The organism is Kitasatospora sp. NPDC086801 (genome assembly GCF_044745805.1).
Lineage (GTDB): Bacteria > Actinomycetota > Actinomycetes > Streptomycetales > Streptomycetaceae > Kitasatospora.
The window spans coordinates 1-56,457 of sequence record NZ_JBIVAX010000022.1 but is presented as its reverse complement, the minus strand read 5'-3'; the positions used below and the strand labels follow the sequence as shown (position 1 = coordinate 56,457).

The 56,457-nt window shown below is 73.6% G+C and carries 49 protein-coding genes and 3 pseudogenes; 29 read left to right on the top strand and 23 right to left on the bottom strand.

Annotation, left to right across the window (positions count from 1 at the left end; genetic code table 11):
• Positions 1 to 32 precede the first annotated feature (32 nt).
• Positions 33 to 1,118 (top strand): peptidoglycan-binding protein, encoded by a 1,086-nt coding sequence (locus tag ACIPLC_RS22755; protein WP_400474821.1) that lies wholly within the window; start codon positions 33 to 35, stop codon positions 1,116 to 1,118.
• A gap of 183 nt (positions 1,119 to 1,301) precedes the next feature.
• On the opposite strand, the gene ACIPLC_RS22750 is transcribed toward ACIPLC_RS22755, so the two are convergent.
• Positions 1,302 to 1,646 (bottom strand): hypothetical protein, encoded by a 345-nt coding sequence (locus ACIPLC_RS22750; protein ID WP_400474820.1) that lies wholly within the window; start codon positions 1,644 to 1,646, stop codon positions 1,302 to 1,304.
• A gap of 386 nt (positions 1,647 to 2,032) precedes the next feature.
• Between ACIPLC_RS22750 and ACIPLC_RS22745 the strand changes: the two genes are divergently transcribed.
• The 5 genes and pseudogenes from ACIPLC_RS22745 to ACIPLC_RS22725 all read left to right on the top strand — a co-directional run bounded on the left by ACIPLC_RS22745 (position 2,033) and on the right by ACIPLC_RS22725 (position 7,660).
• The gene (locus tag ACIPLC_RS22745) at positions 2,033 to 3,955 is read left to right on the top strand and encodes a PhoX family protein (RefSeq protein WP_400474819.1); all 1,923 of its coding nucleotides are present in this window, start codon (positions 2,033 to 2,035) and stop codon (positions 3,953 to 3,955) included.
• A gap of 128 nt (positions 3,956 to 4,083) precedes the next feature.
• Positions 4,084 to 5,928, top strand: a complete 1,845-nt coding sequence (locus tag ACIPLC_RS22740) for a peptidoglycan-binding protein (protein WP_400474818.1) — start codon at positions 4,084 to 4,086, stop codon at positions 5,926 to 5,928.
• 162 nt (positions 5,929 to 6,090) lie between these two features.
• Positions 6,091 to 6,543 carry a hypothetical protein gene (locus ACIPLC_RS22735; RefSeq protein ID WP_400474817.1) on the top strand — a complete coding sequence of 151 codons (453 nt, stop codon included), beginning with the start codon at positions 6,091 to 6,093 and terminating at the stop codon, positions 6,541 to 6,543.
• Between the two features lie 127 nt (positions 6,544 to 6,670).
• Positions 6,671 to 6,925: pseudogene (locus tag ACIPLC_RS22730) on the top strand (hypothetical protein); the annotation flags it as partial.
• Between the two features lie 354 nt (positions 6,926 to 7,279).
• Positions 7,280 to 7,660 (top strand): VOC family protein, encoded by a 381-nt coding sequence (locus tag ACIPLC_RS22725; protein WP_400474816.1) that lies wholly within the window; start codon positions 7,280 to 7,282, stop codon positions 7,658 to 7,660.
• Positions 7,661 to 7,856: 196 nt separating this feature from the next.
• Here ACIPLC_RS22725 and ACIPLC_RS22720 read toward each other — a convergent pair whose 3' ends face one another.
• Positions 7,857 to 9,452, bottom strand: a complete 1,596-nt coding sequence (locus ACIPLC_RS22720) for a YDG/SRA domain-containing protein (protein WP_400474815.1) — start codon at positions 9,450 to 9,452, stop codon at positions 7,857 to 7,859.
• Positions 9,453 to 9,713: 261 nt separating this feature from the next.
• Here ACIPLC_RS22720 and ACIPLC_RS22715 point away from each other — a divergent pair, with 261 nt between their 5' ends.
• Both ACIPLC_RS22715 and ACIPLC_RS22710 read left to right on the top strand, forming a co-directional pair.
• A complete protein-coding gene (locus tag ACIPLC_RS22715) occupies positions 9,714 to 10,043 on the top strand; it encodes a hypothetical protein (protein ID WP_400474814.1) in 330 nt (109 codons plus the stop codon).
• A gap of 218 nt (positions 10,044 to 10,261) precedes the next feature.
• A complete protein-coding gene (locus ACIPLC_RS22710) occupies positions 10,262 to 11,152 on the top strand; it encodes a YhjD/YihY/BrkB family envelope integrity protein (RefSeq protein WP_400474813.1) in 891 nt (296 codons plus the stop codon).
• Between the two features lie 22 nt (positions 11,153 to 11,174).
• Here the strand turns inward: ACIPLC_RS22710 and ACIPLC_RS22705 are convergent, their stop codons facing one another.
• Positions 11,175 to 11,885 (bottom strand): rhomboid-like protein, encoded by a 711-nt coding sequence (locus ACIPLC_RS22705; protein WP_400474812.1) that lies wholly within the window; start codon positions 11,883 to 11,885, stop codon positions 11,175 to 11,177.
• A 209-nt stretch (positions 11,886 to 12,094) separates the two neighbouring features.
• Between ACIPLC_RS22705 and ACIPLC_RS22700 the strand changes: the two genes are divergently transcribed.
• The 5 genes from ACIPLC_RS22700 to ACIPLC_RS22680 all read left to right on the top strand — a co-directional run bounded on the left by ACIPLC_RS22700 (position 12,095) and on the right by ACIPLC_RS22680 (position 17,834).
• Positions 12,095 to 13,756: a serine/threonine-protein kinase gene (locus ACIPLC_RS22700; protein WP_400474811.1), complete on the top strand. Its 1,662-nt coding sequence runs from the start codon at positions 12,095 to 12,097 to the stop codon at positions 13,754 to 13,756.
• A 73-nt stretch (positions 13,757 to 13,829) separates the two neighbouring features.
• Complete coding sequence (locus tag ACIPLC_RS22695; RefSeq protein ID WP_400474810.1) at positions 13,830 to 14,519, top strand: rhomboid-like protein; 690 nt, start codon at positions 13,830 to 13,832, stop codon at positions 14,517 to 14,519.
• A 126-nt stretch (positions 14,520 to 14,645) separates the two neighbouring features.
• Positions 14,646 to 15,176, top strand: a complete 531-nt coding sequence (locus tag ACIPLC_RS22690; protein WP_400474809.1) for a hypothetical protein — start codon at positions 14,646 to 14,648, stop codon at positions 15,174 to 15,176.
• 245 nt (positions 15,177 to 15,421) lie between these two features.
• Positions 15,422 to 16,846 carry an argininosuccinate synthase gene (gene argG, locus ACIPLC_RS22685; protein ID WP_400474808.1) on the top strand — a complete coding sequence of 475 codons (1,425 nt, stop codon included), beginning with the start codon at positions 15,422 to 15,424 and terminating at the stop codon, positions 16,844 to 16,846.
• 310 nt (positions 16,847 to 17,156) lie between these two features.
• Positions 17,157 to 17,834, top strand: a complete 678-nt coding sequence (locus tag ACIPLC_RS22680) for a GAP family protein (RefSeq protein WP_400474807.1) — start codon at positions 17,157 to 17,159, stop codon at positions 17,832 to 17,834.
• A gap of 71 nt (positions 17,835 to 17,905) precedes the next feature.
• Here ACIPLC_RS22680 and ACIPLC_RS22675 read toward each other — a convergent pair whose 3' ends face one another.
• The 3 genes from ACIPLC_RS22675 to ACIPLC_RS22665 all read right to left on the bottom strand — a co-directional run bounded on the left by ACIPLC_RS22675 (position 17,906) and on the right by ACIPLC_RS22665 (position 19,893).
• Positions 17,906 to 18,595: a hypothetical protein gene (locus tag ACIPLC_RS22675; RefSeq protein WP_400474806.1), complete on the bottom strand. Its 690-nt coding sequence runs from the start codon at positions 18,593 to 18,595 to the stop codon at positions 17,906 to 17,908.
• Entirely contained in the window at positions 18,592 to 19,164 is a 573-nt protein-coding gene (locus ACIPLC_RS22670) for an RNA polymerase sigma factor (protein WP_400474805.1), read from the bottom strand. The genes ACIPLC_RS22675 and ACIPLC_RS22670 overlap by 4 nt, the downstream gene beginning before the upstream one ends.
• A gap of 255 nt (positions 19,165 to 19,419) precedes the next feature.
• Entirely contained in the window at positions 19,420 to 19,893 is a 474-nt protein-coding gene (locus ACIPLC_RS22665; protein ID WP_400474804.1) for a MarR family winged helix-turn-helix transcriptional regulator, read from the bottom strand.
• A gap of 117 nt (positions 19,894 to 20,010) precedes the next feature.
• On the opposite strand from ACIPLC_RS22665, the gene ACIPLC_RS22660 reads away from it, so the two are divergent.
• Positions 20,011 to 20,421: an organic hydroperoxide resistance protein gene (locus tag ACIPLC_RS22660; protein ID WP_400474803.1), complete on the top strand. Its 411-nt coding sequence runs from the start codon at positions 20,011 to 20,013 to the stop codon at positions 20,419 to 20,421.
• Between the two features lie 117 nt (positions 20,422 to 20,538).
• On the opposite strand, the gene ACIPLC_RS22655 is transcribed toward ACIPLC_RS22660, so the two are convergent.
• Positions 20,539 to 20,883, bottom strand: a complete 345-nt coding sequence (locus ACIPLC_RS22655) for an SHOCT domain-containing protein (protein ID WP_400474802.1) — start codon at positions 20,881 to 20,883, stop codon at positions 20,539 to 20,541.
• 156 nt (positions 20,884 to 21,039) lie between these two features.
• Between ACIPLC_RS22655 and ACIPLC_RS22650 the strand changes: the two genes are divergently transcribed.
• Entirely contained in the window at positions 21,040 to 21,411 is a 372-nt protein-coding gene (locus tag ACIPLC_RS22650) for a hypothetical protein (protein ID WP_400474801.1), read from the top strand.
• Between the two features lie 10 nt (positions 21,412 to 21,421).
• Here the strand turns inward: ACIPLC_RS22650 and ACIPLC_RS22645 are convergent, their stop codons facing one another.
• Positions 21,422 to 22,072 carry a beta-glucanase gene (locus ACIPLC_RS22645; protein WP_400474800.1) on the bottom strand — a complete coding sequence of 217 codons (651 nt, stop codon included), beginning with the start codon at positions 22,070 to 22,072 and terminating at the stop codon, positions 21,422 to 21,424.
• 149 nt (positions 22,073 to 22,221) lie between these two features.
• The gene (locus ACIPLC_RS22640) at positions 22,222 to 22,851 is read right to left on the bottom strand and encodes a CBS domain-containing protein (protein WP_400474799.1); all 630 of its coding nucleotides are present in this window, start codon (positions 22,849 to 22,851) and stop codon (positions 22,222 to 22,224) included.
• A gap of 322 nt (positions 22,852 to 23,173) precedes the next feature.
• Here ACIPLC_RS22640 and ACIPLC_RS22635 point away from each other — a divergent pair, with 322 nt between their 5' ends.
• Positions 23,174 to 25,060 (top strand): hypothetical protein, encoded by a 1,887-nt coding sequence (locus ACIPLC_RS22635; protein WP_400474798.1) that lies wholly within the window; start codon positions 23,174 to 23,176, stop codon positions 25,058 to 25,060.
• Here ACIPLC_RS22635 and ACIPLC_RS22630 read toward each other — a convergent pair.
• A complete protein-coding gene (locus tag ACIPLC_RS22630) occupies positions 25,044 to 26,243 on the bottom strand; it encodes an FAD-dependent monooxygenase (protein WP_400474828.1) in 1,200 nt (399 codons plus the stop codon). The two genes, ACIPLC_RS22635 and ACIPLC_RS22630, sit on opposite strands and share 17 nt — an antisense overlap.
• Before the next feature lie 114 nt (positions 26,244 to 26,357).
• On the opposite strand from ACIPLC_RS22630, the gene ACIPLC_RS22625 reads away from it, so the two are divergent.
• Both ACIPLC_RS22625 and ACIPLC_RS22620 read left to right on the top strand, forming a co-directional pair.
• Complete coding sequence (locus ACIPLC_RS22625; protein WP_400474797.1) at positions 26,358 to 27,068, top strand: TetR/AcrR family transcriptional regulator; 711 nt, start codon at positions 26,358 to 26,360, stop codon at positions 27,066 to 27,068.
• Between the two features lie 152 nt (positions 27,069 to 27,220).
• The gene (locus ACIPLC_RS22620) at positions 27,221 to 27,490 is read left to right on the top strand and encodes a GlsB/YeaQ/YmgE family stress response membrane protein (RefSeq protein WP_400474796.1); all 270 of its coding nucleotides are present in this window, start codon (positions 27,221 to 27,223) and stop codon (positions 27,488 to 27,490) included.
• Positions 27,491 to 27,590: 100 nt separating this feature from the next.
• On the opposite strand, the gene ACIPLC_RS22615 is transcribed toward ACIPLC_RS22620, so the two are convergent.
• Positions 27,591 to 29,492, bottom strand: coding sequence for an amino acid transporter (locus tag ACIPLC_RS22615; protein WP_400474795.1), 1,902 nt, complete (start codon positions 29,490 to 29,492; stop codon positions 27,591 to 27,593).
• 388 nt (positions 29,493 to 29,880) lie between these two features.
• Here ACIPLC_RS22615 and ACIPLC_RS22610 point away from each other — a divergent pair, with 388 nt between their 5' ends.
• Positions 29,881 to 31,473, top strand: a complete 1,593-nt coding sequence (locus ACIPLC_RS22610; RefSeq protein ID WP_400474794.1) for a N,N-dimethylformamidase beta subunit family domain-containing protein — start codon at positions 29,881 to 29,883, stop codon at positions 31,471 to 31,473.
• Positions 31,474 to 31,483: 10 nt separating this feature from the next.
• Here the strand turns inward: ACIPLC_RS22610 and ACIPLC_RS22605 are convergent, their stop codons facing one another.
• On the bottom strand, positions 31,484 to 32,257 hold the full coding sequence (locus ACIPLC_RS22605; protein WP_400474793.1) for a hypothetical protein: 774 nt from the start codon (positions 32,255 to 32,257) through the stop codon (positions 31,484 to 31,486).
• Between the two features lie 228 nt (positions 32,258 to 32,485).
• On the opposite strand from ACIPLC_RS22605, the gene ACIPLC_RS22600 reads away from it, so the two are divergent.
• Together ACIPLC_RS22600 and ACIPLC_RS22595 are read left to right on the top strand one after the other, a co-directional pair.
• On the top strand, positions 32,486 to 33,226 hold the full coding sequence (locus ACIPLC_RS22600) for a polyprenol monophosphomannose synthase (protein WP_400474792.1): 741 nt from the start codon (positions 32,486 to 32,488) through the stop codon (positions 33,224 to 33,226).
• A 113-nt stretch (positions 33,227 to 33,339) separates the two neighbouring features.
• Positions 33,340 to 34,575: an aromatic acid exporter family protein gene (locus tag ACIPLC_RS22595; protein WP_400474791.1), complete on the top strand. Its 1,236-nt coding sequence runs from the start codon at positions 33,340 to 33,342 to the stop codon at positions 34,573 to 34,575.
• Between the two features lie 101 nt (positions 34,576 to 34,676).
• On the opposite strand, the gene ACIPLC_RS22590 is transcribed toward ACIPLC_RS22595, so the two are convergent.
• The 6 genes from ACIPLC_RS22590 to ACIPLC_RS22565 all read right to left on the bottom strand — a co-directional run bounded on the left by ACIPLC_RS22590 (position 34,677) and on the right by ACIPLC_RS22565 (position 40,266).
• Positions 34,677 to 35,126 (bottom strand): SRPBCC family protein, encoded by a 450-nt coding sequence (locus ACIPLC_RS22590; protein WP_400474790.1) that lies wholly within the window; start codon positions 35,124 to 35,126, stop codon positions 34,677 to 34,679.
• A 4-nt stretch (positions 35,127 to 35,130) separates the two neighbouring features.
• Positions 35,131 to 35,604 carry a VOC family protein gene (locus tag ACIPLC_RS22585; protein ID WP_400474789.1) on the bottom strand — a complete coding sequence of 158 codons (474 nt, stop codon included), beginning with the start codon at positions 35,602 to 35,604 and terminating at the stop codon, positions 35,131 to 35,133.
• A gap of 97 nt (positions 35,605 to 35,701) precedes the next feature.
• Positions 35,702 to 37,687: a phosphocholine-specific phospholipase C gene (locus ACIPLC_RS22580; RefSeq protein WP_400474788.1), complete on the bottom strand. Its 1,986-nt coding sequence runs from the start codon at positions 37,685 to 37,687 to the stop codon at positions 35,702 to 35,704.
• A 14-nt stretch (positions 37,688 to 37,701) separates the two neighbouring features.
• Entirely contained in the window at positions 37,702 to 39,135 is a 1,434-nt protein-coding gene (locus ACIPLC_RS22575) for an endonuclease/exonuclease/phosphatase family protein (protein WP_400474787.1), read from the bottom strand.
• 339 nt (positions 39,136 to 39,474) lie between these two features.
• Positions 39,475 to 39,741 carry a metal-sensitive transcriptional regulator gene (locus ACIPLC_RS22570; protein WP_400474827.1) on the bottom strand — a complete coding sequence of 89 codons (267 nt, stop codon included), beginning with the start codon at positions 39,739 to 39,741 and terminating at the stop codon, positions 39,475 to 39,477.
• Between the two features lie 177 nt (positions 39,742 to 39,918).
• On the bottom strand, positions 39,919 to 40,266 hold the full coding sequence (locus ACIPLC_RS22565; RefSeq protein WP_400474786.1) for a PRC-barrel domain-containing protein: 348 nt from the start codon (positions 40,264 to 40,266) through the stop codon (positions 39,919 to 39,921).
• 244 nt (positions 40,267 to 40,510) lie between these two features.
• On the opposite strand from ACIPLC_RS22565, the gene ACIPLC_RS22560 reads away from it, so the two are divergent.
• On the top strand, positions 40,511 to 41,341 hold the full coding sequence (locus ACIPLC_RS22560; RefSeq protein ID WP_400474785.1) for an SAM-dependent methyltransferase: 831 nt from the start codon (positions 40,511 to 40,513) through the stop codon (positions 41,339 to 41,341).
• Between the two features lie 475 nt (positions 41,342 to 41,816).
• Here ACIPLC_RS22560 and ACIPLC_RS22555 read toward each other — a convergent pair.
• Positions 41,817 to 42,668: pseudogene (locus tag ACIPLC_RS22555) on the bottom strand (LysR family transcriptional regulator); the annotation flags it as partial.
• Positions 42,669 to 42,793: 125 nt separating this feature from the next.
• Here ACIPLC_RS22555 and ACIPLC_RS22550 point away from each other — a divergent pair.
• The gene (locus tag ACIPLC_RS22550) at positions 42,794 to 44,047 is read left to right on the top strand and encodes an MFS transporter (RefSeq protein ID WP_400474784.1); all 1,254 of its coding nucleotides are present in this window, start codon (positions 42,794 to 42,796) and stop codon (positions 44,045 to 44,047) included.
• 129 nt (positions 44,048 to 44,176) lie between these two features.
• Positions 44,177 to 44,908 (top strand): DUF4097 family beta strand repeat-containing protein, encoded by a 732-nt coding sequence (locus ACIPLC_RS22545; RefSeq protein ID WP_400474783.1) that lies wholly within the window; start codon positions 44,177 to 44,179, stop codon positions 44,906 to 44,908.
• A gap of 104 nt (positions 44,909 to 45,012) precedes the next feature.
• On the opposite strand, the gene ACIPLC_RS22540 is transcribed toward ACIPLC_RS22545, so the two are convergent.
• The 4 genes from ACIPLC_RS22540 to ACIPLC_RS22525 form a co-directional block, all read right to left on the bottom strand.
• The gene (locus ACIPLC_RS22540) at positions 45,013 to 45,663 is read right to left on the bottom strand and encodes a hypothetical protein (RefSeq protein ID WP_400474782.1); all 651 of its coding nucleotides are present in this window, start codon (positions 45,661 to 45,663) and stop codon (positions 45,013 to 45,015) included.
• 231 nt (positions 45,664 to 45,894) lie between these two features.
• A complete protein-coding gene (locus ACIPLC_RS22535; protein ID WP_400474781.1) occupies positions 45,895 to 46,569 on the bottom strand; it encodes a response regulator in 675 nt (224 codons plus the stop codon).
• A complete protein-coding gene (locus tag ACIPLC_RS22530) occupies positions 46,566 to 47,927 on the bottom strand; it encodes a sensor histidine kinase (protein WP_400474780.1) in 1,362 nt (453 codons plus the stop codon). Before ACIPLC_RS22530 ends, ACIPLC_RS22535 begins: the two co-directional genes overlap by 4 nt.
• Before the next feature lie 220 nt (positions 47,928 to 48,147).
• Positions 48,148 to 50,337: an MMPL family transporter gene (locus ACIPLC_RS22525; RefSeq protein WP_400474779.1), complete on the bottom strand. Its 2,190-nt coding sequence runs from the start codon at positions 50,335 to 50,337 to the stop codon at positions 48,148 to 48,150.
• A gap of 487 nt (positions 50,338 to 50,824) precedes the next feature.
• Between ACIPLC_RS22525 and ACIPLC_RS22520 the strand changes: the two genes are divergently transcribed.
• The 5 genes and pseudogenes from ACIPLC_RS22520 to ACIPLC_RS22500 all read left to right on the top strand — a co-directional run.
• Complete coding sequence (locus tag ACIPLC_RS22520) at positions 50,825 to 51,949, top strand: DegT/DnrJ/EryC1/StrS family aminotransferase (protein WP_400474778.1); 1,125 nt, start codon at positions 50,825 to 50,827, stop codon at positions 51,947 to 51,949.
• 177 nt (positions 51,950 to 52,126) lie between these two features.
• The gene (locus ACIPLC_RS22515; RefSeq protein WP_400474777.1) at positions 52,127 to 53,071 is read left to right on the top strand and encodes an NAD-dependent epimerase/dehydratase family protein; all 945 of its coding nucleotides are present in this window, start codon (positions 52,127 to 52,129) and stop codon (positions 53,069 to 53,071) included.
• 12 nt (positions 53,072 to 53,083) lie between these two features.
• Positions 53,084 to 54,163, top strand: coding sequence for a hypothetical protein (locus ACIPLC_RS22510; protein WP_400474776.1), 1,080 nt, complete (start codon positions 53,084 to 53,086; stop codon positions 54,161 to 54,163).
• A 252-nt stretch (positions 54,164 to 54,415) separates the two neighbouring features.
• On the top strand, positions 54,416 to 55,297 hold the full coding sequence (locus ACIPLC_RS22505; protein WP_400474775.1) for an excalibur calcium-binding domain-containing protein: 882 nt from the start codon (positions 54,416 to 54,418) through the stop codon (positions 55,295 to 55,297).
• Positions 55,298 to 55,426: 129 nt separating this feature from the next.
• Positions 55,427 to 56,362 (top strand): annotated as a pseudogene (locus tag ACIPLC_RS22500) (IS30 family transposase); the annotation flags it as partial.
• Between the last annotated feature and the right edge of the window lie 95 nt (positions 56,363 to 56,457).

Below are 56,457 nucleotides of genomic sequence, written 5' to 3'. Positions count from 1 at the left end.
GACGCATCCACCATGAATCCGGAGACCCTCCTGTGAGCACCCCCCTCCCCACCCGGCGCCGGTTGTCGCTGGGCCTGGCCCTGGCCGCCGTGCTGACGGGCGTCGGCGCGTACACCACCGCGGCCGCGTCCGCCGCGACCACGCCGACCCCGATACCCCTCACCTCCCCGGACTGCCCGGCCGGCCTCCAGCAGGGCGAGGCCGACGGCTGCGTCACCCAGCTCCAGCTGGAGCTCAACCTGACCGGCGCCCGGATCACCGTGGACGGGCAGTTCGGGCCCGCCACCGACACGGCCGTGCGCAACTTCCAGGCCGCGCACACCCTGACCGCCGACGGCATCGTCGGCCCGGCCACCAAGTCGGCGCTCGACGCGGCGGCGGCCGCCGCCTCCGGCACCGTGGACCTGCGCACCCAGTGCGGCGACCTGCGGAAGGGCGCCACCGGTGCGTGCGCCACGACCCTGCAGACGATGCTGAACACGTTCCACGCGGGCCGCCTCACCGTGGACGGGCAGTTCGGGCCCGCCACCGACACGGCCGTGCGCAACTTCCAGGCCGCGCACGCCCTGGCCATCGACGGGATCGTCGGCACCACCGTCAAGAACGCCCTCTACACCAACACCCCCACCCCGCTGCCCGGCGGCCCCGTCGACCCCGCCAAGGTCCTGAACGCAGCCAAGTCCTACCTGGGCGTCCCGTACGTGTGGGGCGGCGGCCACTCGCTGCGCGGCGAGGGCCCCGGCCCGTCGCTCGGCACCTGCGACGGCTACACCGGCTCGATCCAGCCCTGCCCGGCCGACACCACCGCCGGCCTGGACTGCTCGGGCCTGGTCCGTGCGGCCTTCTGGTTCGGCGCCGGCATCGACCTCGCCAACGGCGGTGACACCACCGAGCAGACCCTGGACCAGCACCTCACCCCGATCACGGAGTCCCAGCGCCGGCCCGGCGACGTCGAGTACTTCGGCACGGACGCGCACAACACCGTGCACGTCGTGCTCTACGCCGGCACCGACCCCGCCACCGGCGCGGACATGATGTACGAGGCGAAGGAGACCGGCACCGACGTCCACTACGTCGGCCTGCGCACGGGCGGCTACTGGTACCACGTGTCCGCCTGACCGTACGGGCCCTGACCGTACGGGTGTGGGGGGGGGGGGGGGGGGGGGGGCCGCCCCCCCCCCCCCCCCCCCCCACCCCCGACACCACCCGCCCCGGGGCTGTTCGCCCAGCCGTGTCGTCGGCGGCCTCACCGTCCGCCCACCGCGTCCGCCGTGGGCGGCGACGGCCGCTACCCAGGCGGCTCAGCCCGTGAAGGGGAAGGGCGGCAGGACCCGGCACACGGATTCCGGCGGCTGCCCAGGTCGCAACGGTGCGGGGGATCCCATCCCGGCGACGTAGAGCCAGGTCAGCACGACCACGGCGGCGAGCATGGCCGGCAAGCGGTACCGGCGACTCCTCGGCAGGCGGCCCAGCAGTGCGCCGAGCGTCAGGAGTGCACCGAGCATGACGGCCCACCCGGACACCGTGGCCATCGTCAGGTTCGGGTTCGGCTCGTGGTCCTGGCTCAGGCAGAACCGCCAGGTCGCGAGGATGCGGCCGTTGCCGACGAGCGTGCCGCCGGTGGCCAGGACCAGAGCGGCCGCCACCCACGCCCAAACGCTCCGCCGCTCCCGCGCTGACTGCATGCCGCCTCCACGTGCTCTTCTGTCCTTCCGGAAAACGCAGATCGCCGGATTCCGGTTCCACGATGCCCGTCGACTCGGAGCCGCTTCCCGTCCCCGCTGTCTCAAGGCGTCTCACGATGAGGGGCCCGGACGTTTGAGACGGGCTCAGGATGGCTGCCGGGGCCGAAGTCGATCTAGATTCGGCTCCGCGAGCCCCGTCAGCTCCGCGAACCCCGCCGGCGATCCTTGCGCTCCGGCACGGCCGGCTGCCGCCGTACGCCTCCTGACCACGAGAGGCGGCGTGTCCAGTCGGTCCTCTTCAGCCCCGCACCCCGCCCCGGCGGGCCGACTTCCCTTGGGTGGCAACCATGCCAGATCACCGCGCTCCGCATCCGGAGGCAGCACCCGGCCGCACGTTCGACGACGTGGTGGCCGCCGGCCTGTCCCGCCGTCAGGCCTTGACCGGCGGCACCCTCGCCCTCACCGCCTTCCTCGGCCTGTCCGCATCCCCCGCCTCCGCCGCGCAGCCGGGCTCGGCCCCCAAGGCGCCGAACCTGCTCGGCTTCACCGCCGTACCGCCGAGCAGCGCCGACGCCGTGGCCGTGCCCGCCGGGTACTCCGTGCAGGTGCTCGCGCCGTGGGGGCAGGCCGTGCGCGACGGCGGCCCGAAATGGCGCGCCGACGGCGGCAACACCGCGGCGGAGCAGGCCGACCAGGTCGGTTCCCACCACGCCGGACTGCACTTCTTCCCGGGCGCCGACGGCTCCCGCGGCACGCTGGTGCTCACCCACGAGTACACCGACGCCGCCCTCCTGTACGGCCACGGCGGTGTGACGGTCACGAAGGAGCAGGTCGCCAAGGCGCTCGCCGCGCACGGCGTCAGCGTGCTGGAAGTGCGCCGCACCGGCGGCACCTGGCAGCTCGCCGACTCCCCGCGCAACGTGCGCGTCACCGGTGCCACGCCCGTCGCCTTCTCCGGACCGCTGGACGCCGACCACCCGGCCCTGCGTACGGGCACGCCCGCCACGGGCACCCTCGGCACCAGCTCGCACGGTGTGACCCCGTGGGGGACGTTCCTGACCGGCGAGCGGAACGTCGCCGGCTACTTCGGTACCGACAGCACGACGTGGCGGCCGACCCGCGCGCAGAAGCGGGCCGGCATCAGCGCCCGCGGCGACGGCTACGGCTGGCACCGCGCCGACGCGCGCTTCGACCTCGCGGCGAACGGCAACGAGGCCAACCGGTTCGGCTGGGTCGTGGAGATCGACCCGGCCACGCCGCAGGCGCCGCCCGTGAAGCGCACCGCGCTGGGCCGCTTCCAGCACGTCGGAGCGAGCGTGACCGAGTCCGCCGGCCGGGTCGTCGTCTACAGCGGCGACGACGAGAACGGCGGCTACCTCTTCAAGTTCGTCGGCTCGGACAGCTGGTGGCGGTTGCGCGCCCAGGGCCGCAGCCCGCTGGACCACGGCACCCTGTACGTCGCCCGGTTCGAGGACGACGGCACCGGCCGCTGGCTGCCGCTGACCCACGGCCAGGGCCCGCTGACCCGGGACAACGGCTGGGCCGACCAGGCCGCCGTGGTGCTGCGGGCCCGGCAGGCGGCGGACGCGCTCGGAGCCACCCCGCTGGACCGGCCCCAGCAGACTTCGGTCGGCCCGGACGGGACGGCCTTCTGCGCACTCGCGAACAGCCCGGGCCTCGGCCACTGCGCCTCCGGTCCGCACCGGGCAGCGGTCAGCCCCCGCGCCAACAACCCGTACGGACACATCATCCGGTGGCGGGAGGACGAGAACGCCGATCGGGGCGACGGCCGGGCGACCGGCTTCCACTGGGACGTCTTCGTGCTCGCCGGCGACCCGGCCCACGATCGACAGGTCCACCTGGACGCCTCCGGCATGTTCGGTTCGCCGAAGAACCTGTGGCCCGATGCCGACGGCCGACTGTGGATCGGGACCGGCATCTCGGCCTACGACCAGAACCGGGCGGAGACCGGCCACGAGCACCTGGGCAACAACGCGATGCTGGCCGCCGACCCGGCCACCGGCGAGATCCGGCGCTTCCTGACCGGCCCGCGCGGTGCCGAGATCACCGGCGCGGTCACCACTCCCGACCGCCGCACCATGTTCGTCAACGTCCAGCACCCGGGCGAGCACACCCTCGCCTGGGGCACGCCCACCCAGGACGATCCCCGCGTGGTCAGCAACTGGCCCGACCACGACCCCGCCGGTCGGCCGCGCTCGGCCGTGCTCGTGATCCAGCGGACGGACGGGGGCGTCATCGGGGCCGCGTAACGCCCCCACCCGCCGCGCAACGCGCCCACCGGCCGCGGCCCGACGCCCGCCGGCCACAGCAGGACGCCTGCCGCGGCAGCACGACGCCCGCCGCATCAGCAAGCCCAGCACGAAATCCGGAGAACCAGATGGTCACCATCATCTCGCGCAGTGCATGGGGCGCCCAGCCGCCCAAGAAGATCGACCAGCTTCCCTTCACCCCGTGGAACGGCGGCATCGTCATCCACCACGAGGGCGCCGGGAACGTCTCCGTCGATCCCCACGACAAGTGCGCCGCGCTGGTCAGGAAGATCCAGGACGACTCGATGCACTACGACATCGTCGGCGACATCCTGGTCGAAACCGGCCAGAAGGAACCCGAGTACGACGACATCCCGTACAACTTCCTGGTCTGCAAGCACGGTGGCATATTCGAGGGACGCGGAGTCGGCCGTCGGTCCGCCGCGAACGGCGTCGAGATGCCCGGGGCCAACAGCGACTTCTACGCCGTGATGGGCCTGATCGGCTCCGACGACGACGTGACCCCGGAGATGGCCGCGGGCATCAAGGCCCTGTGCGGCTACCTGCAGAACGAGAAGGACGCGGGCATCCGGATCGCCGGACACCGGGACGTGCGCCCGAAGACCCACACGGACTGCCCCGGAAAGCTCTACCCGTACGTCCAGCGGGGCGACTTCATCATGCCGGGCTCGGGCACCGGCGCCGGCCCCAACTCCGACACGCTGCACCTCTACACGCGCAGCCAGTGGGGCGCCCGCCCGGCGAAGGACATCACGCCGGTGGACATCGGCGCCCGCACCGGGTTCACCGTGCACTACTCGGACGGGCCGACGACGCAGTCCGTCCGGCAGATCCAGAACTACCACATGGACTCCAACGGCTGGTCCGACATCGGCTACAACTTCCTGGTCGACGCCAGCGGCCGCATCTTCGAGGGCCGCGGCTGGTACCTCCAGGGAGCGCACGCCTACGGAGCCAACACCACGCACATCGGCGTCTGCTTCATCGGGGAGAGCGGGGACGCCACGGACATCGCGCTGTCCGCCATCCGCTCGATGTACGAGAAGGCGTGCGACATGACCGGCCGCACCCTCGACAAGACCTACCACGGCATGCTTCCCGGCAACTCCACCGACTGCCCGGGGGCGCAGCTGCGCGCCTGGGTCCAGAACGGCATGCAGGCGCAGGTCCGCCCGCTGGAGTGGGCGAGCTCGGACTACACCCCGCCGCCCACCGACTCCAGCGGCGCGAGCGGTGGCGGCATGACCCAGGTGCGGTCGGTCTCCGCCCAGCAGCAGGCCGTCAACAGCCTGGGCTACAGCCCGGCGCTGGCCGTCGACGGCGGCTGGGGGCCGCTGACGGACGCCGGTGTGCGCTGGTTGCAGGGCAAGGTCGGCACCACGGCCGACGGCCTGTGGGGGCCCGGTACCGAAGCGGCGTTCAAGGCGTTCGCGGGCGGTGGCTCGTCCGGCGGCGGCATGACGTCGGTGCGTTCGGTGGCGCGCCAGCAGCAGGCCGTCAACGACCTGGGCTACAGCCCGGCGCTGGCCGTCGACGGCGACTGGGGGCCGCTGACGGACAGCGGTGTGCGCTGGCTGCAGGGCAAGGTCGGCACCACGGCCGACGGCCAGTGGGGCCCGGCCACCGAGTCCGCGTACTTCGCGTACATCGACGACGGCGCCGGCCTCGCCGTCGACGGCGAGTTCGGCACCCTGACCATCATGGCCGTCCAGCGGGTGTGCGGCTCCACCCCGGACGGCCAGTGGGGGCCCGACTCCAAGCGGTCGCTGCAGCACCACCTCAATGTGTGGGGGAACGCCGGACTCGTCGAGGACGGCGACCCCGGCCCCGCCACCTACAAGGCGCTGCAGACCTTCCTCAACGCCACCGGCGCCGGCCTCACCGTCGACGGCCAGTGGGGCCCGGCCACCATTTCGGCCCTGCAGAACGCGCTGAACCAGGGCAGGTTCTGACCCTTCGGCCAGCCCGATCCGGACCGGTGGACTCGGCCGCCGGACGGATCGGGCTGGCCTCGCGGGCGAAGGCCTACGGCGCGCCCGCCGAACTCACCGAAGCCCTGATCCCGATCAGGCCCAACGGCTACACGCGCCACCCCGACCGGTACCATGTCCGGGGTGCTGTTGACATGGATTGCCGAAGTGGCGGACGAACCGCTGGCGCTGGAACCGACCGACCGGCGGGTCGAGTGGGAGACCAACACCTGGTGCCTGAGCGCGGAGGACGAGGACAAGCGGTCCCTGTCCGTGACCGAGGTGGTCGCCGCCTTCGAACGGACCGCTCAGGCCATCCGGCTCCGCATCCACGCCCTGGGCTTCGCCGGGGTGGCGACCTTCTACGTGTGGCACGACGGCCAGGCGGATCAACTCCGCTGTTCCACCGGGTCGGTGGCCCCCGACGAGCTGCCGTTCGGCGGCGCCTACCTACCCTCTGACGACCTCGCTCCGGTCGTTGAGGGCTTCCTGACCGATCGGCGGCCAGACGAGACCATCCCGTCGGACCAAGCCGTGCCCGACGCCCCAACCCCCTTCCCCGTGTGGGTCCGCGACGTCGGACCGACCTCACGCTGACCTGTTCGCACCCGCCACCGCGCGGTGCACGGCGGCGAGGGCGGCGCCGTCCTCCCTCGTAGTCGCCCGGACCGGTCGTCGTGGTGCAGGGTCCGCACCGTGACTCCGGCGAACCCGGAGACCTGCCCTGCCGTCCGCCGCACCGCCCGCCGAGACCGACCGCGGGCGCGGCCTCACCCTGCTCTACCGTGGCCCGCTCTCCTCCTGCGACTACGGCTGCCCCTACTGCCCGTTCGCCAAGCGCCGCGGCACCCCCGACCAACTGCGCGCCGACCGCGCGGCCTTGGAGCGGTTCACCGGCTGGGCGGCCGGCCGGGCGGGAAGCGGTGACACCCTCGCCCTGCTGTCCACGCCCTGGGGCGAGGGCCTGGTGCGGTCCTGGTCTATCTCTGGGTCGACGCCGCCGAGGGCCGCACCTACACCGACGCCGAGGCCTCCGACTGGGCGGCCGTCGACCCGCACTTGCCGTGGACGGCGACGGCACCGTCCGCCGCCCACCACCCGACGCCCGCCCCTCCCTGTCGCGCCTCGCCCCCGCACGGCCACCCAGCCGAGGCCGGCCACACCTCGCCGAGCCCGATCACCCCCGGCGTCGCCCAGCCGCTCGCGGCCACACCCGGCGACCACCCGCTCACGCCCCGGCTCCACCCCGGCTCGCCCCACCACCACCCACCGCCTCCCATGGGCACCCGCCCGCCGACGTCCCTAGCCTGGAAGCAGGAGGAGGCGAAGCACCATGCTTGGAGACGCACCACTGCAGGCCGTCATCCCCGCCGCCGACCTCGCTCGCGCGAGGAGTTTCTACACCGACACCCTCGGGCTCAAGCTCACCGAGGAGACCGACGAGGAACTGGTCTGCGACTGCGGCGGCACCCAGTTCATGATCTACCACACCCCCAGCGGCGGACAGGCCGCCCACACCCTCGCCAGCTTCAAGGTCGCCGACCTCGACGGCGAGATGTCCGCCCTGCGTGACCGCGGCATCACGTTCGAGGAGTACGACTTCCCCGGGCTGAAGACCGTCAACGGCGTCGCCGAACGCGACGACCTGCGCGCCGCCTGGTTCAAGGACAGCGAGGGCAACATCCTCTGCCTGGCCCAGTCCGTCAGCCAGTAAGCGCAATCCCCCACCCCACCCCTGGCCGAACCCCGACCGAACCCGCTGCCCCGACCGCTCGCCACGAGTAGCCGGGGCAGCGGCCCAGCGACCACCGGGCACCCGGCACCCGGCACCCGGCACCCGGCACCCGGCACCCACCCGCAACGGCCGTTCCAGCCCGGCCCGTTCCAGCCCGGCCCGGCCCGGACAGGGCTCAGCGCATGCCCTGGTGCCGGGGCACCCCGTGCCGCAGCCGATGCTCCGCGAGGCGCCTCCGGTCGACGACGTGATCCGGCGTCTCTCGCAGTCGGCCCAGTACGGAGCTGTCGTCGCGGCTCACCACCGTGAGGTCGTCGTTGACGATCAGCATGCCGAAGTCGAACAGCACGTGGTGGTTGGCACACAGGCAGAGGACGTTGTCGACGGTGTCCGATCCGTGGTGCGGAGTCCCCAGGGGCGTGATGTGTGCGGCCTCGGCGTAGGCGCCGCCCGGGACCGCCATGCGGACGCCGCACACCTGGCAGGTGTAGTCGTGCGCGCGTTTCACACGGGTGGCGACCGCGGTGTTCCGCACGACGCGCACGACCGACGTCGCGGATCGGACGTCCTCCGCCTCCCGGGCGTCCTCGTCCGTCGGAGCCATCACCCGATCCGTCACGCGGGCCTTCACCCGATCCGTCACCCGATCCGTCACCCGAGCGACTGCCGCGGCCTGTTCGGCCGGGGGAAGGGCGACCAGGCGGAACCGCCACACGAGGAAGCCGCCGGGGGAATTCTCGGACCAGAAGTCCTCGACCCGGAAGAGCCCGTCGTAGCGGTAGAAGGAGCGCGTCGCGGTGGTGACTCCCCGGACCACGCGCACCGGGGCCGCCGTGGCCGCGCTCGTCGCCAGGGCCGCGTTGCCCCGCGTCAGTTGCTGGTTCCGGGCCTGCTGCCCCGTCTCCGGGCTCCGCCCGCCCACCCCGGTGTAGAGGATCACATCACCGAGATCCTCGTCGTTCGGGTACCCGCCGGAGACCACGACCGATTCGGCGCCGAGTTCGCTCCGGCCGCAGATACCCGCCTGGAGTGGCCGGTGCACACCGGAGAGCGAGAGCGTCCGGCGGTTGTCGAACTCCTGGCCCAGCCGTACGCCCGGCACCGGCCCGATGCCGTCGGGAAGCGGGCCGAACTCGACGGGTGCCTGCCCTTCCGGGAGGGCCGTGGCCAGTTCCCTGACCCTCGCCCGCTCCTCCTGCCGCGCCGTCTGGGCGCGGAAGAGCACCTCCCCGACGAAGGTGTCCCGGGTGGCCGCCAGCCAGGCACGGTCATCGGCCCGCAGCGCGGACAGCCCGTCGAAGAGTTCGCGAAGCCGCGCCTCCGTCGGAATCGTCCGGCCGTCCAAGTAGGAGTCGAGCGTTCGCGCGCTCAGGTCGCAGTGGCGCGCCACGAGTTCGGTCGACGGGTCGCCGACCTTGTTCCACAGCCCGCGCAGCGCGCGCGTGAAGTCCTCCTCCTCGGGTGTGCGGCCCGCCGTCGCCGCGCCCTGCCGCCGGGCCGCCTCCGCGAGGCCCTCCTCGGCGGCACGTCGCCGCTCGTGCCACTGCCGCCGTTCGAGCTCACTGCCGCTGCCCCATGCCTCGACCATGGCGTCCAGGTTCCTGGCGCTCGGCAGGCGGGATCCGTTCAGCGCGGCGTAGACCGCCGTACGCGAGGCGCCTCGCGCGACGACCGTCTCGACCGTGCCCCGGGACCGTTCCTTGAGTTCGCGCAGCTCACGGGCGAAGGAGACCAGTGGGCCCGTTCCAGTCAGCGGGAGCCTGCGCGCCACAGCCCCACAGTGAGATTCCTCACAGTTCCTCTCCCATCTCCCGTGATGCACACCACATCGACGACATTGATATGCCGCTGACCTGGAGCAACATCAACGTACTCAAGTCCCGCGATGTTTTCTGCGGTTTTTCGACCTTCCAGGGCTCTGCCATCGTAGCCATTGTCGGTATGAGCCGTACGCCCCGCAACGGCGCGACGGCTCCCTGCGCCAACAGGAAGCCGTCATCACTCGTAGCCCCATCAACATCCGGAGAACTACATGCACGAGGGTACGGGGATTCCCGTGTCGGGCGGAAGCGCCCAGGCGGCGGGCACCGCACCGCCCGCAGCGCCCGCAGCGGCGCCCCGCTGGCTCGCTCCGGCCGGAGTCGCCGCGACCGGCGCCGGCCCGGTCGCGGCCGGGCTCCAGAGCAACAACACCATCGCGATCATCTCGGCGGCCCCGAGCCTCGTCGTGGTGCTGCCGTTCTTCTTCGGGGTCGTCTGCCCGGCGGTCTGGTCACGCAAGGCCCAGCGCCAGAAGGCGGCCCTCAACGTGCTCAACACCCTCATCGGGCGGAGCCCCACGAGCCCGCCGCCCCGACGATAGGCCCGCGACCACACCCGGCGCAGGAAACGGGCCCAGGAAACGGGCCCAGGAAACGGGCCCGAGGAGCGGACCCAGGGAACGGAACCAAGGACCGGACCCAGAGCTCTGGACCCGGTGCCGCCGCCCGCCCGCCTTCGGACGGGGGCCTCCGGTGGCGGGGTGGAACGGGCTGGCCTTGACTGGGGCGGATCGTTGCCCCGCTGCGGGAGGACCGAGGGATGAGGTCGGTGAGAGAGGCCGCCGGCCGTTGGCGGGAGCGGCTGGCCCGGAGGCGCGAGCGGTGGGAGCGGGCGCGGGCCGAGGCCGAGCGGCGCTTCCCGGTGATCACCGAGCTGACGGCCCGGCTGCTCTCCCCCGGGCTGCTGGACGCCGCCACCCGGATGGCCTCCCAGGTGTTCCTGACCTCCGTGCCGCTGCTGTTCGCGGTGGCCGCGTTCGCCCCGACCGGCGTGCGGGACCAACTGCTCGCCTCGCTCCGCGCGCTCTTCGGCATCTCCGGCGCCACGGACCAGCAGTTGCAGCAGGCGCTGTACGGCACCGGGGACCTCCGGCAGACCACCGGCTTCATCGGCGTACTGATGGCGCTGCTCTCGGCGACCAGTTGCAGCCGCGCGGTGGCCCGGGTCTGCGAGCACGCCTGGCGGCTGCCGAAAGCCCGTACCAGGGTGGCGGCCTGGCGGTGGCTGCTGTGGATCGTGGCCTGGCTGGCGGTGCTGCTGTTCCAGGGCCCGCTGCGGGACGGCTTGGGCGCCGGCTTCTGGCTGGGCCTGCCGCTCACCTTCGCGGCCTCGCTCGTCGTCTGGTGGTGGACCACCCACCTGCTGTTGAGCGCCCGGGTCGGCTGGCTGCCGCTGCTGCCCGGCGCGCTGCTGACGGCCGCCGCGGTCACCGCGATCTCGCTGACCGCCCGGATCTACATGCCGGACGCGCTGAACCGCGCGCTGGCCCAGTACGGTTCGCTGGGCCCGGTGCTGATGCTGCTGTCCTGGCTGATCGCGCTGTGCGCCGCCGTCACCTTCTCCGTCACGGCCGGGGCGGTGCTGGCCCAGGGGCCGCCGCTGAACGCCTACCTGGGCCCGCCCGCCCCGGGCAGCCCGCACACCGGCTGATCCGTCGCCGCCGCCACCACCGTCACCGCCGGCGCAGCCGCCGCCGGACGAGCCGGCCCGTGGCGGCCGGGTCCCAGGAGCCGGGGCAGCCCCGGGTCAGCGGGTAGCAGGCCAGGCCGATCAGCACGGCGCTGAAGTGGCCGATGCTGGTGTAGTCCCGGCTCTGCGCGACGCCCAGGCCGTAGAAGACCAGCACGCCGGCCGCGTACAGGTACCGCCAGGGCCGCACGATCAGATAGGTGAGCACGGCGACCACCCCGGCGAGCGCGTAGCTGACGCCGTAGTCGAGGGTGTAGACGGCCCTCGGCGGGGCGATGCCGCGGTGGATCGCCCACCCGAGCAGGCCCTCGCTGAGGTAGGTCGCGCCGACGTGCGCGATCATCGCCACCGAGATCCAGCGGAGGGTGCCGAGCCAGCGTTCGGCGGGCACGTGGAAGAGGTTGTAGAGCAGGAAGTAGCTCAGCCAGCCGCCGCCCGCGATCCACAGCGCACTGGTGAGCAGCACGCGCACCGGTGAGACCTGTAGGTGGTGCAGGTTGGTCGAGCGCCGTTCCAGGATCCGGTCGGCGGTCGCGGCGTCGACGTGGCGGATCACCTGCGTGGTGGCGAGCAGGATCGCCAGCCACACGTAGGTGCCCGGAGCACGGCGGACGTAGGTCCAGACCGCGTGGGCGAGGCGTGCCCACCAGGGGCGCCGGTCCAGTCCGGTCGCGTTGGTGATGCCACCGGTCATCGGCGCCTCCTCGACGGTTCCCTTCACCCTCACCCGACGCTCGCACCGACGCGTCGGCGCGCTGCGCCCTCCGGGTGACCGGGTCTCGCGGACGGTCTCCCGTATTCCCGCTGCGGTACGGCGCCCGGGCCAGGTCCGTGACCACGATCGGGTGATCTTACGGGGCGCCTATACTCCCTCTGCCGACAGCAGGGGGAAGGGCGGGACGCGTGAACACGACGCTCAGCATGGCCGTACCGGTCGTGATCGGCCTGGCGCTGGTGGTGCGGTTGGTGAGCCTGCCGCTGCTGCTGCGCTTTCAGCGGAACGTACGGCAGCGGGCGTTGGCGGCCCGGGGTGGCGGCAGCGCTCCGAAGGGCCTGGCGGCGCTGTTCGGCGAGATCGCGGTGGGGTTCGCCTGCGGCGGCGGGCTGATGGCCGTGATGACCTTCGCGGGCCTCGCCTTCCGCGTTCTGCGGATGCCGATCGACATCGTGAACGCCCGGGACCTGGCCGTCGCGCAGCATCTTCGCCTCTCCGTCGCGAGGAACTACTACCTCGTACTGGTGATCACGGTCCTGGTGCTCTGGCTGCTGTTCTGGTTCCTGACCCAGCGCAGGCTGCTGCGGACCGGCATGCCCCCGGAGGTGTGGTCCGCCGGATCGACCCGGCTCCGGCTGGCGGGCTGGTTCGTCCTTCGCGCGGTGCTCGGTGCACTCGTGCTGCCGGTCGGGCTGCTCCTGGCCGCCCTGGTGTTCCAGATCGTCGCGGCCGTGACCGCCGGACGCCACCGCACCGCCACCCCACCCGCACCGGCGGTCCCGCCCGCCGTCCCGCCGGCGTTCCCGCCCGTGCAGCCCGGTGCATACGCACCGGCCACCCCGTACGCACCGACCGCCGGGGCCCAGCAGCCCTCGGCGTACACCCCGACCCAGGCCGCCCCGGTGCCCGCCGCGCCGCCGCGCACCGGCCCGGTCACGCCGCTCTCCCCCGTCGGCGCCGTCCCGCACCAGCCCCTGCGCGCGGGCGAACCGCGCACCATCGGCGGCTACCAGTTGCTCGGCCGGATCGGCTCCGGCGGGATGGGCACCGTGTACCTGGCCCGGCGCGAGGGCGCGGCGACGCAGGTCGCGCTGAAGACCATCAACGTCGAACTCCTCGACAACGCCGAGCTGTTGCTCCGCTTCGAGCGCGAGGCGGAGGTGCTGGCCATGGTCTCCGGCGCCTACACCGCCCGGGTGCTCGACGGCGGGGTGGACGACGGCCGGCCGTACCTGGCGATGGAGCTGCTGGACGGCCGCCCACTGGACGCCCATCTGCGCGAGCAGGGGCCGGTCCGCTCCGCCGAGGCGCTGCGGGCCCTGGCGCTGGCACTGGCCGTGGCGCTGTCGGGGGTGCACCGGCTCGGCCTGATCCACCGGGACCTCAAGCCGGCCAACATCATGCTGACCACCGCGGGCCCGCGGCTGCTCGACTTCGGCATCGCGGCGCTGGTGGACGGCACCCGGCTCACCATGACGGGCGGCGGCCCCGGCACCCTCACCTACATGGCGCCCGAGCAATTCGGCGAGGAGCGGGTCGGCACGGCCGCCGACGTCTGGGCCTGGGCCTGCTGCGTGGTCTGCGCGGCGCACGGCGCCAGCCCGTTCGCGGCGACCAGCACGGGCGCGGTGATCCGGCGGATCGTGGACACCGGGCCCGAGCCCGCCGCGCTGGCCGCCGTGCACGCCCTGGACCCGGCGCTGGCCGCCGTGGTGGCCCGTGCGCTGAACGCCGACCCGGCCGGGCGCCCGGCGGACGGCGCGGCGCTGCTGGAGCTGCTGACGGCCTCTCCGGACGCGGGCTCGGTCCGCGAGGAGATCACCCGGGGCTGGCGTACGCTGGCGCTCTGACCGCCCGGGGGCGGGCCGCCGGGGACTGCCGGGCGGCGCCGACCGGGACCGCACAGCGAGGGCGACGGGCACGATGAGCGAGCGCGGCACGACGACCGCACCTGCGGGTATCGACGCCGGCGCCACCGCGCGGCACCCGGCGCTGCGCGTGGCGGACCGGCTGCGGCTGACCACGGTGTACGTGCTGCTGCTGACCGCGACGGCCTGCTGGCTGGCCGGCCAGAGCCACGGCGCGCGGGCCCGGTTCGTCCGGCACAACAGCAGCAACGTCCACCACATGGAGGTCGGCAAGTGGTGGACGATGTTCACCAGCGGGCTGGTGGTCGACGGGGTGCCCGCCTGGGCGGGCATCGCGGCGGTGGCCGTGGTGCTGGGCCTGGCCGAATGGCGCTGGGGGCCGGCCCGGGCCGGCGCGGTCTTCGTCTTCGGGCACTTGGGGGCCACCCTGCTCACCGAGGGCGCCATGTGGGTGATGCTCACCGCCCGGATCCCGGGGGCGCTGTCCCGGGCGCGTGACGTCGGGATCAGTTACGGGCTGGTCGCCACCGCCGGCTGCCTGCTGGCCCTGGGCCCGGCCCCGCTGCGCCGGTTCGGGCTGCCCGCGCTCGGGCTGGGGCTGGCCGTGACCTGGGCGCTGGACCAGCAACTGGCCGACGCCGGGCACCTGGTGGCGCTCGGCCTCGGTGTGCTGGCCTCCCGGACGCCCTGGCTGCGCACCCGCGCCCGGGCCCGGGCCCGGCTGCCGGTCTCCGCCACGCGCTGACGGCCTTCCGCCACTCCCCCTCGGAGTCCTGCCAGCGTCTCTCGGAGTCCTGTCGGCGCCTCTCGGGGTCCTGCCGGCGCCTCTCGGGGTCTTGCCATCACCTTCGCCCCGAGTAATGCTGATTACATGATTACAACCTCACCCGAAGAGCTCCGGGGGTGGTTCACCGGCCGCCTCCCCGCCGACCTGTTCACCGATCTCGTCGAGATCACCGCGGACCGCGAAGAGATCACCGTCGTCGGCCGCATCACCGAGCCCAGCCTCGACCAGGCGGTCTCGGACGCCGAACGCGAAGCCGCGTTCGAGGGCCGGATCGCCGAGTTCCGCGACCGGACCAGGGACGCCCGGATCGCCGTCGCCCGCGAAGCCGAACGCCGCTACGGCCGCAAGGTCTCCTGGGGCGCCGAGTGCGGCGACCTGAGGGGCCTGTTCACCACCGTCTCCGCCCCCGTCATGACTCGGCTGCGCCAGCCCGAGCGACAGGCGCTCGACACGCTGGTGGAGGCGGGCGTCGCCCGCAGCCGCAGCGAGGCGCTCGCCTGGTGCGTCCGTCTGGTGCAGCGCCACTCCGACACCTGGCTCACCGAACTGCGCGAGTCGCTGGAGAACGTCCGCCGCCTGCGCGCCCAGGGGCCGGACGCCGACCGCGCCTCCTGACCCCGCCCCGACGCCCGACCCGAACCTGACCGCCCAACACACCTGGGAGGAAGCCGGGTTGAGGCCCGGCAACCACCGATCGACCACGGCGGGGGAGGCCATACGAACCGCCACCCCCGCCGGGCCGATCGTATTCTCTTGCGGTACTCTGCAAACCTATGCCAGAGTGCGGGCATCGGATACGCCGAATCCCCTCACACGTCGCTAAGTCAGGAGCCCGCGCCGCGCGGGTCAAGGGTGCATGCATGTCGAAGGTCTTGAGCAAGCTGCCGGTCGGTGAACGGATCGGCATCGCATTCTCCGGTGGATTGGACACCTCCGTCGCCGTCGCGTGGATGCGCGAGCACGGCGCCGTCCCCTACGCCTACACGGCCGACATCGGCCAGTACGACGAGCCGAACCTCGCCGACGTCCCGGCCCGCGGCCGCGCCTACGGCGCCGAGCAGGCCCGACTGGTCGACTGCCGGGCGGCGCTGGTCGAGGAGGGCCTGGCCGCCCTCGCCTGCGGCGCCTTCCACATCCGCTCCGCCGGGCAGACGTACTTCAACACCACCCCGCTCGGCCGCGCCGTGACCGGCACCCTGCTGGTCCGCGCGATGCGCGAGGACGAGGTCTCCATCTGGGGCGACGGCTCCACCTACAAGGGCAACGACATCGAGCGGTTCTACCGCTACGGCCTGCTCGCCAACCCCAACCTGCGGATCTACAAGCCGTGGCTGGACCAGCGGTTCGTCACCGAGCTCGGCGGCCGCAAGGAGATGTCCGCCTGGCTCTCCGAGCGCGACCTCCCGTACCGCGACTCCGCCGAGAAGGCCTACTCCACCGACGCCAACATCTGGGGCGCCACCCACGAGGCCAAGCGGCTGGAGTACCTGGACACCTCGATGGAGATCGTCAGCCCGATCATGGGCGTGGCCTTCTGGGACCCGGCGGTCGAGATCCGGACCGAGGACGTGACGATCGAGTTCGAGTTCGGCCGTCCGGTCCGCATCAACGGCCAGGCGTTCGCCGACTCGGTCGAGCTGGTGCACGAGGCCAACCGGATCGGCGGGCGTCACGGCCTGGGCATGTCGGACCAGATCGAGAACCGCATCATCGAGGCCAAGAGCCGCGGCATCTACGAGGCGCCCGGCATGGCGCTGCTGCACACCGCCTACGAGCGGCTGCTCAACGCCATCCACAACGAGGACACCCTCGCCACCTACCACACCCAGGGCCGCCGGCTCGGCCGACTGCTGTACGAGGGGCGCTGGTTCGACCCGCAGTCGCTGATGCTCCGCGACAGCCTGCAGCGCTGGGTCGGCCAGCCGGTCACCGGCAGCGTCACGCTGCGACTGCGCCGCGGCCAGGACTACTCGGTGCTCGACACCCAGGGCCCGAACCTCAGCTACCACCCCGAGAAGCTGTCCATGGAGCGCAGCGTCGACGCCGCGTTCGTCCCGGACGACCGCATCGGCCAGCTGACCATGCGCAACCTCGACATCGCCGACTCGCGCAGCAAGCTGGAGCAGTACGCGGTGCACGGCCAGCTGGCGCCGTGGAGCGGCCTGATCGGCGAGCTGGCCCCCGGCGGGGCGGCGCCGATCGCCGCCGCCGGCCCCGACGCCGAGGCGCTGGCGGCCAAGTCCACCGCGCTCGACAGCGCGGCGATCGAGTCGGGCACCGACTGATCCGCTGCCGTGCCACGTCCGAGGGCCGCCGCACCACACCGGTGCGGCGGCCCTCGGCGGTTCCAGGCGAACTCGGACCGGACCGGACCGGACCCGCCCGGGCCGCACCGGACCCGCCCGACCCGACCTGGTCTGGCCTGGCCTGGCCTGGCCTGGCCTGGCCTGGCCGCGGATTCACCCGCATAGCCGTCCCGACCGTGCACGGCGGCCCCGGCCGTAGCTGAATGGGGCGGACGTGTGTCCGGCGGCGCAGGCCCGGGCGGCGGCTTCCCCGGGCGGGCCCGGGCGGCGGCGAGGAGGCGGGAGCGGGATGGGCGAGGCGGTCGGGTCGATGCTGGCGTCCGCGGTGGGCATCGCGATCAGCCCGCCGGCGCTGATCGCGATGGTCCTGATGCTGGCCGCACCGCGCGGGCGGGCCCTCGGGCTCGCCTTCGCGGCCGGCTGGGCGGTCGGCCTGGCGGCGGTGGTGGCGGTCGTGGTGGCGGCGGGCAGCGCGCTGGGTCCGGGTGTCGGCCGCCCGGCCTGGCCGTACTGGCCGTACTGGCTCAAGCTCGCGCTGGGTGTCCTGTTCGTCCTGATGGCCGGGAAGCAGTGGCGCGACCGGCCCCGCGAGGGGCACGTCACCGCGCCGCCGAGGTGGATGCGGGAGGTGGACCGCTTCAGCGCGGGCCGGTCCGCCGGTCTCGCGGTGGTCCTGGTCGGGGCCAGCCCGAAGAACCTGGCGCTGGCCGTCGGCGGCGCGGCCTCGATCGCCGCCAGTACGGCCGGGGTCGGCGGCACGGTGGCGGCCGCCGCACTGATGGTGCTGGTCGGCTCGCTGTGCACGCTGCTGCCGCTCGGGGTCCACCTGTTCGGCGGGGACCGCTCGGCGCGGGCCCTCGGGGAGTGGAAGGCCTGGCTGGCCACGCACAGCACGGCGATCACGACCACCGTGCTGGCCGTGCTCGGGGCCGAGTACGTCGGCGACGCCGTCACCGGGCTCGGGTGAACCGCCCCCGGTGGTCGGCCCTGGTCGGCCCTTCGCCATGGCCGCCCGGCCCCGCGCCCCCGCCGCCCTGCTCACCGGATGCGCACCGCACCTCTCCCCCGCACCGACCGCACGCCCAGCCGTCCGCCGTCCGCCCCCGGCCGCACCGCCAGCACGTCCCTGAGCGTCAGCAGGATCTCGCCGTCGTAGCGCTCGGCCAGCTCACGGGCCAGATGCGCGGCGCCGCCCGGCCCGGCGTCCGGGGCCAGGGCGGGCAGGTGGCCGGGGGCGCTGAGGTCCTGGGCCTGGGCGGCCCAACGGGCTGCGTCCCGGGCCTCGCCCTCGGCCGCGTAGTGGACGGCCAGGCAGTGCACGGCCAGTTGGTCGCCGTACTGGGCGGCGATCCGCCACCAGAAGACGCCGTCCGCGGTGCGGCCCATCCCGTAGAGCAGGCAGCCGAGGGTGCGGAAGGCCGTCTTCTCGGCCAGTTCGAGGTCCAGCGCCAGTTCGCCCGGTTCCACCGCGCCCGCCACGGTGGCGCACAGGTGCCGCAGGTCGCGTCGGAGTTCGGCCCGGCCGCCGGCCCACGGGGGCTCGCCGGAGGCGTGCGGCGGGCGGGCGTTCGCGGGCGGGCGGGCCGGGCGTTCACGGGCGGTCGGCGCGGGTCGGCGGGCGGCGGCAAGGCGCTCGGCCAGCCGGCGGGTGAAGGCGACCGGGTCGTGGTCGCGGAACTCGCGTTCCAGCAGGGCGGCATCCGCCCGCAGCAGTTCGGTGACCTTCACGGTGTCTGCCCGTCGTCCGGCTGCTCCAGCAGGTACTCCAGGTGGCGCCGCCCGAGGCTGTAGTAGGTGCGGGCGGTGGTGTGCGCGATGCCGAGGCTGCGGCCGATGTCCGGGTAGGACAGGCCCGCCTGGCGCAGCCGGACGACGTCGGCCTGGACCGGGGCGGCGCGCGCGAGTTCCTCCATCGCCCAGTCCAGGGCGTCGAGTTCGGCCAGCTGGTCCAGTTCGTCCTGGCTGGTGTCGGGGCGGCGCTGCGCGATGACGCGCAGCCGTTTGCGTTCGGCGCGACGGCGCTCGCGCAGGAGGTCCACCACCGCGTCCTTGACGACCTTGAAGGCGAAGGCCTGCGGGTCGGCGCTGGCCAGGGCGCGGCGCCAGTTCTTGTAGAGCGTGGCGCCCGCGTTCTGGACGGCGTCCTGCGCGTCCTCGCGGTGTCGCAGGCGCTGCTGGGCGTACCGGAGGTAGCCCGGGTGCTCATGGGTGAAGAAGGCCTCGAAGTCGGCCGGCAGGTCGCCGAGCGGGTCCGCCCGCAGGTCCCGCTCCTCGCCCGGCCCGGGGGTGTTCAGCACACGCGCCCCCCTTTCGTGGGTCAGCTGGCCGGCCCACCGGGTGGCACGCCGACGGCCCCTGGGGGCTCGTGGTGTAACCGTCCGGGCGGCGCGGGTTGTTGACCGGATCGGGCGGACAATTGGCGACCGTTTCCGTTCACTTTCGAGCACCGGCGCTGACCTGCCGGTTCGACCCCGGCGGGAGCCCGGGAACCAGCCGCACGTGACCCACGTCACAGGCGGGGGGTCGCCGACTTGACAGGGCGGACGCCGCCGCTACGGCGCCGGTTCCACCACCGCCGAGTCCAGCGCGGCGGTCACCCGCTCCAGCAGCACGCGCAGCGCGGCCAGGTCCTCGACCGGCAGCCCGGTCGCGGCGAACAGCCGGCGCGGCACCTGCCCGGCCCGCTCGCGCAGGGCGGAGCCCTCGGCGGTGAGGCTCACGGTGACCGACCGCTCGTCCTCCGGGCTGCGCTCGCGCCGCACCAGTCCAGCCGCCTCCAGCCGCTTGAGCAGCGGGGAGAGCGTGCCGGAGTCGAGCCGCAGACGCTCGCCGATCCGCTTGACGGGCAGGTCGCCGTCCTCCCAGAGCACGAGCAGGACGAGGTACTGGGGGTAGGTGAGCCCGAGGTCCCGGAGCAGCACCCGGTAGACGCCGCCGAAGGCGCGGGAGGCCGCGTTCAGTGAGAAGCAGATCTGCTGGTCGAGGCGGAGCAGTTCCTCGTCCGCCATGCCGGGGAGCGTGGTCATGACCCCATGGTACCGATCCCCCTCGCGCCATTTAGTTGTGCACAATTGAATTGCGTGCTCTACTTATCTCCAGAGGGCGGCCCGGGTGGCCGCCGGAGCACACGAAGGGAACCGACCATGGACGCGCTCTACACCGCAGCCGCCACCGCCAACGGCCGGGAGGGCCGCGCCGTCAGCTCCGACGGGCAGCTGGACCTCGCGCTGGCGATGCCGCCCGCGCTCGGCGGCAACGGCCAGGGCACCAACCCCGAGCAGCTGTTCGCGGCCGGCTACGCGGCCTGCTTCGCCAGCGCCCTCGGCCTGGTCGGCCAGAAGGCCCGGGTCGACACCAGCGAGGTCTCGGTCACCGCCGAGGTGTCCATCGGCAAGGACGGCGCCGGGTTCGGCCTCGCCGTCGTGCTGCGCGTCGAACTGCCCGAGTCGCTCGCGGACGGGACCGGCGAGCAGCTGGTCAAGCAGGCGCACGAGGTCTGCCCGTACTCGCGCGCCACCCGCGGCAACATCCCGGTCGAGCTGGTCGTCGAATAAGTCGCATGAGTCGCACAGGCCACCCGGGCCGAGCCGGTCGCACCGGCCGGCCGGACCGCCACCGCGCACGGGCCCGCCGCACGCACCACCGTGCGGCGGGCCCGTCTGCGCCTCGACTCAGCCGTCGCCCGGCCCGTTCACCGAGCGGAGCGTGTCGAGCCTGTGCCGGTACTCCTCGGCGTCGATCTCGCCGCGCGCGAACCGCTCCGCGAGTAGTTGCTCGGGCGCCGGCCCGGCCACCGGGCCGTGCGGCCCGCCCCAACCCGGACCCGCCGCGCCCACGCCCACGCCCGCACCCGGACCCGCCGGGCCGTGCGGCAGCGGCCGCCGCGAACGCGACACGTACCGGAACAGGGCGATGGCGGCGAGCACCAGCACCAACAGGACCAGCAGCGTCACGATCGCCATCACGCCGATGCCCCAGCCACTCAGGACGTGGCCGTGTCCGTGCCAGTACCTCATCAGGACCTCCTCCTCCGGCCCCGCAGCCGGGGCCCGCCGAGGTGATCAGCGCCTCACCACCATGGTGCGCCCCCACCGGGCCGAAGCGCTCTGAAGAAAGCCTGAGAAAACGTTCCGGCGCTGAGCTCCCGGCCCGCCGGGGTAGCGTTGCCGCCCATGAACCACCACCCACCGGCCGACGACCGCTCGCCCGAGCACCTCGTCGCGGCCGGGGTGCTGCGGCGCCACGGGGACCACCGCCCCCACCCCGCGCTCGGCCACTCCCCGATCAGCTACGTCTCCACCGCGCTCTGGGCCGAGCTCACCGCCCTCGCCATAGCCCCGCCCGCGGCCGACGCCACCGCCACCGCCCTGCTGCACGCCATCGCCGCACGCGCCGTGGACGCGGCCCTGGCCCCCGGCAACGAGCGCGCCCCGCGTGACGACCTGTACGTGGCCCACCCCGCACACATCGGCGCGCACCGCCGGACGGTCTGGTTCCAGCGCTACGGCCCGCGCGGCCCGATCACCGCCGCCTTCGCCCCGTGAGGCGGTGCGCTCAGCGCTCGACCTGAAGGCTGTGGCAGACCCAGCTGAGCCGGTCCGGCCCGCCCAGCGGCGGCCGGTCGTGGTACGTCCCGTCCGCGACCGACAGGTTGACGATCAGGTACGCGTGCCAGCCGGAACCGACCCCGTGCAGGTCCGCGTAGACCAGCTCGTCCTCGACGTACCAGTCCACCGAGTTCGCCCCGAACACGACCCGCAGGCCGAAGGTCGCCCCGGGCGCGATCCCCGAGCCGGCGCCGTGCCAGTACCGGTACCCGCCCCGGACGTGGTTGGAGAACTCCAGCAGGTCCGGATGGTCGGGGTGGTACTCGAAGACGTCGACCTCGTTGCCGCCGTCCCGCCAGGTCCAGAGCGCCGGCCAGGCACCCAGCTCGACGGGCAGCGTGATCCGGGCCGTCACCTGGTCACCGGTGCGGACCTGGAAGCCGTCCGGACTGCCCTCGGTGGTGAGCAGGCTGCACGTCCAGAGCCCGCCGACGTGCCGCCGGGCGGCGCTGAACACGCCGCCCGGGCAGTAGGCGCGGCCGAGGTAGTCGAGCTTGTGGTCGCTCCGGTTGGTCGGCCCCATCCGGGGGTAGGCACTGCTGCGCCCGGCGGTCCACTGCCTGGTCGAAGTGAAGTCCGCGTCGAACACGACTGCCACGGCCGCCTCCGCAATGCTCCGGCGCCCCGACAGTTCGACCCGCCGGGCACACGGAGTGATTTACCCGATACGCTCCGCAGTATGCGAAGCGAACCGACCAGGCCCGGGCAGCGCCCGGCACGCAGCGGTCGGATGGCAGGATCGACGGATCAGCCCACCGGTGCGGCCGCCCCACCCGCACCGAGCCGGTCGGTGACCGAGACCACGCCGTCCACCGAGCGGCACAGGTTCAGCACGATCGGCACCAGGTACGGCTCGGGCACCGTACCGCTGAGCACCACCCGGCCCTGATCGACCTCGACGCCGATCTCCGCCGGGCTCACCCCGTCGATCCGGCCGAGCACCTCCTCGACGATCTCCCGCCGGATCACCACGTCCTCGCGCAGGAACACCCGCAGTAGGTCCCCGCGACTGACCATGCCGGTCACCCGCCCGTCCTCGTCCAGCACCGGCAGCCGCTTCAACCCGTGCCGGCTCATCAGCCGGGCCGCCGCGACCACGCTGGTCCCGGGGGTGGTGCAGACCGGCTGCGCGGTCATCAGGTCGGCCGCCGTGACGGCACCGCCCGGGCCGGCCGACGCCGCCTCGGGGGCGGGCAGCAGCACACCCGGATCCTCCTGCGCGGCCAGCGTGCGCAACAGGTCGGCCTCGGAGACGATCCCGAGCGGCCGCCCCTCGGCGTCCACCACCGGCACCCCGGTGATGTCGTACTCGGTCAGCAGCGCGACGATCTCCCGGAAGCCGGTCTCGGGCGCGACCCGGACCACGGGGCTGGTCATCACTGATTCGACGGTGGCATGCCGCACGCCGGTTCACCTCGTCCACGACACTGTTGCGGCCGGGCACGGATCGTCCCGGCCGGTACCGGCAGCATCGCGCCCGGCGGCACGGACCGCCAGGGGCCAAGGGGCTGAACGGGTGGGACCTTGGGCCCGTCCACCGAACGCGGATCCGACACCCCTCCGAACCGACGCCTCGCCGCCCGCCGAACTAGCGACCCGGCGACCCGGCGACCCGGCGACCCGGACGGCGCAACCATCACATGATCGACTCGTTGGACCGTCCACCACGACAGCACGCACGGCATCCGGGGAGGGCCCGTTGGCAGGACGGACGGTGGGCGGGACGGCGGGCGCGGCATCGCCGGCGCAGGGCGCCGCGGCGCGCCCGGTGGCCCAGGCCGAGGCCGCGCTGGTGCGCCACTACCGCAGGCTGGCCCGGCTGGCGTACCTCGCGCTGCCCGCCGACCGGGACCGGCACAGCCGGGTGCTGGCGGCGCACGCGACCGCCCAGCGCGCCCTGCCCTCCCGCTGGGCCCGCCCGGCCCGCCCGGCCGGTCCGCCGGCGGCGGACGAGGACCCGGTGTACGCCGCGCTGCGCCTGCGGGTGCTGCGCGCCGCACTGCGGCCGCACCCTGCCCGGCGGCTGCCCGCGCCCCGGATCTGGGGACTGCGGCTGTTCACCCCGCACGGCGGCGAGGAGGACGCGGCGCTGGACCACGCGCTCGCGGCGCTCGACGCCCCCGCCCGGGCGGCCTTCGCCCTGCGCGCGGTGGAGGGGCTGGCTCCGGAGCAGGCGGCCGAGGCGCTGCGGCAGGCCGGGGTCGAGCACCCCGAGGAGGCCGTCGCGGCGGCGGCCGACGTGACCGCCGGGGCGGACCCGGAGCCGCCCGCCTTCGACCCGTGCGCGGTGCGGGTCCAGCCCGCCGACCTGCTGCGCCGCCGCCGGGCCTGGACCGCCGCGCTGCTGGTCGGCCTGCTCGGGCTCAGCACGACGGCGGCCGTGGTGGCCGACTCCGCCCCGGCCGCGCCCGCGGCCCGCCCGCTGCCCGCCCCGCCCGGCGCCGCGGCCGACCCGGCCCGCCTGACCCGGGTCGCGCCGGACCTGTGGCAGCACACCGCGCGGGTCGACTTCACCGCCTGGCCCGCCCGTGGCGACCGCCGCGACGACGGCGCGCTGCTCGGCCGCGCCCTGGCCGCCTGGGAGCGGCCCGGCCCGCAGACCCGCGCCGAGCCGGGCGTGGACGCCGCGCCGCCCGCCACCCCGCCGGGCCTGCTGTTCGCCGGGACGGTCGACGGCGCCGCCGTGGTGGTGCTGTTCGACGGCCGGCGGCTCGCCCGCTACACCGACGGACGCGACGGCGGCCTGGACCTCGCCCGGGCCGACGATTCGGACGTGACCACGGCGGGCGCGGTGGTGCTGCGCCGCCAGGGCACCGCCGTGCGCTATCTGCTGGCCCCCTGGGTGGACGCCGCCGAGACCCGCCGGATCGACCAACCCGACTCCCCGGCAAGGCCGTTGGACCACACCGACGGTGTCACGGCGGCGGTCCCGGGCGGTGGGCCCGCGGACTGCCACGGCGCCACGGTGCTCCAGCTGCACTCCTCCCCCGTCATCGCCGAGAAGCACGCCTTCCTGCTGGCCGACCTGGGCGGGCTCGTCCCCGCGCACTTGACCTACTCCCCGCCGCCGGACCGCACCCAGCCGGCCCGCGAGCCGCGCGAGGCCACCGGCCAGGACGCGCTGCTGGCCTGGGCCCGCGCGGGCTGCGCCGTCCCGGACGGCACGCCGGGCGTCAAGCAGCTCAACCTGTGGGCCTTCGCGGTGCAGCCGCTGCCGCAGAACGCGGGCTCGGCGGCCTGGGTCTGCCTGCGCGCCGACCGCTGGACCGGCGAGGGCAGCGCCGCCACCGCCGTCCTGCTGCCGACCGCCCACGGCCCGCAGCGCACCGGCGGCGGCCCGGGGCGGGCGTGCAGCCGGTTCGAGCAGGACGTCGTCGGCTGGGCCTGGTGGCGCTCCCCGCAGGGGGCGGAGTTCCTGCTCGCGGCGGGCAGCCGACGGGTGACCCGGCTCACCGTCAAGGGCCCGGACTGGTCCGCCGACCGGCCCGCCCCGGACCACACGCTGGCCGTCGAGCGCCCGGCGCGGGCCGCCGTCCAGGTGGAGGCGGCCCTGGACGGCGGCGCCCGGATCAGCCCGCCGCACTGAACCGGTCGGCCGACTCCCGCGCGTAGTCCGGCAGTTCGACGCTGGAGACCTGCTTGCCGAGCTCCAGCATCCGGTCCAGCACCCAGCGCCGGTTCAGCAGCCCGTTGCGCACGCGCAGGCCGGTGGCGGTGCGCGGCGCCAGGAACGGGCCGGTGCGGTCCCCGCCCTTCTGGCAGCCCTGGGCGTAGCCGCGCAGCAGCTGCTCGTACCGGGCGAAGGCGGTGCGGTGGTCGCCGCGGGCCCGGGCCAGTTCGCCGGCCAGGACGTACGCGGCCACCACGGCGGTGCCGGTGCCCATGCCGCCGATGGTGGCGCCGCAGGCCGCGTCGCCGAGCAGCGCGATCCGGCCGCTGGACCAGGTGGGGACGTCGGCGCGGCTGATCGAGTCGAAGTAGAGCTCCGGGGCGTGCCGCAGGCTCTCCAGCAGGCGCGGCACCTCCCAGCCGAGGCCCGCGAAGGCGTCCCGCACCAGTGCCTTCTGCTGCTCCGGGTCGTGGCGGTCGTAGCGCAGCTCGGGCGAGGCGAAGAGGCAGAAGGCGCCGGCGCGGGTCGGGTCGCGGTGATCGGCGCCGAGCGAGGCGAGCCGGCCGGGGGCGTTGAGGCCGACCGAACCGGGCGGCAGGCCGAGGTCGTTGGGAAACTGCCAGGTGGCCGCGTAGTAGCCGAGGTGGCGGACGTAGCGCTGCTCGGGGCCGAAGGCGAGCCGGCGGACGTTGGAGTGCAGCCCGTCGGCGCCGATCACCAGATCGAACTCGCGCGGCGCGCCGCGCCGGAAGGCGACCCGCACGCCCCTCGGGGTCTCCTCCAGGGCAGTGATCGAGTCGTCGAGGACGTACTCGGCGCGGGCGCGGCTGTGCCGGTGGAGCAGCTGGGCGAGTTCGCCGCGCGGGATCTCCAGTTCGCCGCCCGCGAACTCGGCGGGCAGGTGCAGGAGTCGACGGCCGTCGGCGCCGAGGAAGGTCATCGGGCTGCCGCCGGTGTCGAGCGCGCGCAGTTCGTCGAGGACGCCCATCCGCTCCAGCACCGTCAGGTGGGTGCGGCCGCGGAAGTCGACGTTCTGGCCGCCACCGCGCAGCGCCGGGGCGAGTTCGACGACGGTGACCTCGAAGCCGTACCGGCCGAGCCAGTGGGCCAGGGCGGGGCCGGCGATGCTCGCGCCCGAGATCAGGACCTTGGTGCTCAGGGGAACCACTCCGTCCGAGAGGATCGAGAAACTGTGTCCAGCGGATACTGTTTGCTGCTGTGTACGGTAGACGCAGTTAGGTCGGACGAGCAACCCCCAGGACGGGAGCGGAATGTGAGCGAGGCGGCGAACGACACGGTGCGGCTGCTCTGGGGCCCCGCGGCCAAGCCCACCCGGGGGCCGAAACCGGCCCTCAGCCTGGAGCGGATCGCGGCGGCGGGCGTCGAGATCGCGGACGCCGAAGGCCTGGGCGCGGTCTCGATGCAGAAGGTCGCCGGGCTGCTCGACTTCACCAAGATGTCGCTCTACCGCTACGTGCCCGGCAAGGCCGAACTCGTCGCCCTGATGGTCGAGGCCGCCGTCGGCGAGCCGCCGCAGGACCGGCACACCCACGACTGGCGGGGTCAACTCACCGCCTGGGCACACCACTTGACCGACTCGTTCATTCGCCATCCGTGGCTGCTCGACGCCACCATCGGCCCCCGGGTGATGGGCCCCAAGGAACTCACCTGGCTGGAACGGGTGGTGGCCGCCCTCGACGGCCACGGGCTGACCGGCCCCGAGCGGATGGACGCCGCCGTCCTGCTCGCCGGACACGTCCGCAGCATCGCCCAGCAGTCCCGCGCCGCCGGGCCCGAAGGCTCCCCCGAAGCCGAACTCCTCACCGCCCTCGGCACGCTGGTGCACCGGCACGCCGACCGCTACCCCGCCCTGGCCACCGCCATGGCCGAGGAGGGCGGGCGCGACCAGGCCCTGGACTTCGGCCTGGACCGCATCCTGGACGGCCTCGCCGCCCTGATCACCCGCCGCACGGACACCGGCTGACCGCCACCGAGGCCGGGCCGAGCGGGCCGCCGACCTGCGGCGTTGGCTCCCGACGTGCCCGTTCGGCCGATCCGGGCGATCATGGGACGAACCGCGTCTCGGCGATTCGGCGCACCGGTGTCTGTCCGGCAGCGCCCGGAAGGTGGACTGCGATGTTCCAGCTCCTGTGGATTCTGCTCATCGGCTTCGTGCTGGGCGTACTGGCCAAGCTGATCCTGCGCGGGCCGCAGTCGATCCCCTGGTGGCTGACCATGCTGCTCGGCGCCGCCGGGGCCTGGCTCGGCAACGCCGTCTCCGGATGGATCGGCGTCCGCCACACCTCGGGCATCGACTGGATCCGGCACATCCTCCAACTCGGCTTCGCCGTCGCCCTGGTGGCCTTCGTCGCCCCGGCCTGGAGCAAGTCCCACCCGAACCGCTGACCCGGACTGCCCTCGGCAGTTGCAGGACTTCCGCCACGGCCCGGCGGCCGGGCCCTGGCGGGAGGCGCAGGCGGCCGCCCCGTTCGGCGGGGCGGTGCGGTCAGCCGACGTGGACGGCCGGGCGGCGGCCGCGGTCCGGTTCGGCCTCGCGCAGGACTTCGCGGGTGACGGGGGCGATCTCGCCCTGGCCGAAGAGGAAGAACCTGAGGAACTGGGCGAAGGGGTTGCCCTCGGTCCACTCGAAGTAGATGTGCGGCTGCTGGCCGGTGAGGTCCCGTACCCGCAGCAGCAGGGCGGCCAGCGCGTTCGGCACGCTGGAGCTCTGCAGCGTCAGCACCCGGTAGCGGTCGTGCAGCACCTCGCCGCGCACGGTCAGTTCGGCCTCGAAGTCGGACGGGTCGAGCACGGTGACCTCGACGAAGACCAGGTCGTCCTCGATCGGGATGGAGTTGTCGGCGCGGATCTGGCGGATCTTGTCGCGGTACTCGGTGAGGTCCCGGCTGTTCGGCTCGTTGGCGATCAGCCGCAGCGGGCGGTGCATGTAGTCCCGGACGAAGCGTTCGGCGACGTCGTCGAGCACCACGTCGGTGACGCGCAGCTCGAAAGCGCGCTTGAGCCGGGAGAGGAAGGAGACCAGCATGATGCCGGCGATGAAGCAGCCGCCGATCTTGACGCCGTCCGGCCGCTCGGCGATGTTCACGGCCGTGGTGTAGAGGAAGACCCCGGCGATCACGGCGAAGCCGACCCTCCTGCGGCGCTGCCCGGCCTTGTGGGCGGCGATGGTGACGGCGATGGCGGCCGAGCTGATCAGCACCAGCACGCCGGTCGCGTACGCGCCGCCCTGGGCGTCCACGTCGGCGTCGAACAGCCAGGTGACCAGGAAGGCGATCAGGGTCAGGACGATCACGGTGGGGCGCACCGCCCGGGCCCAGTGCGGGGCCATGCCGTAGCGGGGCAGGTAGCGCGGCATCAGGTTGAGCAGTCCGGCCATCGCGGAGGCGCCGGCGAACCAGAGGATGGCGATCGTGGACAGGTCGTAGACGCTGCCGAAGGTGTTGCCGAGGTTCTCGTGGGCGAGGTAGGCGAGCGCCCGCCCGTTGGCCGGGCCGCCGGCCTTGAAGGCGGCGGCGGGGATCAGCAGGGTGGTGATGAGGCTGGTGGTGATCAGGAAGCAGCTCATGATCGCGGCCGCGGTGGTGAGCAGCTTGCGGGCGCCGCGGATCCGGCCGGTGGGCTTCGCCTCGGTGTCGTCCGGGTCCCCCTCGATGTGCGGCATCACGGCGACGCCGGTCTCGAAGCCCGACAGGCCGAGCGCCAGCTTCGGGAAGACGATCAGTGCGACGCCGATCATCGCGATCACGTTGCCGTGCTCGGCGGTGAGCGCGTCGGTCCAGTCGCCGACGACGTGCGGGGACTTCAGCACGTGCCAGAGGCCGTTGGCCACCACCACGACGTTCAGCGCGAGGTAGACCGCGACCAGGCCGACGGCGATGCCGATCGCCTCGCTGAAGCCCTTGAGGAAGACCCCGCCGAGCAGGGCCACCATGATGAGGGTGATCGTCACCTGCTTGCCGGTCAGCGCGCTGTGCAGATGCGGGTTCTCCACCAGGTGCGCGGTCGCGTCGGCGGCGGACAGGGTGATGGTGATCATGAAGTCGGTGGCCGCGAAGCCGAGCAGGGTGAGCACGAAGAGCTTGCCCTGCCAGAACGACAGCAGCCGCTCCAGCATCGCGATCGAGCCCTCGCCGTGCGGGCTCTCCTGGGCGACCCGCCGGTAGACGGGCAGTGCGCCGAGCAGCGTGACGACCACCAGCACGATGGTCGCCAGCGGCGAGAGCAGGCCGGCGGCGAGGGCGGCGATGCCGGGCTGGTAGCCGAGCGTGGAGAAGTAGTCCAGGCCGGTCAGGCACATCACCCGCCACCAGCGCTGGCCCTTGACGTGCGGCGCCTGGGCGTGCGGGCCGGGGTGCTGCTTGGCCATGTCCGACAGGCCTTCCAGCATCCACGCCCGGAACCTCGCGCCGTGGGTCGCGGGCGCCACCCCCGGATCGGCCGAACCCGACGAAACCACCTGCACCCCTGTCCACGAGTCGGCCGGCCGCGCGCGGCTCCGGCCCCCCAAGGCCGCCGGACGGCGGGCCTGGTCAGGCTAGGGGACCGGATCGGCGCCGCCGGGGAGCGGCGCGTCCGGACACGCCCGGGGTACCCCGGACGGCTCTCAGCGGTGGCGGGCGGCGCCCCGCCGTGCCGGTCGTCCCGGCGCGGCGGGCCACGCGCGGTGCCCGGAACGGGTGAGGATGTCCGCGCGATCGACGCAGGGGTGCATCGTTGCAGGAGTGCATCATTGCAGGAGTGCATCGTTGTCGAGGACGGACACCAGGGAGGCAGCGGTGACGGAACCGAGTCGGCGGGGGATTCTGGGCCTGGGCCTGGGCCTGGGTCTGGTGGCGGCGGCCACCACCTCCTGCGGCACCCGCCGCCCGGGCCCCGACCCCGCCCCGAACCCCTCGTCCGACAGCGACGACCCGCGCCCCTCCCCCGATCACGGCGGCCCGACCGCCGACCAGCGCGTGGGCCCGACCACCGAGCAGTCCCTTCCCGGCACACCCGACTGGGAGATCACCAACCCCGGCTCCGCCGGCGCCATCGAGGGCTTCGCCGACCGGGTCAGCGTGCTGCCCGGCGAGCAGTTCGGCCTGCACGTCTCCACCCCGGCCGCCGCCTTCACCGTCTCCGCCTACCGCACCGGCTGGTACGACGGCGCCCGCGCCCGCCTGGTCTGGCGCCGCGAGCACGTCCCGGGCGGCCGGCAGCCCGCCCCGCACGTGGACCCCGCGACCCGGACCGTGCTGACCGGCTGGCAGCGCACCCTCACCGTGGACACCACCGGCTGGCCCGAGGGCGCCTACCTCCTGCGTCTGGACGCCGAGGACGGCTCCGGCCAGCGCTACGTCCCGCTCACCGTCCGCTCCGCCGCCACCGCCGGGCGGACGGTGGTGATGAGCGCCCCCACCACCTGGCAGGCGTACAACGAGTGGGGCGGGTACAGCCTCTACAACGGCCCCACCGGCGGGCTGGCCACCCGGTCGCTGCGGGTCGTCTTCGACCGGCCCTACGGCTACGACCACGGCGCCGGGCTGTTCCTGGTGTACGAGGCGCCGCTGGTCGCGCTCGCCGAGCGGCTCGGGTTGCCGCTCGCCTACACCACCGGGATCGACGTGGCCCGGGAGCCCGGGCTGCTGCGCGGCGCGAGCGCCGTCCTGTCGCTCGGCCACGACGAGTACTGGTCCCCCGAGCAGCGCGCCCAGGTGGTCGCGGCCCGCGACGCCGGCACCAACCTGGCGGTCCTGGGCGCCAATTGCTGCTACCGCCGGGTCCGCTTCGAGCCCTCGGAGCTGGGCCCGGACCGTACGGTGGTCTGCTACAAGGACGCGTGGGCGCAGGACCCGGGCCGCCAGGCCGGCGCCCCGGCGACCACCGACTTCCGGGCCGGCCCGGACGCCGACCCGGAGAGCTCGATGCTCGGCGTGATCTACGACGGCTACCCGGTGGACGCCCCGTACGTGGTCGGCTCGCCGGAGCACTGGGCGTTCGAGGGCACCGGCGTCGCCGCCGGAGCGTCCTTCCCGCACCTGGTCGGCGTCGAGTACGACCGGGTGGACACCGCCTTCCCCACCCCGCGCCCGATCGAGGTGATCGCGCACTCCCCCGTGGTCTGCGAGGGCCGCCGCTCGCACTCCGACACCGCGTACTACACCGTGCCGAGCGGCGCCGGGGTGTTCGCCTCCGGGACGATGCGCTGGGTGGAGACCCTGGACGCGCACGGCCCCGGGGGCGGCAGCGCCGACCACGGGATCGACGCCCGGGCCGGGGACCTGGTCCGCAGGGTCACCGAGAACGTCCTGCGCACCTTCGCCGCCGGCCCGGCCGGCCTCACCCACCCGGCACGGGACAACCTCGCGACCGTCTACGGCGGGGCGTAGCGCGCCCGGCTCAGCCGCTCACGAGGGGGGCGACGAAGGTCTCCGGCGGGCCGAAGTCCGAGTAGGCGCCCTTGACCACCGTCAGCTTGCCCCGCACCGTCATCGACTGCTCGCCGCGGACGGCGCGTCCGAACCGGTCGATCCACAGCTGGTAGTCGAGCGTGTCCACGCCCTCGGACTCCATCCGCGAGGCGTTCGACGGGTCCGCGCGGCGCACCTGCTCCACGGACAGCTTCGCGCCCAGGTGGAACACCGGGACACCGCTTTCGACCTCCATGCCCTTGCGGGCCGCGGGGCCGGCGGCGAGCAGGACCTTGGCGTAGTCGGTGTAGTGGTTGGCGTCCTCATCGGAGTCCGTCGAGGACGGGACCTTCTTCCAACCCGCTTCCGGCTTCTGCTTGTCGCGCATGTAGCTGGTGCCGTCCACCGTCAGCGACTCCACCCGGTTCAGGGTCAGGAACCCGCCGGCGGTGGTCTCCCCGTCCGTGTGGTTGCCGCGGGTCGGAGTGTTGAGGTTGCCCCGGCCCGTGACGACAATGCGCACCTGCTCGTCGCCCTCGCCCGCCTCGGTGGTCAGCTTCAGGGACGCGGCGTACGGGGCCGGATCGCGGTGGGCGATCGCGGCCGCCGGGTCGAACGCCCCGGTGGCGTCCGCCGACGCGCCGACGGCCGGGGCGCTCGCGGCCGGCGTCGAGCGGGCGTCCTTCTCGCCGCAGCCCGCGACGGAGGTCAGAGTGAGGGCGGCGGCGGTGACGGACAGGGCGGCGGTGCGACGGATCGTCAAAGAAGTTCTCCGGGTCTGCGGATCGGGGCGAGGGCAGCCTGCCACAGTCACGCATCGCAGTCGAACTGGTTTCCGGGGCGTGGTGGGCTCCGCCGAGGCCCTCGCCCGGGGCGAGGGACCCTCCACCGCACCGGTACACTCACACGGTCTCATCCACAGCAGGTCGTCAAGGACAACCGTCCGGTGTGGCACGGGTGCCGGCCGGAAAGGGCACGAGGGAAACAGAACATGGTCGAGGCCTCCCCGAAGGTCGTTGTCGTCGTCCCCACGTACAACGAGCGGGAGAACCTTCCGGTCCTCGCGGGTCTCCTCGCGGACCTCCCGGTACCGGGCCTGCACCTGCTGGTGGTCGACGACAACTCGCCGGACGGCACCGGTGAGATCGCGGACAAGCTCGCCGCGGAGTCCGGCGGCACGGTCGGTGTGCTGCACCGCACCGAGAAGGACGGCCTCGGCCGCGCCTACCTGGCCGGCATGGCCCGGGCCCTGGACGAGGACGCCGACGTCGTGGTCCAGATGGACGCCGACCTCTCGCACCCCGCCTCCGCGATACCCGCGATGGTCCGGGCCCTGCTCGCCGACGACACCGCCGTGGTGCTCGGCTCCCGCTACGTGCCCGGCGGTTCGACCGCCGCGGAGTGGCCCTGGCACCGCAAGGCGCTGTCCGCCTGGGCCAACCTCTACGTCAACACCATCCTCGGCCTGGGCGTCCGGGACGCCACCGCCGGTTTCAAGGCCTGGCGGGCGAGCACCCTGCGGGCGATCGACCTGCCGACCGTGCAGAGCAGCGGGTACTCGTTCCAGGTCGAGATGAACTACCGGGTCGTCAGGCGCGGCCTGACGATCCGCGAGGTGCCGATCCGCTTCGAGGAGCGGATCGAGGGCGCGTCGAAGATGAGCATCGGGGTGCAGGTCGAGTCCGCGCTGGCGCCCTGGAAGCTGCGGCTGAACCGCCACGACCCGCGGTAGGCCGTGACCCGGGCCCTGGCCCGGGCATACGGCCCGGGCATACGGCCCGGGCATACGGGTGCCGGTCGGGCGGCTCGCGGTGTGAACGGCGGCCACGGGGAAAGAAGGGCGACATGGCCCTTCTCCCGGAGTCCCTCACGGCCCTGATCCGCCGCGGTGCCCGAGATCCCTTCGTCGTCCAGACCGTGCGGGCCACCGTGGCCGCCACCCTCGCCTTCGCGGTGGCCACCCGGCTCAGCAGTGAGCCGGCCCCGCTGACGGCCCCGCTCACCGCCCTGCTGGTGGTGCAGGTTACCGTCTACTCGACGCTCAAGACCAGCATCCGCCGGGTCAACTCGGTGGTGGTCGGGGTGTTGATCGCGACCGGCTTCAGCGCCGTGGTGGGGCTCTCCTGGTGGAGCCTCGGACTGATCATCCTGGCCTCGCTGGTCGTCGGCCGGTTCGTCCGGGTCGAGGAGTTCGTCCAGGAGGTCGCGATCAGCGCCATGCTGATCCTGGGCGTCAGCGGACTCGCCTCGCAGGCCTGGGACCGGGTGCTGGAGACGCTGATCGGCGCCGCCGTCGGCCTGCTGTTCAACCTGCTGTTCGCCCCGCCGCTCTGGGTGGACACCGCCGGGGAGTCGATCGAGGACCTCGCCCGGCGGGCCCGCCAGCTGCTGCTGGACATCGCCGAACAGCTGGGCCGTCCGACCCCGGTCGCCAGGGCCGCCGAGCGGCTGCACGAGGCCCGCCGGCTCGACCAGGCCATCGCCGACGTGGACGCGGCGCTGCGCCAGGCGGAGGACAGCCTGCGGCTCAATCCGCGGATCGGCGACGGGCTGCTGTCCCGACTGGTGCTGCGCACCGGGCTGGACACCCTGGAGATCTGCGTGGTGGTGATCCGGGTGCTGGCCCGCTCGCTGACCGACCTGGCCAAGCGGCGCGCGCCCGGCGAGCGGCTGTTCCCGCCGGACATCGCGGTGGGCCTGGAGGAACTGCTGGCGCACGTCGGCGGGGCCATGGTCAGCTTCGCGGTGCTGGTCACCACCCAGGTGAGCCGCAACGCCGAGGAGGCGGAGCGGCGGCTGACCGCCGAGCTGGCCGCGGCCTGGGCCTGCCGGGAGAACGTCGCCCAGGTGCTGCTGCAGCAGGTGCGGGAGCACCCGGAGGCGTGGCAGTTGCACGGTTCGATACTGGCCGAGGTCGACCGAATCCTGGACGAACTGGACCTGGAGCACCGCAGCCGGCGGCTGATGGAGGAGCTGGACCGGGCCTCGGTCGCGAGCCGGGAGCGGTTCTCGCGGTTCGCCGGGCTGCGCCGGTTCGTCCGGGGGGAGCGGGCGCGCCCGGCGGTGCGGGCCGGGCGCTGACGCTACGCCGAACTCAGGGGCGCCGGGGGTCGGGGGCTCAGGGCCGGGGCTCGGAGGCTCAGGGGGTCGGGGGGCTCAGGGGGTCGGGGGGCTCAGGGGGCTCAGGGCATCGACCAGGGTTCCTGCGGGAGCGGGTGGCCGGTCTCCAGGTAGGTCTTCAGGTTGGACAGCACCGCCGACCAGCCCCGCTCGGCGTCCGCCCGCTCGGCCTCGTCGGCCAGGGCGTCGTGGGTGACGGTGAGCCGGGTGAGGTCGTGCCAGCCCTGGAGCTCGAAGGTGACCCGGGAGGGGCCGCCCGGGCGTCGCTCCTCGGGCCCCGCCCAGGTGGTGACCAGCCGGTGCGGTCGGTCGGCGGCCTCGACGACGCCGACCACGTCGGCGATCCCCGGGCCGTCGGCGCGCTGGTGCTCCCAGGGCGCGCCCGGCAGCCAGGTGGAGACGTTGCGGTGGCCCCAGTAGAGGCCGGACTCGTCGGCGTTGGTGAGGGCGTGCCAGACCCGCTCGGGGGTGGCGCGCAGGTAGAGGGTGCTGCGGAGGGCGGGCGCGGCCATCGCGTCAGCCCCTGGCCGCGTCGAGCAGCGGCTGGACCTCGATCTTCTGCATCCGCATCATCGTCGCCATCACCCGGCCGGCCTTGGCCCGGTCCTCGTCGGCGATCAGGTCGAGCAGGACGCGCGGCGTGATCTGCCAGGAGAGGCCGAAGCGGTCCTTGAGCCAGCCGCACGGGCCCGCCTGGCCGCCGTCGGCGGTGAGCTTGGCCCAGAGCTCGTCGACCTCCTGCTGGCCGTCGCACTCCACCTGCAGCGAGATGGCCTCGGTGAAGTGGAACTCGGGCCCTCCGTTGAGGGCCACGTACTCCCGCCCGGCGAGTTCGAAGGCGACGGTCATGACCGAGCCGGCCCCGCCGGGGCCGGCCTCGGGGTAGCGGGTGACCTGCGTGACGCGGGAGTTGGGGAAGAGCGAGGTGTAGAAGGTGGCGGCCGCTTCGGCCTGGTCGTCGAACCAGAGGAAGGTGGTGATCTTCTGCATGCGCCCGACGGTAGCCCCGGGCCCAGCCCGGGCGGCCGAGCCACGGCCGGGGGTCACCGGTTCGGCGCCCCCGGACCGCGGCCCTCCCGCTACCGGGTCAGTGCACCCAGCCCGCGTAGCGCTGCACGAAGCGCAGGCCGGTGTGGGCGGTGACGACGACGTCGTAGCGGCCCTGCTTGTCCAACGGCCAGGCCAGGTTCACCTGCTGCCCGGGCTTGACCCGGACGGTCTGCGCGGTGCCCGCGAAGTCGTTGGGGGCGGCGGTGAAGGAGACGTCGGTCATGCCGTCGTTGGCCACCTGGAGGGTGAGCCGCACGCTGCCGTGCAGGTCGGCGGTGACGATCGGTACGCCGATGTCGTTCTGGCCGTCCTGCCCGTCGCGGACCACGGTGCCGGCGAAGCGGCGGACGAAGCCGTCCGGGCCGTGGACGGTGAAGTCGTAGCGGCCGTTGGTGGTGGCGGCGTCCCAGACGTACCGGGCGGTGGCGCCGGGGGCGACGGTGTACGGGGTGCCCGCGAAGGGGAGCACGATGTTCGGGTAGACGGTGTACGGGAAGGCCACCGAGCCGTCGTTGCTCATCGTGCAGGTGACCTTGCCGGTCTTGCGGTCCACCTCCACGTCGGCCCACGGCTGGTAGGGCAGCGGGCGGTGCGGGCGCTCGCCGCGCTCCTGGACGGGCATCGACTGGGCTCCGACCGCCGGGAGGGCGACGCCGGGCAGCTTGGTGCCCGCGTCGGCCCTGGCCATCAGGGCGGTGGTGTCGGGCAGCGACGGGACGGACGGGTTCGGCGCGGCGAAGTCGAAGCAGCTGGTGAGGTCGCCGCAGACGGACCGGCGCCAGGCCGAGATATTGGGCTCGGCGACGCCCGTGACCAGCTCCATGAAGCGCAGCACGGAGGTGTGGTCGAAGACCTGGGAGTTGACCCAACCGCCGCGCGACCAGGGCGAGACGACCCACAGCGGGACGCGGTTGCCGAGGCCGATGGCGCGGCCCTGGGTGAACTCCTCGGGGGTGCCGGGCTCGGGGGTGGGCGGCACCATGTGGTCGAAGTAGCCGTCGTTCTCGTCGTACATGACCAGGAAGACGGTGTGCTGCCACACCTCCGGGTTTGACATCAGCGACTGGAGGGCCTGGTTGACCCAGTGCGCCCCGTACGCCGGGCCGGCCTCCGGGTGCTCGGAGAAGAGGTAGGGGGCGACCAGCCAGGAGATGGTCGGCAGGGTGCCGTCCTTGCAGTGGCGGTCGAAGTCGGCCGGGTCGAACTTGGTCATCGCGTTGATGTAACGCGGGTCGGTGGGCGGGAAGTTGTGGAACTGCTTGAAGTAGGAGAGGGCGTTGTCGTCGTAGTCGCCGGTGCGGTCGTCCTTGCTGGGGTTGTGGTAGACCCGCCAGCTGACGCCGGCCTGCTCCAGGCGCTCGGCGTAGGTGGTCCAGTCGGCGACGGGGTTGTCGGTGACCGGGGTGTTGTCGATCCACGGCCCGGTGGTGCCGTCGCGGCCGGGGCCGGCGGTGCCCGTCCAGAGGTAGAGCCGGTTGGGGTCGGTCGGGCCGGCGAGGGAGGTGAAGTAGGCGTCGCAGAGGGTGAACGCGTCGGCCAGGGCGTACTGGTAGGGGATGTCGTCCCGGGTGAAGTAGCCCATGGTGCGCTCGCCCTTGGCGGCGATCCACTTGTTCATCGCACCGTTGTTGATCGCCTGGTGGCCGGTCGCCCAGTCGTGGGCCAGGCCGCCGGCGTTCTGCGCGTTGTACTTCGAGGTGTCCATCCGGTACGGCAGCATGGCGCCGCCGTCGCTGCGACGGCTGTCCGGCTGGCGGAACACGTCGGCGCCGTCCGGGAATTGGAGCGCCTGCCGGTCACCGAAGCCGCGGACGCCGCTGAGCGTGCCGAAGTAGTGGTCGAAGCTGCGGTTCTCCTGCATCAGCACGACGACGTGCTTGACGTCCTTGATGGTGCCGGTGAGCCGGTCGGCGGCGGGGGCAGCGGCGGAGGCGGCCTCGGCGGCGGCGCCCAGACCGGTCAGGGCGGTGGCGCCGACGGCCGCGGTGGCGCCGACGAAGGTGCGGCGGGAGAGCTCGGACATCACGAACTGGCCTCTCAGAGCTGGAAGGTGGCGACGGCGGCGGCGGTGTCGGAGGGCCACTCGTTGGCGGCGGTGTTCGGCTCGGGCTGCGGCCAGTCGGCGACCAGGGTGTGCGCCTCGACCAGCTTCAGCGGGCCGGCGTACTGGACGTAGTCGATGCGGTCCTGCGGCTCGGGCTTGGCGCCGCGCTGCCTGCGGGTGGGCGACCAGGTGGTGCCCGGGAACTTGACCGGGTCGCGGTTCTCCTCGCGGAAGCTGTCGGTCAGCCCGGCGCCCTGAAGGGCCACGCTGACGGGCCAGTTGAGCGCCCCGACGCCGCCGTGCGCGGCTGCGGTGGCGGCCGTCCAGTCCAGGTGGGACGGCGAGGAGAGGGCGCCGGCGAGCACCACCGGGGTGTGCCGGGCGATGTCCGCGCGCACCACGACGGCCAGGGCCTTGGCCTGCTTCAGCCGGAGCGAGGCGGTCTCGGCCGCCTCCGTCTGGGTGGCCGTCCGACCGTCCTGGAGCGCGTACGGGCCGTAGCCGGCCTCGTCGAGGTGCGCGGCCCAGAAGCGCACGACCCGGCCGCCGGGGAGCTGGAGGGTGGCCCCGGCGGCGGGCAGGTCGGCGGTCACCGGGGTGACGTCGGCGAGCGGGTAGCGGCTCAGGATGCCGACGCTGCCGGGGCTCTGGTAGGCGTACCAGCCGAGCGCGTCGGCCAGGGTCTTCGCCCGCTCGCCGGCGGTCTCCTGGAGGGCAAGCACGTCCAGGCCCTGGGTGAGGACCACGCGCAGTTGCTTCTCCAGGGCGTCGGTGTAGCCGGAGCCCGCGTCGTGCAGGTTCCAGCTGGCGGCCTTGAGGCGCGGCGGCGCGGCAGGGGCGGCGACGGGGATGAGGACGGTGACGGTGTCGGTGGCACCCGCGCTGTCCTTGACGCCGACGACCGCCAGCTCGGGGCTCTTGCCCGCCGCGGGCGCGGTGCCGGTGAGCGTGCCGTCGGCGGTGACGTTCAGCCAGGACGGCCCGCTGACCTTGCGGAAGGCGGCGGACCCCGCCGGGTTGCCAGCCGGGCGGGACCAGAGGCCGCCGAGCTTGACGGACACCGCCGCGCCGGGGGCGACGGGCGCGGTGGTGAGGGCGTCGACGGCGCTGTGCGGGCGGACGACGGCCGGTTTGGCGCGGAAGCTGAACGGGGCCGTCTGGGCGAGGACGCCGTAGCCGTCCTTGGCGAGCAGGTAGGCGGTGTAGGGGCCGCCGGTCAGCGCGGAGGTGTCGAGCTGGAGGTCGCCGGAGGTGCCCGGGACGTACTTCCAGAGGAGGGAGCCGCCGGTGCCGGGCTGGCGGCCGCCGTCGTACACGCCGACCCAGTTCTTGGCGTCGGGGGCGTCGGTGCTCCAGTGGAAGGTGAGCCGGTCGCCTTCGGTGGGGTTGGCGGAGGAGGTGAGGGTCAGGGCGCTGCCTGCGGCCACGGTTGTCCTGTCCGCCGCCCGGGGCCCGGTCCGCCGGGGGTCGGCGCCGGGTCCGCGCGCGGCTGGTCACGGAGGTTGGGGAGGGAAGGCCCGGCAGTTGGCTGTACAACTGTGGGCGGCCCTCATTCATCCGAAAGTCAGCGACCGGGACATGAACGACGCATGACGGCCCATCGGGCGGTTCGGGAACTCCGTGACGGGCGACGGGGATCCGTCGCGGCCCTCCTGTGCTTCTGCGGCTCTGCGCTCCTGCGGCTCTTGGCTTCCGCCTTCGTGCTTCCCCTTCCCGCTTCCCGCTTGCCCCTTCCCGCTTGCCCCTTCCCGCTTCCCGGGCGTTGGTCAGGCCAGGGAGAGGAACAGCTTCTCCAGTTCGGCCTCGCTCATCGGCGGGGTGTCCTCATCGGCGACGGCCATGCACTGGCGCATGCCGCTGGCCACGATCTTGAACCCGGCCCGGTCCAGGGCGCGCGAGACAGCGGCGAGCTGGGTGACCACGTCCCTGCAGTCACGGCCCGCCTCGATCATCGCGATCACTCCGGCCAACTGGCCCTGGGCACGGCGCAGCCGGTTCAGGACCGCGCCGACCGACTCCTCGTCCACCTGCAGGTCCGGGCCGCCTTTCGCCTCGGCTGTCGGCTGTCGGCTGACGACTGGACCCGGTGGGGCATCTGTTCCCGGACGGGCTGGGCTGGGCGGGTCGATGCGGGCAGGCGCGGGCTCGGGGCCCGGAGGCCGGGCCTGGGGCCTGGGGGGGCTTGCTTGGGGGTGGGGTCGCGTCGGTGTTCAGCGGCGGGCGAGGCGGCGCTCGCCGCCGGCGCCGGTCTCGTACGGGAGCCCGTAGTGCGCGAACACGGCTGGTTCCTCCTCGGCGGGCAGGACGTCGTCGGTGCCGATCGACGGCGCCTGCTTGACCCGGTTCTTCGGGAACGCCACTCGGACGTGGTCCGGCCCGACGACCGCCCCGTCCAGTGGGACGAACACCAGGCGGCGCCTGGTCGCCAGGCCGACCGTGACGGTGGCGAAGCACGGCTGATCGGTGGCCGTCTCCACGTAGACGGACTCCAGCGAGCCGATGCGGTGGCCCTTCTCGTCAACCACGGCGTGGCCGCGCCATTCGCGGATGTCTGCCATAGCGATCACCACGGCGTCGGACCTCCCGTCCCCCGGTCTTTCCGCTTCCGTCGTCCGGCGACGATTCGCCGCCGGGCCCTCCCATCCTCCACCGGGACGTTCGGGGGCGCGCGACGAGCGGCGAAAACGGACATACAGGGGCGACCCGACCAACCGCCACCAGGGCCGTGACCTGGGCTTTAGGCTGTCCGCCGAGGGAATCACCAGCAGATCACCCGATCGTCGACAGATGGAGGTGGCGGCCGTGGGACACGCGAACCTGTGGGAGCCCGGCGAGGTCGGAACCCCGGCCGACCTGCGGCCCGACATCCCGCACCCGGCCCGGATGTACGACTACTACCTCGGCGGGAAGGACAACTTCCCCGCCGACCGGGCCGCCGCCGAGAAGGCGCTCGCCGCGAATCCCGAGTTCCGCCCCACCGCGCGGGCCAACCGGGGCTTCCTCACCCGCGCGGTGCGCTGCGTCGCCGACCTCGGCATCGACCAGTTCCTCGACATCGGCACCGGCATCCCGACCGCCGGCAACACCCACGAGATCGCCCAGGCCGCCAATCCCGGCACGCGGGTCGTCTACGTCGACAACGACCCGATCGTGCTCAGCCACGCCCGTGCCCTGATGTCCGGCACGGGACCGGGGCGGACCGCCGTCCTCCGGGCCGACCTCCGCGAGCCGTCCGCCGTACTCGCCGTCGTCGAGGCCGCGGGGCTCCTCGACTTCTCCCGACCGGTCGGCCTCGTCCTGGCCGCCGTCCTGCACTTCCTGCGCGACGAGGACAAGCCGTACCAGGCGGTCGACACGCTGATGGACGCACTCCCCTCCGGCAGCCACCTCGTCCTCTCGCACGGCACCGCCGACTTCATCCCCGCCGAGATCCGCGACCGCGTCACCGGCATCTACGACAAGGCCACCGCCCCCCTCGTCGGCCGCACCCACGACGAGGTCCACGCCTTCTTCGACGGCCTCGACCTCCTCGACCCCGGCGTCACCACCGTCCCCCTCTGGCGCCCCGACACCGCTCCCACCCCCGGCGCCGACCGCGTCAGCATCTACGGCGCGGTCGGCCGCAAGCCCTGACTCCACCCCGGGGCGAATATACCGACCGGTCTACTGATTCCCTGCCCGCACCTCCACCCTTCCCCCTTAGTGCCCCTACGCCCCGACCCGACTATTCCGCCCTGTGCGCAGGAAGTCGGGCCCGCCGACTTCCTGCGCGAGCCCGGACTCCGGGCCGTCGGGCCGTGCCGCTCTTAGGGAAAGAAATATGTCGGTCGGTCTACATATTCACCTCCGCCTCTTCTGTGCGCGTGCGCCTACCCACGCACAGGAAGTCGGCTCGGCCGACTTCCTGTGTGACCAGCGAGTCGGAGGCTTCGAGCCAGGAAAATATACCGACCGGTCTACAGATTCCCTATCGCCCGGGGGCACGCTGAGCTCGATTCCGCGCAGGAAGTCGGGCCCGCCGACTTCCTGCGCGGAATCGAGCCCCCACGGGCCGGGCGTGGAAAATATATAGGCCGGTCTACAGATTTAGCCCGGGGGTGGCGGAGAGCTACGGGTGGGCCCAGGTGGGGGTCCAGGTGGGGGTGGGCGAGGGGCTGGGTGGGGTGGGGGTGAGGTGGGTGCGGAGGGTGGCGAGGGCGGGGTGGGCGTTGTCGCGGCGCCAGAGGAGGGAGTGGGGGTAGACCGGGGTGGGGTCGCGCAGGGGAATGCGGCGCAGGTCGTGGCCGGCGGGCCAGACCAGGCGGGTGCGCTCGCCGACGAGGCTGGCCAGGCCCGGGGTGTCCGCGATGACGTCCAGGAGTGCTTCGATGTCGAAGTTGGGCCCGGTCGCCTCGATGGTGAGTCCGAAGGCCCCCGCCAGGTCCTGGTAGTACGCGGCCCACTCGGTGCCGGGGGCGATGCCCGGGATCCAGATCCGGTGCCCGACCAGTTCCGCCGGGGTGACCGAGCGGGCGGCGGCGAGCGCGTGGGCCGGACCGGTGAGGAGTTGGTGCGGCTCGTCGACGACACGGAGGGCCTCGATCTCCTCGGGCAGTTCCCGCCCAGGCATGGTCACCGCCCGGAAGGATGCGTCGATCGCGCCGGACCGGATGGCGCTGACGGCCGAGTCGACGTCGAACAGCGTCACCACCTCCAACTCGACCTCCGGGTGCGCCCGGTGGAAGTCCCGCAGCAGGGCCGCCGAGGCCAGCCGGGAGCCGATCACGTCCACCCGCAGCGCCCGGGTGCCGGGGCTCACCGAGGCCGCGGCCCGTTCGGCGGACTGCAGCAGGTCACGGGCGTGCGGCAGGAACGCCTGGCCGTCGATGGTGAGTTCGGCGCCGCGCGGGGTGCGGGTGAACAGCCGCACCCCGAGGTCCTGTTCCAGCGCGGCGATGCGTTTGGAGGCGGCCTGCTGGGTGGCCCTCCCTCGGGGTACAACTCCAGGTTGTTTCGACCCACTCCCACGGTTGTTTGATCTGTGCCGACGGCACTCGCTTTGATGCTGCTGGTCACAGCGGGTCGTACGAGCGGGAGGCGAGCGGTATGTGGGGCGAGCGGTCACCGGGGCGGAGTTTCGAGTGGTTCTGGGCCGCGTACGCGGCCAGTACGTTCGGCACCTGGATCGCGTTCAACACGTTCCCGCTGATCGCGATCCGGGTGCTGCACGCCGGCCCTGCGGAGGTGTCGGCCCTGGCGGCCGCGGGCGCCGCGGTCGGGGCGGCGGTGGCGGTGCCGCTCGGGCCGTGGGTGGAGTTCCGCCGCAAGCGCCCGGTGCTGGTCGGCATGGACCTGCTGCGGTGCGCGGCGCTGCTGAGCGTGCCCGCCGCCTACGCGCTCGGGTGGCTGGGTATGGGCCAGCTGCTGGTCGTGTCGGTGGTGGTCGCCGCGGCCGACATCACCTTCGGCGCGGCGAGCGGCGCGTACCTGAAGTCCCTGCTGCGGCCGGAGGAACTGCTCGCCGCGAACGCCCGGTTCGAGTCCACGACCTGGACCGCGACGATCCTCGGGCCGCCCCTCGGCGGCGCCGCGTTCGCCCTGCTGGGCCCGGTCACCACCGTGGTGGCCGACGCGGCCAGCTACCTGCTCTCGGCCCTGGGCATCCGCGCGGCCGGCGGGCGGGAGGTGCGGCCCGAGCGACCGGAGCGGCCCGAAGCGTCGAAGCCGCGCACGGGGGACCTGTTGGACGGCTGGCGGTACATCCTCGGCGATCGGGTGCTGCGCCCGTTGTTCCTCAACTCCGTGCTGGTGAACGCCCTGATCATGGCCACCGAGCCGGTGCTCGCCGTCCTGATGCTCGGCCAGCTGGGCTTCGCCCCGTGGCAGTACGGCCTCGCGTTCGCCGTGCCGTGCCTCGGCGGCCTGCTGGGCTCCCGGCTGTCCGGTCCGCTCGTCGCGCGGTACGGGCAGCACCGGGTGCTGCGCACCACCGGGGTACTGCGGGCGTGCTGGCTGCTGGGGCTGGTCCTGGTCGGGCCCGGGACGGCGGGGCTGCTGGTGGTGATGGCCGTCGAGTTCGGGATGATCGCCTGTATCGGGGTGTTCAACCCGGTGTTCGCCACCTACCGGCTCGAACGGACCGCTTCCGACCGGGTGGCCCGCACGCTCTCCGCCTGGTCGGTGACCGGCAAGGCGGCCATCGCGGCGCTGACCGCGCTGTGGGGCGTGCTCGCGGCGCTGACCGGTCCGCGGACGGCGCTCGGTCTGGCCGGTCTGCTCCTGCTGGCGAGCCCGCTGCTGCTGCCCCGCCGCGAGGTCCTGCCGGAGCCGGCGCCCGTGGCGGCCGGTGCCGAGGCCTGACGAGGAGTCGTTTGGGGGGGTTAATACCACCGACCCGGGCCACCACGTGCGGTTAGTGTCGTCGGGACGGCTCCGGACGGGGGCGGTCATCAGGGGCTATCGCGCGACAACAGCGCAGGACATGGGGGGATGAACATGGGCAGGTACCGCCGCTTCGCGGGGGCTCTCGTGGTCGCCGGGCTCTCCGCCGGGGTGCTCAGCGCCTGCAACCCGGTCGGGACCAACTTCACCGACGACGCCACCGTCACGGACAAGATCACGGCCGTCAAGCTGGAATCCGACGCCGGGGAGGTCACCGTCCGCGGCAAGGCCGGCGCCACCCAGGCCGCCGTCCACCGCAACGTCACGTACCGGAGCGACAAGCCGGGCGCGAGCACCCGGGTGGACGGCGGCGTGCTGGTGCTCGGCGGCTGCGGGCGCAACTGCTCGGTGGACTACACCGTCGAGCTGCCGCCGGGGCTGCCGATCACCGGGGGGACGTCGGCGGGCGCGCTCAAGCTCTCCCAGGTCGGCGAGGTCTCGGTGCACACCAGCTCCGGCGACATCACGCTCGACGACGTGACCGGGCCGGTCGACGTGCGCACCAACAACGGCGAGATCAAGGGCACCTCGCTCAAGGGCGACCGGGTCAGCGCCAAGACCGACAACGGCGGGATCAAGCTCACCCCCGGCAAGGCCCAGAACATCACGGCGAAGACCTCCAACGGCGAGATCAACGTGACCGTGCCGACCGCCTCCTACCACGTCACCGCCTCGACCGACCTGGGCGAGAAGCACATCGGCGTCCAGAACGACCCGAACGGCCAGTACAAGCTCGACCTCGGGACGAACATCGGCGAGATCACCGTCAAGACGGGCTGACCGGCCCGGCCGGCAGGACCGCCAACGGGGCGCCGTGACAGCCGAGTTCGGATCGGCGCGCGGCCGCCCGGCCCCGCCGGAGGCGTGGCGGGGCCGGGAGCCGGTCAGAGACCGACCTGGACCTCGGCGCGGTGCCGGATGTACTCGTCGGGGTGCGCCCGCGCGATGGCCACCGCGGCCTCCACCAGGGCGTGCAGCCGCGGCGGGTAGGCGCGCGGCACGAGGGGCAGCCCGGGGAGGATGCAGCGCCGCACGTCCAGGTCCTCGTTGGCGACGAACTCGCGCAGCGCGGCCTCGTACCAGGCGTCCCGCACGGTCGACCCCTCGTCGGCGGCGGCCGTGCCGCGGCCGTCCCCGACCGACAGGGACGTCCAGTACCAGGCCCGGGCGGCGCCGGCGCGCTCGGCGTCGGTGCCGGTGTGCAGGTAGCCGAGCAGGGTCAGCCGGACCCGGCGCTGGCCGAAGGCGAGCAGGGCCGGCTCGACGAAGCGTCGGTTGAAGCTCGGGTTGGGGTCGTAGACCGCCGCCTCCAGCAGTGCCTCGAAGTACTCCTCAGGCAGATCGGTGCGCCCGGAGAGCGCCTTGTGGACCTCCCACCGGGCCGCGCCGGGGAAGTCCGCCCCGTGCGCGGCCTCGGCCCCGAGCAGGCGGAGCAAACGCGTCAACCGCAGGTCGAACTCCTGCGATCCGTCCGCCGTGCGCCCGGGCAACGGCTGGAGAATCCGCACCTCGCCTGCCGTGTCCTTCGTTTCCACGAACACCCCTCCTCATTCTGAGTCATCGGCAGACTACTCGCTGATACACCAGTTCGGAGGTCGTTTTCGGGCAGGCTGGAATTCAGATCGCCGACATATGGCCTGAGTTTGACGGTTGTTCAGCCCTGCTAGGGCCTGGAGAGGCCTTAGGGGCGAGAACCGGTCGAGTTGGACAACCGGCGGGCACTCGGGCGAGCGCGGGGGCCGGACCGGACGGTCAGGCCGGACGGTTCAGGCCGGACGGCCGGGCGGGACCAGACCGGACTGGTAGGCGATCGCGACGAGTTGGGCCCGGTCGCGGGCGTCCAGCTTGGCCATCGCGCGGTGGACGTGGGTGCGGACGGTGAACGGGCTGACGAACATCCGCTCGGCGATCTCCTCGTTGGTGAGCCCGGTGGCGGCCATGGACATCACCTCGCGCTCGCGGGCGGTGAGCACGGACAGCCGCTCGGCGGTGCCGCCGGCCACCGGATCGGGCTGGGCCAGGAGCTGGTCGATGACGGCCCGGGTGGCGGCGGGCGAGAGCAGGGCGTCCCCGGCGGCGACGGTACGGACGGCCGCGAGCAGTTCCGCCGGGTCCGCGCCCTTGCCGAGGAAGCCGCCGGCGCCGGCGCGCAGCGCCTGGGCCACGTACTCGTCGATCTCGAAGGTGGTGAGGATCAGCACCCGGGTGCCGGCCAGTTCCTCGTCGCCGCAGATGGCGGCCGTCGCGCCGAGGCCGTCGGCGCCGGGCATGCGGATGTCCATCAGGACGATGTCGGGGCGGGTGGCGCGGGCGAGTTCGACGGCCTGGCGGCCGTCGGCGGCCTCGCCGACCACCTCCATGTCGTCCTCGGCGTCGATCAGCACGCGGAACGCGCCGCGCAGCAGCGCCTGGTCGTCGGCGAGCAGTACCCGGATGGTCATGCGTGGTCCTTGTCCACTCGAACGGCACGGTCTTCTCGAACAGCACGGTCTTCCCGGACGGCACGGTCTTCGCTGACGGCACGGTTCTCTCGAAGGGCACGGTCTTCTCGGATCGCGCTGTCGCCTCGGACGGCGCAGTCACCGCGACCGGCGCCGTCGTCCCGGGCGCCGGTGCGCAGCGGAAGTTCGGCGGTGACCAGGAAGCCGCCGTCGGGACGGCTGTCGGCGGTGAGGCGGCCGCCGACCGCGCTGGCCCGTTCGCGCATGCCGATCAGCCCGAAGCCGCCCTCGCCGGGGGCGGGGTGGGGCAGCAGGGCCTGCCGGGGGCGGGCGCTGGTCGGGGGGCGGCCGTTGGCGACGCTGACGGCGACCCGGCTGCCGCTGTAGGCGAGGGTGATCTCGGCGCCGGCGCCCTCGGCGTGCTTGGCGACGTTGGTCAGGGACTCCTGGACGATCCGGTAGGCGGTGAGGTCGACGCCGGGCGACAGCGCGCGGGCCTCGCCCTCGACGGTGAGCCGGACCGGCAGCCCGGTGCGGGCGAAGGAGTTGATCAGGTCGGGGAGCCGGTCGAGGCCGGGGGCCGGTTCGAGCGGGGCGGGCTCCTCGGCGCGGCGCAGCAGGCCGACGGTGGCGCGCAACTCCTGGAGCGCGGAGCCGGTGGCGTCGGTGATGTGGCTGAGCACCTCGCGGGCCTGGGTGGGGTGGCGGTCCATGAGGTAGACGGCGATGCCGGCCTGGGCGTTGGCGAGGGCGATGTGGTGGGCGACGACGTCGTGCAGGTCGCGGGCGATCCGGATCCGCTCGTCGGCGACCCGGCGGCGGGCCTCCTCCTCACGGGTGCGTTCGGCGCGGTCGGCGCGTTCCTCGATGGCGGCGAGGTGGGCGCGGCGGTTGCGGATGGAGTCGCCGAGGGCGCCGGGCAGCAGGGCCCAGGCGAGGACGCCGAGCCGTTGGCCGACCGGGCCGCCGCCTTCGCCGATCAGCGACGTGCCGGTGAGCAGGACGGCGGAGGCGATCGAGGCGCGCAGGGCGGTGGAGCGGTCGGTGCGGACGGCGAGGAAGTAGAGGGCGAGCAGCAGCGGGGTGGCCAGCCCGGGGGTGAGCCGGGGGGTGGTGGCGACGAGCGCCATCGTGCAGATCAGCGTGATGACGACCACCAGGCGCGGGTAGCGGCGGTGGGCGAACACGGCGACGGCGGAGACCAGCGCGATGACGCCGCTGAGCGGTCGGAAGGGGATGACGTGGCCGGCCTGGTCGACGTTGGCGCCGGCGAGGGTCATCGCGATCAGCACGACGCCACCGACGGCGTCGAGTAGCCGGGGGTGGTCGCAGCGCAGCCGCTGCCAGGTGTCGCTCATGGTGGTGCTCTCCGGGTCGGGGGTGCCCTGGCGGCACCCTCGCCGGGTTCTGCCAGTTCGTGCCGAACCGCGCCCTGCCGGGCGGGGTGGGCCGGGTCGGGGGCCGCCGTGCGCGTGGCGGACCCCGACAGCAACGGTAACGGTAGGGATCGAACCATTGTCCGGGCCGGGGCCCGCCCCGTGGATCGGGACGGGCCCCGGCTGGTCCGCGGGACCGGCCTTACACGCCGACGGATTCCCGGACCGGGGCCGGTTCGGGGGCGGCGGTCTGCAGCTTGCTGCCCTCGACGTCGATGTCCGGTATCAGCCGGTCCAGCCAGCGCGGCAGCCACCAGGCGTGGCGGCCGAGCAGGGCCAGGACGGCCGGGACGATGGCCATCCGGACCACGAAGGCGTCGAAGGCGACGGCCGCGGCGAGACCCAGGCCCATCATCTTGATCATCGGTTCACCCATGCCGATGAAGCCCGAGAAGACGGCGATCATGATGAAGGCGGCGGCGGTGACCACCCGGGCGTTGTGCCGGAAGCCGGTGACGATGGCCTCGCCGGGCTGCTCGCCGTGGACGAAGCCCTCGCGGATCCGGGTGACCAGGAACACCTCGTAGTCCATGGCGAGGCCGAAGACCACGCCGACCATGAAGATCGGCATCATGCTCATCACCGGGCCGGTCTGTTCGACGCCGATGAGGTTGGCCAGCCAGCCCCACTGGAAGACCGCGACGACCGCGCCGAGCGCGGCGGCCACCGAGAGCAGGAAGCCGAGCGCCGCCTTCAGCGGGACGAGCACCGAGCGGAACACCACCAGCAGCAGGACGACGGCGAGGCCGACGACCACGGCGAGGTAGGGCACCAGCGCGTCCGTGAGCTTCTGCGAGACGTCGATGTTCATCGCCGTCGTCCCGCTGACCAGGACCGTCGCCCCGGTGGCCGTCTTGAGGCCGGCGGCGTGGCCGCGGATCGCCTGGACCAGGTCCTTGGTCTCCGCGGCGCTCGGACCGGTGGACGGGACGGCGTTCAGCAGGGCGGTGTCCCCCGCCTTGTTGAACATCGGCGGGGTGACGGAGACCACGCCGGGCAGCGCGGCGACCGTCTTGGCGACCTCGCCCGCGGCGGCCTTCGGATCGGGCGTGCCCTTGACGTCCACCATGACGGTCAGCGGGCCGTTGAAGCCGGGGCCGAAGCCCTCGGACAGCAGGTCGTAGGCACGTCGCTGGGTGGTCGAGGTCGGCTTGGACTCGTCGCCGGGCAGGCCGAGCCGCAGGTCGAGCGCCGGGGCGGCGAGCACCCCGAGGCCGATCACGCCGCCGAGCAGCACCGCGAGCGGGCGGCGCAGCACGAACCGGGCCCAGCGGGAGCCGCCGTTCTCCTTCTTCGGCTGGACGGCGCCGTTGCGGACCTTGCGGGGCAGCACCCGGCGGCCGATGAAGCCGAGCAGCGCGGGCACCAGGGTGAGCGCGACCAGGACGGCGATGACCACCGTGCCGGCCGCCGCCATGCCCATCTTGGCGAGCATCGGGATGCCGACCACCGAGAGCCCGGCCAGGGCGATCACCACGGTGAGCCCAGCGAACACCACGGCGGAGCCCGCGGTGCCGACGGCCCGGCCGGCCGCCTCCTGCGGGGTGCGGCCCTCGGCGAGCTCGGCCCGGTAGCGGGAGACGATGAACACGGCGTAGTCGATGCCGACCGCGAGGCCGAGCATCATCGCGAGCGTGCTGGTGGTGGAGGACAGGCCGAGCGTGCTGCCGAGCGCGGTGATCAGGGCCATGCCGAGGCCGACGCCGATCACGGCGGTGAGCAGCGGCAGGCCCGCGGCGACGAGCGAGCCGAAGGTGATCACCAGGACGAGCGCGGACAGCGCCATGCCGATCATCTCGCTGCTGCCGCCGGCCTCGGGCTTGGCCATCAGCGCGTTTCCGCCGACCTCGACCTTGAGCCCGGCGTCCCGCCCGTGCTGGGCGGCCTGTTCGAGGGCGTCGGTGGCGCCCTTGGACAGCTCGCCCGCCTTGACGGAGTAGCTGACCGTCGCGTACGCGGTGGTGCCGTCCTTGGAGACGGTGTTGGCCTTGAACGGGCTGACCGCGCCGGTGACCTCGTCGGCGTGGGCGAGCTCGGCGACCGTCCGCTCCACCGCCTGCTGGTTGGGCTCGGCGGTGATCTTCTGCCCGGACGGGGCGACGAACACCAGGCGGGCCGAGGCGCCGTCGGCGTGGCCGCCGGGGAAGCGCTCGTTCATCAGGTCGAAGGCCTTCTGCGCCTCCGTGCCGGGCATCGCGAAGCCGTCGTCGGGTGCGGCGGGCGCCTTGGCCGCCAGGACTCCGCAGACCGCCAGCACGGCGACCCAGAGCAAGGTCACCAGTCGGCGTCGTGCAAAGGCCCAGCGGCCCAGGCGGTACAAAAACGTGGCCACGGAGAGTGGACTCCTTCGGATCTCGGTCAGAGTGCGCGCCGCGGCCGGGCCGACGCCTTTCGACGCGGACCGCCCGCAGCATGACCCATCCTTGATCGCCGACCCCTCCTCCGTCGTCGTCCCTGCGCAGGCCGTTTGCGTACTGCGGACGCAGTACGGACCTGCCCGGATGGCGGAGCGCATCACCTGCGGCGGGAGCAGTCGGGTGTACTCCCGGGGGCGGCGACGGGACGGGTGACGGGGGCGCGCGGCGAGTCGGGCGACGGGACGGGACGGGACGGGCCAGGTGACGGGACGGGCGCTGCGGCGGGGAGCGCGCGGGAACGGAACGGGCAGCGGAGCGGGCGCCGTCACCCGGGCGGACGGCGACGACGGGCCGCCGTCCGTCGGGCGAAGTAGCGTGATGTGCCTGGCCCGACCCATTTCCCATGGTTCGGACCGACCTGACCCGATCGGTGCTGTCCCCAGCCCGCCGCCGGAGGTGCCCATGGGCGTTCCAGCCGCCCGCATCGTGTTCGACGAATCCGACCGCGCGGCCGTCGCCGACGCCGTGACGGAGATGCTCACCACCGGCGCCCTCACCCTGGGCCCGTGGACCGATCGCTTCGAGCAGGCCTTCGCCGCCGAGCACGGCGCCTCGCACGCCGTCGCGGTGAGCAGCGGCACCGCGGCACTGGAGGTGATCCTGCGCACGGTCGACGTCCGGGGCCGCGACGTCGTCGTCCCGGCCGTCACCTTCTACGCGACCGCCGGCGCCGTGCTGCACGCCGGCGGGCGCCCGGTGGTCGCCGACGTCGACCAAGCCACCCTGGCGCTCTCCCCCGAGACGCTGGAGGCGGCCCTCACCCCGGATACCGCAGCCGTCGTACTCGTCCACATCGGCGGCCTGATCACCCCGCGGGTCGACGAGCTGCGCGCGCTCTGCGACCGGCACGGCGTCCCGCTGGTCGAGGACGCCGCGCACGCCCACGGCAGCAGCCTCAACGGGCGCCGCGCCGGGACGTTCGGCCTGGCCGGGGCCTTCTCGTTCTACCCCACCAAGGTCACCACCAGCGGCGAGGGCGGCCTGATCCTCACCGAGTCGCCCGAGCTGCGCGACGAGGCCCGCACCTACCGCGACCAGGGCAAGGGCTCCTTCACCACCAACCACCACGTCCGGCTCGGCCACGCCTGGCGGATGAGCGAGCTCAGCGCCGCCGTCGGCGCCGTGCACCTGCGCCGGCTCAAGGAGTTCATCGAGACCCGCCGGGCCGTCGCCCGCCGCTACGACGAGGCGCTGGCCGGGCTGGACGGCCTGGAGCCGGTGCTCGAACCGTCCGGCTGCCGGGGCAACTACTACAAGTACGTGGCGCTGCTGCCGCCCGGGGTGGAGCGCGCCGCGTTCAAGCGGGCAGTCGCCGAGGAGTACGGCGTCCGGCTGTCCGGCGAGGTGTACGACCTGCCGCTGCACCTGCAGCCCGTCCTCGCCCCCTACCGGCGCGGACCGCTGCCGGTCGCCGAGGACGTCTGCGCGCGGCAGATCTGCCTGCCGGTGCACTCCGACATGACCGGGGACGAGACGGAGCAGGTCATCGAGGCCGTCTCGGCGGTGCACCGGCGACTCGCCGGGTAGCCGAGGCGGTCGGTCCGACCCGGCGGGCGCGCCGAGGCGGTCGACCGGGCGGACGCGGCAAGGAGGTCGACCGGGCGGACGCGGCAAGGCGCTCAGCCCGACCAGGCAGGCGCACCGGAGCGCTCGACACGGAGCTTGAGAAAGCGCTCGACACGGAGCCCGACAAGGAGAGAGATCGTGCGGATAGCCGTCACCGGGGGATGCGGATTCATCGGGTCACACGTCGTGGACCACCTGATCGCGGCCGGCCACGACGTCCTCGCGGTGGACACCACCGACAAGTACCTCAACCCCGACGCCGAACACGCCCGGCTCGACGTCCTCGACCTCCCGGCCCTCACCTCCGCGCTGGCCGGCAGTGAAGTGGTGTACCACCTCGCCGCGATGGCCGACGTCGAACAGGTCTCCGCCGACCCGGTGCGGGCCGTGCGGACCAACATCGACGGCACCGAGACGGTCCTGGAGGCCGCCCGGCGCAGCGGGCTGAGCCGCACCGTGCTGGCGAGCACCGTCTGGGTCTACGGCGCCGCCCTCACCGACGAGCAACTCGACGGCGGCGAGCAGGAGTTGGACGAGCACGTGCCGATCGAGCTGGAACACAGCGGCCACCTCTACGTGGCCACCAAGCTCGCCGCCGAGATGCTGGTGCACAGCTACCGCGAGCTGTACGGGCGGCACTTCACCATCCTGCGCTACGGCATCCCGTACGGGCCCCGGATGCGCGACGAACTGGTCGTCGCCCGGTTCGTCCAGGCCGCGCTCACCGGGCGGCCGATCACCATCGCCGGCGACGGCCGGCAGAGCCGCAACTTCGTCTACGTCGAGGACCTCGCCGACGCCCACGTCCGGGCGCTCTCCCCCGCCGCCGAAGACCAGACCTTCGCCCTGGAGGGCTCCACCGCCGTCTCGGTGCGCGACATCGCCGACACCGTCGACGACCTGCTGGGGCCGGTCTCGATCGAGCACATCGACGGCCGCAAGGCCGACTACGCCGGGCGGCGGATCTCCTGCGCCCAGGCCAAGCGGCTGCTCGGCTGGTCCCCGCACACCAACTTCGCGGACGGCGTGCGGCGCTACGCGGACTGGTACCGGGCCACCGCGGCCGCCTCCGCCACCACCTGAGCGGGCCGGACGATGCCGCACGCCCTCCTCGTCTCCGGTTCCCTCGGCCAGGGCCACGACGTGATGGCCCAGGCCTGCGCCGACACCCTGCGGGCCCGCGGCTGGACCACCAACACGGTGGACGCGATGGCCCTGCTCGGGCAGCGCTCCGGCGCCGCCGGGGAGGCCGTGTTCCGGCGGCTGCTCGACCTGCCCGGCGTGTACGACGCCTTCCACTTCTCGGCGCTGCGGCCCGGCGCCCGGCTCGCGCTGCTCGCCGACGCGGCCGCCCGCACCCGGCTCGTCCCGGCCCTGCGCGACCTGGTCGCGGCACAGCGGCCGCAGTTGGTGGTCTCCGTGTTCGCCACCGCCACCTCCGCCGTCAACCGGCTGCCGGAACGGGACTTCCGGCACTTCGTGTTCTGCACCGACGTGACGCCGCACCGGCTCTGGGTGCAGGAGGGCACCGACCTCTTCCTGGTCACCTCCGAGGTCGCCGCCTGCGCCGTCCGCCGCTACCGGCCGGACGCCGCCGTCACCGTCCTGCCCGCACCGCTGCGGGAACCGTTCTACCGGCCGCCCGGCCGGGCCGAGGCGCGTGCCGAACTGGGCGTCCCGGCGGGCGGCCGGTGCGTGCTGCTGATGTCCGGCTCCTGGGGACTCGGACCGCTCGCCCGCACCGCCGCCTCGCTCGCCGCCGCCGGTCCGCACGTGCTCGCCGTCGCCGGGCACAACCGGGAACTGGAACGGCGGCTGCGGGCCGCCGCCCGCCGGGAACCGCGCCTGCACCCCTTCGGCCACACCGACCGGATCCCCGCCCTGATGGCCGCCGCCGACCTCGTCGTCACCAGCTCCGGCGACACGTGCAGCGAGGCCCGTGCCCTCGGACGGCGACTGCTGCTGCTCGACGTCGTCCAGGGCCACGGCCGCGACAACCTCCAGCACGAGCTGGAACTCGGCCACGCCGACGTCGCCTCCGCCCACCCCGACGAGGTGGTCCGCAACGCCCTCGCCGCCCTCACCCGCCCCGAGCCCGCCCCCTCCCCCGGCGCCACCCCGGAGCGCTGGCGCACCGGGTTCACCGCGGCCCTGGCGCAGGTGGGGCTGGCGTAGCCGAGGGGCCAGGCGGGCGACGCGGGGCCCCGGCCGGGTGGAGCCGCGCGCCTGAGCGGAGGCCGGGGCCGGGGGTCCGCTACCTGGTGCATACCTCCTCCATACGAGTCCTTTACACTCTTCCAGGCCTCCGGACGGCCCCGGCCAGCGGCCTCGCCCACGGGCAACTGCGGCCGGCCACCGCGGGCCGAAGCACCCACCCCGGGGTGCCGCTCTCCCCGGGGACGCACGCATGCTCGAAGGAATCCCCTCGTGACCCCCGACCCGTACCGGCCGCCCGGGCCCCAGGCCATACCGCCCCGCACCGCGGCCAACCGGCTCGTCCGCGCCGCCGCCCTGCTGCTCGTACCGCCGCTCGCCGCGATCTGGCTGTGGCGCTCCCGCCGCCTGCACGTCGCCGCCAAGGTCGCGCTGACCTTCTGCTGCCTGATCGGCTCGCTCTTCTGGTTGGGCGTCGTGACGGGGCCGAAGCCGGAGAAGGCGCAGCCGGTCGCCGCCCCGGAGGCGACCGCCTCCCCGACTCCGACCGCTACGACCACGACCGCTACGGCGACGACGACGGCCACCCCGTCCGACGCCGGGTCCGCGCCGCCGCCGACCCCGAGCGCGACCCCGACCCCGGGCGCGGGCGCGGGCGCGGGCGCCGCGTCGGGGATCATGCCCGACGTCGCCCAGCACACCGCCGGGGAGGCGCGCACCCTGCTGGTGACGGCCGGTGTCGCCGCCGACCGGATCCAGGAGCACAGCCGCTACCTGGACCTCTCGCTGCCCGCCGACCACGATGCCTGGGTGGTGTGCGCGGACGTGCTCCAGCCGGGGAGCAGGCTGTACCCGGCGGCCGCTCCCACGCTCCAGCTGGTGAAGCCGGGGGCTTCGTGCCCGGCGGACCGGTACGCGGCGCTCTACGCGGACGAACGCAACGACCCGTCCAGCCCGAACTACCAGGACAAGACCGGCGGCAGCTCCACCGGCGGGTCGTCGGGCGGAACGTCGGGCGGGAGCTCGGGCGGCAGCGCCTACTACAAGAACTGCGACGCCGTGAAGGCCGCCGGCAAAGCCCCCCTGCACCGGGGAGACCCCGGGTACCGGTCCGGCCTGGACCGCGACAACGACGGCGTCGCCTGCGAACGCTGAGAAACGCCGAGACCCGCCGAGACCCGCCGAGACCCGCCGAGACCCGCCGCACGACGATGCCCCGCCTCACCACCTGGCGGGTTCTATTGATCCCCGCAACACCCTGGAGTTCAGGGAGTTGCGGGGATCGTGGATTTCGAGGTGCTGAAGGCGAGGTTCTTCGAGGCGCTGGACAAGGAGAACGGCAGCGTCACCGGGGCGGCCTTGGCTGTCGGGGTGAACAGGCACACGGCGGCCGGGTGGGCTCGTAAGGCCGGCATCCGTGGTCGCGGCAAGCCCGGCAAGGGCGGGCATCCGGGACGGGCGGAGTACGAGCGCCTTCGGGCGGCCGGGGTCCGGCGCCGCGAGGCCGCGGCCCAGGTCGGCGTCCACCCGCGCACGGCCCAGGACTGGGACCGGGGCATCCGGCAGATTGGCCACTCACGCCTGTACGCGGACGGCCGTCGGATCGACTATACGACTGGTGTGATCACCATCGTTGCGTCGGCGGAGCCGTCCCTGGCCGCCGTCGAGGCCGAGCTGCACCCCCGGTTCCTCACCGTGGCCGAGCGGGAGCTGATCGCCGACATGCGGCGCGAGGGCCGCTCACTGCGCGCGATCGGCCGGGCGCTGGGCCGGCCGGCCTCCACCATCAAGCGCGAGATCGACGCCCGCTCGGTCAACGGCACCTACCGGCCGCACCAGGCCCAGCGGGCATGGGCCAAGAGCCGCTCGCGCCCCAAGGAGTCCAAGCTCGCCCAGGACGGACCGCTGCGCGACTTCGTCGCGGACCGGCTCCAGGAACGCTGGTCACCCGAACAGATCTGCAACGCTCTCCCCATCAAGTTCCCCAACGACGAAGGCATGCGGGTGAGTCCGGAGACGATCTACCAAGCGGTCTACGTCCAGGCCCGCGGCGGACTGCGCCGCGAAGTCGCACTGGCACTGCGCACCGGGCGTACCCGCCGCAAGCCACACCGCGGCCCGGACCAGCGCACCCGCCGGTTCGTCGACGAGATGGTGATGATCTCTGAGCGTCCTGCCGAGGTGGAGGACCGGGCGGTGCCCGGCCACTGGGAGGGCGATCGTGCGACACGAAGTTGCACGAGTTTGAGTGGACTGACCGATTGGAGGGGCGGCTGATGAGGCCGTAGGTGCAGTCACGGGTCTGTGTCCGTATG

Excerpts from the sequence above, each read along its gene's own strand:
- ACIPLC_RS22745 (WP_400474819.1), top strand. The coding sequence starts at position 2,033 with ATGCCAGATCACCGCGCTCCGCATCCGGAGGCAGCACCCGGCCGCACG.
- ACIPLC_RS22740 (WP_400474818.1), top strand. The coding sequence starts at position 4,084 with ATGGTCACCATCATCTCGCGCAGTGCATGGGGCGCCCAGCCGCCCAAG.
- ACIPLC_RS22725 (WP_400474816.1), top strand. The coding sequence starts at position 7,280 with ATGCTTGGAGACGCACCACTGCAGGCCGTCATCCCCGCCGCCGACCTC.
- ACIPLC_RS22715 (WP_400474814.1), top strand. The coding sequence starts at position 9,714 with ATGCACGAGGGTACGGGGATTCCCGTGTCGGGCGGAAGCGCCCAGGCG.
- ACIPLC_RS22710 (WP_400474813.1), top strand. The coding sequence starts at position 10,262 with ATGAGGTCGGTGAGAGAGGCCGCCGGCCGTTGGCGGGAGCGGCTGGCC.
- ACIPLC_RS22705 (WP_400474812.1), bottom strand. The coding sequence starts at position 11,885 with ATGACCGGTGGCATCACCAACGCGACCGGACTGGACCGGCGCCCCTGG.
- ACIPLC_RS22695 (WP_400474810.1), top strand. The coding sequence starts at position 13,830 with ATGAGCGAGCGCGGCACGACGACCGCACCTGCGGGTATCGACGCCGGC.
- ACIPLC_RS22690 (WP_400474809.1), top strand. The coding sequence starts at position 14,646 with ATGATTACAACCTCACCCGAAGAGCTCCGGGGGTGGTTCACCGGCCGC.
- argG (WP_400474808.1), top strand. The coding sequence starts at position 15,422 with ATGTCGAAGGTCTTGAGCAAGCTGCCGGTCGGTGAACGGATCGGCATC.
- ACIPLC_RS22680 (WP_400474807.1), top strand. The coding sequence starts at position 17,157 with ATGGGCGAGGCGGTCGGGTCGATGCTGGCGTCCGCGGTGGGCATCGCG.
- ACIPLC_RS22665 (WP_400474804.1), bottom strand. The coding sequence starts at position 19,893 with ATGACCACGCTCCCCGGCATGGCGGACGAGGAACTGCTCCGCCTCGAC.
- ACIPLC_RS22660 (WP_400474803.1), top strand. The coding sequence starts at position 20,011 with ATGGACGCGCTCTACACCGCAGCCGCCACCGCCAACGGCCGGGAGGGC.
- ACIPLC_RS22655 (WP_400474802.1), bottom strand. The coding sequence starts at position 20,883 with ATGAGGTACTGGCACGGACACGGCCACGTCCTGAGTGGCTGGGGCATC.
- ACIPLC_RS22650 (WP_400474801.1), top strand. The coding sequence starts at position 21,040 with ATGAACCACCACCCACCGGCCGACGACCGCTCGCCCGAGCACCTCGTC.
- ACIPLC_RS22640 (WP_400474799.1), bottom strand. The coding sequence starts at position 22,851 with ATGACCAGCCCCGTGGTCCGGGTCGCGCCCGAGACCGGCTTCCGGGAG.
- ACIPLC_RS22620 (WP_400474796.1), top strand. The coding sequence starts at position 27,221 with ATGTTCCAGCTCCTGTGGATTCTGCTCATCGGCTTCGTGCTGGGCGTA.
- ACIPLC_RS22615 (WP_400474795.1), bottom strand. The coding sequence starts at position 29,492 with ATGCTGGAAGGCCTGTCGGACATGGCCAAGCAGCACCCCGGCCCGCAC.
- ACIPLC_RS22600 (WP_400474792.1), top strand. The coding sequence starts at position 32,486 with ATGGTCGAGGCCTCCCCGAAGGTCGTTGTCGTCGTCCCCACGTACAAC.
- ACIPLC_RS22595 (WP_400474791.1), top strand. The coding sequence starts at position 33,340 with ATGGCCCTTCTCCCGGAGTCCCTCACGGCCCTGATCCGCCGCGGTGCC.
- ACIPLC_RS22590 (WP_400474790.1), bottom strand. The coding sequence starts at position 35,126 with ATGGCCGCGCCCGCCCTCCGCAGCACCCTCTACCTGCGCGCCACCCCC.
- ACIPLC_RS22585 (WP_400474789.1), bottom strand. The coding sequence starts at position 35,604 with ATGCAGAAGATCACCACCTTCCTCTGGTTCGACGACCAGGCCGAAGCG.
- ACIPLC_RS22580 (WP_400474788.1), bottom strand. The coding sequence starts at position 37,687 with ATGTCCGAGCTCTCCCGCCGCACCTTCGTCGGCGCCACCGCGGCCGTC.
- ACIPLC_RS22565 (WP_400474786.1), bottom strand. The coding sequence starts at position 40,266 with ATGGCAGACATCCGCGAATGGCGCGGCCACGCCGTGGTTGACGAGAAG.
- ACIPLC_RS22550 (WP_400474784.1), top strand. The coding sequence starts at position 42,794 with ATGTGGGGCGAGCGGTCACCGGGGCGGAGTTTCGAGTGGTTCTGGGCC.
- ACIPLC_RS22545 (WP_400474783.1), top strand. The coding sequence starts at position 44,177 with ATGAACATGGGCAGGTACCGCCGCTTCGCGGGGGCTCTCGTGGTCGCC.
- ACIPLC_RS22535 (WP_400474781.1), bottom strand. The coding sequence starts at position 46,569 with ATGACCATCCGGGTACTGCTCGCCGACGACCAGGCGCTGCTGCGCGGC.
- ACIPLC_RS22530 (WP_400474780.1), bottom strand. The coding sequence starts at position 47,927 with ATGAGCGACACCTGGCAGCGGCTGCGCTGCGACCACCCCCGGCTACTC.
- ACIPLC_RS22520 (WP_400474778.1), top strand. The coding sequence starts at position 50,825 with ATGGGCGTTCCAGCCGCCCGCATCGTGTTCGACGAATCCGACCGCGCG.
- ACIPLC_RS22510 (WP_400474776.1), top strand. The coding sequence starts at position 53,084 with ATGCCGCACGCCCTCCTCGTCTCCGGTTCCCTCGGCCAGGGCCACGAC.